Below are 57,671 nucleotides of genomic sequence, written 5' to 3'. Positions count from 1 at the left end.
AAGAAGAGCAGTTGGCGAATATTTTTTATTATTATGGCGAATTAAGAGAATCTAGAAAATTAGCTAGAGACATTGTTCACCACAGAAAAATTAAAACCATCAACACAACGGAAGATTTGAAAAAGCTTTTCAACTTTCTTCCGCCGCATAAGATCAATAAATTTTATGCACAGCTTTTCCAGGCGATAAGAATTGAAGTAAACCAGGAACTGGAGGTTTTAAAAGAAATGCTTGTTCAGGCATACAATGTTTTAAGACCAGATGGAAGATTGGTAGTAATTTCTTACCACTCTCTGGAAGATCGTTTGGTAAAAAGGTTTTTGAAAAACGGAATGTTTGAGGGTGAACCTCAGAGAGACATTTACGGAAATTATAAAAAAGCATTCGAATTGGTTAAGAGCAAAGCAATTATTCCCGATGATAAGGAAATTGAAGAAAACTCAAGAGCTAGAAGTGCTAAAATGAGAACAGGAATAAAAATATAAATAATGAGCAATGGGTAATAAGCAATTTTTAAATATTACACATTACTAATTACCTATTACTAATAAATAAAGTGGCAAAAAGAACGACAACAAATCGCCCTCAGAAGAGATTAACTTTTATAGATATTATAAAAGGTAATTTCCTGAATCGTGATGAGATCAAAGTACATTATAAGTATTTTCTCTTGTTGTTTTTCTTAATGATGGCAATGATTTACAGTAATCATCTCGTCAATAAGAAAATTAAAATTGTCAACGCCTTAAAAGAAGAAACAGAAGAATATAAATCTCGAAACGCTTATGCACAAAGTAAGCTTATTAAAGTAAAAATGGAATCTCAGTTAGGGAAAGAAGTTGCCCGGGATTCCTTGATGACACTGGAAAACCATCCTCACAAATTATTAATAAAATTGGATAGTACAGATGCAAAAGCAAAATGAATACGACAACAAACGTAAAAGAACCTTAAGGTGGGGCTACCTCTTCGCAGTGGTGGCTTTGTGCGTATTTGTAATGTTCATTGCAAGGATCATCATTCTTCAAAACACCAATGTTCAGGAAATTAAAGACGACTACATTAACAAAAATTACCGCGAAGCAACTCTAAAAGCTGCCCGTGGAAATTTATTTGCTTCCGACGGGTCCATTCTTGCGACAACCGTGATGCGATACGATATCTATCTGGATTTCAAAACGATGAAAGACACGATCTACACAAATAACATCGGAGCTTTAACGGATTCTTTAAGCAAAATGTTTGGAAAATCGAGAGGTGATTTCAGACAAAAATTCGACGAACAGAAGAAAAAGAAAAATCAATATTACGCTTTAGTTAAAGGTCTTGATTTTGACGAGTACGACAGAATCAGAAACTTCCCGATTTTCAAAAAAGGAAAAAACAAAGGAGGTTTCATTGTCGACAGAAATTATAAAAGAGAATTAGCAACCTCAGAAATCGGTGCCGGAACTATCGGAATTGATAACGGTGAACTTAAAGCAGGTCTTGAAGGCGCTTTCTCAAAATATCTGACAGGAAGCGACGGAAAAAGATTAGAACAAAGAATCAACTCTTCTCAATGGAAACCAATCGACTTCTGGAAAGTTCAGGAACCTGTTGACGGAGAAGATGTTTATACGACTTTAGACCTTAGGATTCAAGACATTGCACACTCTGCTTTGGAGAAACAACTTGTTAATTTCGAAGCAAAACACGGAACCGTAATTGTAATGGAAGTGCAGACTGGTAAAGTTCGCGCTTTGGTTAATTTAAGAAGAACTGAAGAAGGAGAATATGAAGATTCTTACAATTATGCGCTAAAAGATAACATCGAACCGGGTTCTACATTTAAAACAATCTCGTTGTTAGCAGCGATGGATGACGGTTTTATTGATGAAAATACAACCGTAAATGTAGGAAACGGAGTCTGGGTTTATGCGAAGCAAAGAATTTCAGACGGTCACGGTGGCGGAACTTATGATATTAGTGATGTTTTAGCTAAATCAAGCAACGTTGGAACAGCAAAATTGATCACGAAATATTACGCTGAGAAACCTCAGATTTTCTTGGATCATCTAAAACGTTGGAAATTATTCGACAAAATGGACATCGAACTTCCGGGAATCACAAAACCGAAAATTGTAACTCCTGAAAATAAAAGATGGAATGCAGCAACATTAGCTTCAATCGCTTACGGATATTCATCAAACATCAATTTATTACAATTAACAACTTTCTATAACGGAGTTGCTAACGGTGGTAAAATGCTAAAACCTCTATTCATCGACAAAATCATGAAAGACGGAAAGGTAATGTACAACGCAAAACCTGAAGTTATGGTGAATAAAATGGCCTCAGAAAAGGCTATTAAAATGATGACAAGCGCATTGACCAAAGCGGTTGAGAAAGGAACAGGACGAAGCATTTTTACTCCAAACTTAAAAATGGCAGGGAAAACAGGAACCGCAAGATTTGAATATTGGTTGCCCGGCCCAATGAAGTACCGAGCATCATTTGCGGGCTTCTATCCGGCTGATAATCCGAAATATACCTGTTATGTGATGATCAGTGAGCCGAATACGGCAAAAGGATTTTATGGAGGTACGGTTTCCGCACCGGTGTTTAAAGAAATTGCAGGAAAAACGTTCTTAAAAACACCTCAAAACGTTGAAAAAGAAATGCTTGTAGACAAAAAGGTAAACCTTAATAAAATGGTTGAGCCTAATGTAAAAATAGCAGTTAACAATAAACAAATGCCAAGTGTAGTCGGATTGATCGGTAAAAATATCATCCCACAATTGGAAAACCTAGGATATCGTGTCGATTATAAAGGAGTTGGACGAATTAAAGAACAGTTCCCATTAGAAGGCACAACAATCAGTAAAAACCAGAGAATTTATTTGTCTCTGCAAAATTAAAAAAGAGTCCCAAAGGGACAATTTAACAAAGGATAGGATGATAATCCTATCAACAATGAAAATGTTATTCATAAAGAATTAAAATAATAAAGCATCAAAAAATGCAATTAATTGAATTATTAAATAGAATCCCAGTCCTAGAAATTCACGGTGAAAACACTCGTGAGGTTTCAGAATTGGTTTTCGACAGCAGAAAGGTTACGGAAAACTCGTTGTACATTGCAATGAGAGGAACGGTTGTGGATGGACATTCATTTATTGCATCTTCAATTGAAAAAGGAGCAAAAACAATTGTTTGTGAAGAGTTTCCTGAAAGTTTGAATGAAAATATCACTTACGTTAAAGTAAAGGATTCTTCCAAAGCTTTAGGTCATTTAGCTTCTAATTTCTACGGAAATCCTTCTGAAAAATTAAAATTAATTGGTGTTACAGGAACAAACGGAAAAACATCTGTTTCTACTCTACTTTTTGATGTATTTAAAAATTTAGGCTACGATTCAGCTTTGCTTTCTACAGTTGAAATTAGAATTGGAGATAAAATAATTCCGGCGACACATACAACTCCTGATGTTATTACCATTAATAAAATCTTGGCTCAGGCAGTTGAAGAAGGTTGCGAGTTTGCCTTCATGGAGGTAAGTTCTCACGGAATTTCTCAAAACAGAATTGAAGGTCTGCATTTTAAAGTGGCAGGATTTACAAACCTTACCCACGATCATTTAGATTATCATAAAACTTTTGATGAGTATTTAAAAACTAAGAAAAGATTTTTTGATGAACTTCAGGATACAGCCATTGCGATCACCAATGTTGATGATAAAAACGGAATGGTTATGCTTCAAAACACAAAGGCTACGAAAAAGTCTTATGCTTTGAAAACAATGGCAGATTTCCACGGAAAATCATTGGAAATTGATTTCAACGGAATGCTGTTGAATTTCAACGGAAAAGAATTCTGGACAACATTAACAGGAAGATTTAATGTTTACAATTTATTGCTTGTGTTCGGGATTGCTTCTGAACTTGGTTTTGAGCAAGATGAAATTTTACAGGCGATCAGTAAATTAAAAAGAGTGTCTGGAAGATTTGAAACCTTCAAATCAGACGGCGGAATTTTCTTCATCGTAGATTATGCGCACACTCCGGATGCTTTAGAAAACATCTTGGATAGCATTAATGATATTAGAACTAAAAACGAAAGACTGATCACAGTTTTCGGTTGCGGAGGAGACAGAGATCATTCCAAAAGACCTGAAATGGGAAATATTGCCAGCAAAAAATCAACGTTGGCGATCATCACTTCAGACAACCCGAGAACAGAAGATCCGACAGCAATTATAAAAGAAATTGAAGCAGGCGTTGAACCTCAATACTTCAGCAAATACACTTCAATTCCAGATAGAAGAGAAGCCATAAAGATGGCAATAAAATTCTCAGAACCTAAAGATATTGTTTTGGTAGCCGGAAAAGGTCACGAAACGTATCAAGAGATAAATGGTGTAAGACATCATTTTGATGACAAAGAAGTAATTATTGAGCTCTGGAAGTTAATGAGTAAGTAATTTATAATCGATAATTAATAAATGATAATTGATTTTATCATTCATCGATCATCATTTATCATTTATAAAAAATAGAAACATGTTATACTATCTATACGAATATCTTACCAACCATGGAATTCACATCCCGGGACTTGGAATGTTAAAATACATTTCTTTCCGTGCCGGAATGGCCGTTCTGTTGTCCTTAACGATAGCTCTTGTTTACGGAAAAAGAATCATCAACTATCTGAGAGCAAAACAGATGGGCGAATTGGTTCGTGATTTGGGATTAGACGGACAGAAACAAAAAGAAGGAACTCCAACAATGGGAGGTCTTATCATCATTTTGGCAACGTTGATTCCGGTGTTATTATTCACGAGAATTACCAATGTCTATATTGTCCTTTTGATTGTTTCTGTGGTTTGGATGGGCGCAATTGGTTTCTTAGATGATTATTTAAAAAAGGTTAAGAAAAATAAAGATGGTTTAAGTGGAAAATTCAAGATTGTAGGACAGGTCGGATTAGGGCTAATTGTCGGAGTTACAATGTATTTCCACCCTGACATTACGGTTAAAAGAAAATATGCAGATGCAAAAGTAGTGAACAGAAATAATGTTGAGCAGAATTTTATGCCTACAGAAAAAATCACTGTTTCTACAGTTCCTTTTGCTAAAAATAACGAGTTCGACTACAGCGGAATGCTATTTTGGATGAATGACAAAGACGCTCACGAATGGGCATGGATCGTTTTCATCCCGATCGTAATTTTCATTGTAACAGCAGTTTCTAACGGAGCTAATATTACCGATGGAATTGATGGCCTCGCAGCAGGCACAAGTACAGTCATATTGCTCGCATTAGCGTTTTTCACCTACGTTTCCGGGAACATTATTTTTGCAGATTATCTCAACATCATGTTCCTCCCCAACATGGGTGAAACTACCATTTTTGTGGTCGCAATGGTAGGAGCCGTGATCGGATTTTTCTGGTACAATACCTATCCCGCTCAGGTTTTTATGGGTGATACAGGAAGTTTGATGCTGGGTGGAGCAATTGCTGTTTTAGCGATCATTTTAAGAAAAGAATTAATGATTCCTGTATTATGCGGGATCTTCTTAATAGAAAACATATCTGTTATGCTACAGGTAGTTGTTTTCAAATTTAGAAAAAGAAAATACGGGCTGGAATATGCTCAAAACAATAGATTATTTAAGATGTCACCATTACATCACCATTATCAGAAAGAAGGTTTCCACGAAAGTAAAATTGTGAACAGAATGATAATCATCGGTGTTATGTTGGCAATTGTATGTCTTATCACATTGAAAATGAGATAAAATCAGCTGTAAGCTGTAAGCAATAAGCATTAAGCTTAAAGCTTCCGGCCTACTGCATAAAGCAAAAAAGAATGAAAATAGTTGTTTTAGGAGGAGGAGAAAGCGGATGTGGAGCTGCTTATTTGGCTAAAAAGAAAGGTTTGGAAGTGTTTCTTTCAGACAAAGGAGTCATTAAGGACAACTACAAACAGTTTCTAACAGAAAATGAAATTGAGTTTGAAGAAGGAGACCACGACGAAGAAAGAATATTAAATGCAGACTGGATCGTAAAAAGCCCGGGAATTCCGAAAAAAGCAGAGATCATCAATAAAATTCATTTGAAAGGAATCAGACTTTCTTCTGAAATTGAATTTGCTGCGGAGTTTACCAATGCTAAAATCATCGCGATCACAGGAAGCAACGGAAAAACAACGACAACTTCTTTAATCTACTATATCCTGAAAAATGACGGATTAAATGTAGGTTTAGGAGGAAACATCGGTTACAGTTTTGCAAAGCAGGTTGCCGATGAAAATCATGAATATTATGTGTTGGAGGTTAGTTCTTTCCAGTTAGATGATATTCAAAACTTTAGACCTTATATTTCTTTATTGTTGAATTTATCTAAAGATCATTTGGATCAATACAACTACAACTATGAAGAATATGCATTGGCGAAATTCAGAATAGCTGAAAACCAAGAGAATGACAATTTTTTCATCTACAATAAAGACGATGAAATGAGCAAAAACATTCTTGAAAAATTAGAGATAAAAGCGAAAATGATCCCTTTTTCAACAAAAGAAAGCTTGTCTGAAGGAGGTTTTGTAGACAATGATCAGATAAAAGTAAAATTGAAAGATAATTTCTCAATGAAACTTGATGAATTGTCTTTGTTGGGAAATCACAACGTTGCCAACAGCTTAGCCGCTTCAATCGCTGGTAAAATATTGGAAATCAATAACGAAAGTATTAGAAATTCATTAATGACTTTCCAGGCAGTTGAACACAGATTAGAGTTAGTAACTGAGATTGATGGTGTAAAATTCATCAATGACAGCAAGGCAACTAACGTCAACGCAACATATTACGCGTTAGAAAGCATGAAAAATCCAACCGTTTGGATCGTTGGTGGACAGGACAAAGGAAACGATTACTCAGAAATTGAGGAATTAGTTAAAAGAAAAGTAAAAGCAATTGTCTGCTTAGGAATTGATAATCAAAAAATTATAGATTTCTTTAAAGACAAGAAAGAATATATTTATGACACTTCAAGTATGGAAGATGCTGTGAAAATTTCAAAATCTTTAGCTAAAAATGGCGATACGGTTTTACTGTCTCCATGTTGCGCAAGTTTTGATTTATTCAAAAGCTATGAAGACAGAGGTCGTCAGTTTAAAGAACAGGTTTTAAAAGCAAACAGCTAATAGCCAACAGCTAAAAGCAACCATTATGAACGAACAAGACACAGAAGATAGCAGATTTGAATTCCTAAAGGGCGATAAAGTACTTTGGATGGTCATTCTTGTGATCTCCATTTTCTCTATTTTCCCTGTATATTCTGCAAGTTCGAATCTGGAATATATCGTAAATAACGGAACCACAACAGGTCACGTGATGAAACATATGTTCTTTGTGCTTCTTGGTTTGGCGATTATGAGGGTTGTAGGAACAATTAAATATGAATACATCGGAAAGCTCAGCAGTATTTTGCTCGGTTTAATGATTATCTTATTGGTTGTCACTATGTTTACCGGACAAACGATTGACGGAGCGAGTGCTTCCAGATGGTTAAAAATTCCGGGAACACCGATCTCATTTCAGCCGTCTTCGTTCGCTTTTTTAATGTTAATTATTTATTTGTGTAGATATTTAACAAAGAAAATTACACGCGAAAGGCTTCCAATTGAGAACATTATGTACATTTTTGGGCCTATTTTGCTTGTTTTTGTGCTGGTTGCGAAAGATAACGGTTCTACGGCATTAATGATCTTAATGGTTTCGGTAGTTGTTTTGGTTATAGGACAATTACATTGGAAATACATCGCAGGATTCATTTCCTCATCATTTGTAGCCATTGTTTTCTTTTTACTGATTGCTTTAAATACAAATTTAATTGGCGGAAACCGTGTACACACATGGATGAGCCGTATTGAAACATTTACATCAAGCAAAGCGAAATCAGCTGATGTAGATGATGAAAGCTTAAAGGCAAAAAACTATCAGGTAATGATGGCAAAAGCAGCCATTGTTCACGGTGGAGTTACCGGAATGGGACCAGGAAAAAGCGCATTAAAGCAAATGCTTCCACAGTCTGCATCCGATTTTATCTTTGCCGTAATTGTTGAAGAATATGGAGTTATCGGAGCCGCTTTTCTGATTTGTCTATATTTAATTATGATGATCCGTATCGTAATGATAGCCAGTAAGATGCCGGCCTTTTTCGGCTCCTTACTCGTCCTCAGTCTCGGGGTGATGATTTTCATACAACTCTCTGTAAATATTGCAGTTGCAATTAATTTGATTCCGGTAACGGGACAGCCTTTGCCATTAATCAGTTACGGAGGAACATCAATGTTGGTCACCTATTTGCAGTTAGGAATTATTTTAAATATAAGCTCAAGAATCCAAATTTACGATGAAGAAGGAATGGGCAAAAAACAAAGTATAGCAGAAATAAACGATATCGCTTAAAGAGTCCCAACGGGACGATTTAGCAAAGGATAGGATAAAATCCTATCAACATTAAAATAAAATTAATTGATTCGATTAAAACGATAAATTAAAAATGAACAAAAAGTTAAAAATATTGTTATCAGGCGGCGGAACAGGAGGACATATCTTCCCGGCCATTGCTATTGCAGATGAGATCAAGAAAAGATTTCCTGATGCAGAATTTTTGTTCATCGGAGCCAACGGAAAAATGGAAATGGAAAAAGTTCCTCAAGCTGGTTATAAAATTGAAGGAATTGATATTGCCGGAATCGACAGAGGAAATATGTTATCCAATTTAGGTCTCCCTTTCAAAATTTTGAAAAGTTTATCTAAATCTAAAAGAATCATTAAAAACTTCGCTCCGGATTTTGCGGTTGGGACAGGTGGTTTTGCAAGCGGACCAGCTTTGTATGAAGCTAGTAAATTGGGAATTCCAATCTTCATCCAAGAGCAAAATGCACACGCAGGAGTAACGAATAAAATTTTAAGTAAAAAAGCAAGAGCCGTTTTTACAGCATATCCAAAAGTAGAAGGTTTTCCGAGTGAGAAAATAAAATTCTTAGGAAATCCGATTCGTGAGAATATTATTTTAGGAATGCAGGAAACAGCTCAGGCAAAAGAAAAAATGGGATTAGATAAAGACAAGCTTACCATTTTATCTGTAGGCGGTTCTTTAGGCTCAAGAACATTAAATAATGGTTGGAAAGAAAACCTTGAAAGCCTTAAAGAAAAAGGATATCAATTGATCTGGCAAACGGGAAAATTGGATTATGCGGAAATTGTTGGAAGCCAGAAGCTGGAAGCTGGAAGTGAAAATAGCGAAGCTAAAAAAACTTCCGACACCCAACTTCCATCTTCCATCCAAATAAAAGAATTCATCAAAGATATGGAAACAGCCTATTCCGCTGCAGATGTCATTGTTTCAAGAGCAGGTGCGATTGCCATTTCAGAGTTGGCAGTAGCACAGAAACCTGTTTTATTGGTTCCTTTCCCTTTTGCGGCGGAGGATCATCAAACAAAAAATGCGATGAATTTGGTTGAAAAAAATGCAGCCAAAATGGTAAAAGACTCTGAAATGCAGGAAAAATTCTGGAGTACATTATCAGAAATCTGCGAAAATGAAAATATAAGAAAAGAAATGTCTGAAAATCTGAAATATTTTGCCAAGCCAAATGCAGCAAAAGAGATTGTAGACGAGATCTTTAAAGTGATAAAATAGATAAGATTAAAAAATTTAGAAATTCAGAGATTAAAACATTTCGAATTCCTAAATACCTTAATTTTTTAATCTTTTAATTTTTAATATAAAATGAAAAATTTAGAAACATATCAAAATTTTTACTTCGTTGGAATCGGAGGTATCGGGATGAGTGCTTTGGCACGTTATTTCAATGCTTCAGGTAAAAAAGTTTTGGGCTATGATAAGACCAACACCAAACTCACTCAGAATCTGATGAATGAGGGAATTGATATTGTTTTTGAGGATCTCGTTGACGAAAGAATAAATTCTCTTGAAAAAGAAAATACATTAATAATTTACACTCCGGCAATCAAGAAGTTGGGGATTTTAGATTATTTTAATCAAAATAGTTTTGAAGTTTTAAAACGTGCAAAAGTCTTAGGTTTAATCACTGAAAACACAGATTGCATAGCCGTTGCAGGAACTCACGGAAAAACAACAACTTCTAGCTTAGTTGCGCATTTGTGTAAAGAAGCGGATTTACCTTTTTCTTGCTTTCTGGGCGGAATTGCAGAGAATTTTAAATCAAACTTTCTGTTCAACGGTAATCAATATTCTGTGGTTGAAGCAGATGAATATGACAGAAGTTTCCTTAACCTTTCTCCGGATTGGGCAGTGATAACTTCCACAGATGCAGATCATTTGGATATTTATGGTGATAAAAATACGATTGAAGAAGGTTTTAAACAATTTGCAGCTTTAGTTCCGAATGACAAACAGCTTTTTGTAAGAAAAGGAATTGAAATAGGAAGACCTCATCTTACCTATGCAGTGAATGAAGTTGCTGATTATTACTCAGATAACCTGCGTATGGATCATGATAAAATCTCTTTTGATTTTCATACGCCGACAGAAACGATAAAAGATTTTGTTTGGGAAATTCCGGGAATTCATAATGTAGAAAATGCGACGGTTGCATTAGCTATTTTAAATAATTTAGGCATTGATTTCGACACTTTAAAGAAAGCAATTGCTAATTTTAAAGGAATTAAAAGAAGATATACTAAACATATCTATAAAAATGGTAAAATTTACATCGATGATTATGCTCATCATCCAACAGAAATTAATGCTGTAGTGGGATCAATCAGAACTTTTTACCCTGAGAAAAAATTATTGGTTGTTTTCCAACCGCATTTATTCAGCAGAACGAGAGATTTTGCAGACGGTTTTGCAGAAAGCTTAAGTGATTCTGAAGAATTAATCTTATTGGATATTTACCCCGCAAGAGAGCTTCAGGAAAATTTTGAAGGAATAACTTCAGACTGGCTATTGGAAAAAGTAACTTTAGATAAAAAAGAAGTATCAAATTTATCTGATGCTTTCAATAAAATAAAAGAAAAAGACTTTGACATTCTTCTAACAGTAGGCGCAGGAAATATCGATACGCTGTACGATCCTATTTGTGAATGGATGAACAAAAATTGAGTTTAAAATAAAATGAAAAATAAATACAGAATATTAAAAATTGCTATCACAGTGATCCTTCTAGGTTTCCTGCTGAGTTTCTCATTGAAGAAATTTGGTGGTCAGAAGATTACGGATAATAAGATTTCTGTAAAAATGAATGAAAAAACTCCGGTTTATTTCATTGATGAAAAAGACATTAGAGCAATTGTAAACAAGGAAAACCCATCAGGAAAAGTTGGAGATCTTAATATTCCGGCTTTGGAGAAAAAGATCAATTCACTTCCTGCGGTCGATAGTGCCAATGTCTACTTAAACCTCAATGGAAAGCTTAATTTAGATATTAAACAAAGAGTTCCGGTTTTCAGATTAAATAAAGACGGAAAAGACTTTTATGTAGACGAAAGAGGAATTGAATTTCCTATTTCCAGAACCTATTCACATCCTTGCATGTTGGTGACAGGAAATGTGAAAAAAGATGAATACGAAAAATTAGCTGAATTGGTTGGAAAGATTGATAAAGATGATTTCAGTAAAAAATATTTCATCGGAATCTCAAAAGACAATAACGGTGATTACAATCTTCTGACAAGTGAAGGAAATTATAAAGTAGAAATAGGAGATTTAGATAATATAGACTTAAAAGTAAAAGGTTTTAAGGCTTTTGTAGAAAAATATCTCGTTTATCAGGATCCTTTAAAGTACAATATGATCTCTATTAAATATCAGAATCAGATTGTTACCACTTTGAATCCTTATTTTAAAGATAATGACAGTATTCTAAAAGTTGGGAAATTAGAACTGGCAAAAGTTCCGGCAACTACCGCAGGAAAAAAAACAGAAGCTAAACTTAAAATAGCAGAAGTAAAAAAAGAGACAAAAAAACCAAGCTCAACTTCAAAAAAACCGAAGGAAAGCACAAAGCCAAAGGCAGTAACCAAACCCAAGGCAAAAGAAACAAAAAAAACAGAAAAGAAAACTACGGCAACAAAGCCGAAAACAAAGGCAAAAGTTAAAATAGAATAAAAAAAATCAAATCGATATAAAACAATGGAAAATCAAGAGTATTCAGTAGGTCTGGACATCGGGACAACAAAGATAGTCGCGATTGTCGGAAGGAGGAATGCACACGGGAAAATCGAAGTTCTCGGTGTTGGTAAGGCCAAAAGTCTTGGAGTTCATAAAGGTATTGTGAATAATATTTCGCAAACCATCAACTCAATCAAGGCTGCTGTGGCAGAAGCACAATCCAGCGCAGGAGTTCCTATCCGTAAAGTTACGGTAGGTATTGCAGGAAAGCATATACGCTCTCTTCAGCACTCCGATTACATTATGCGTGAGCATCCCGACAAATTTATTACAGATGACGACATAGAAGCGTTAAAAGATCAGGTCAAGAAACTGGTCATGCTTCCCGGAGAAGAAATTATCCATGTTCTTCCCCAAGAATATAAAGTAGATTCAGAAGGTGAAATTCAGGAACCTGTCGGGATGCACGGAAAGCGTCTTGAAGCCAATTTCCACGTTGTTGTGGGACAAATGGGCAGCATCCGAAACATCGCAAGATGCGTAAGAGAAGCAGGTCTGGAAATGGAAGCTCTTACATTAGAGCCTTTGGCATCTTCAGAAGCAGTACTTACAAAAGAAGAGAAAGAAGCAGGTGTTGCCATCGTTGATATTGGTGGCGGTACTACAGATATAGCAATATTTAAAGATAATATTATTCGTCATACATGCGTAATTCCTTACGGTGGCGGGATTATTACGGAAGATATTAAAGAAGGCTGTTCAATCATCGAGAAACACGCAGAGCAACTGAAAGTAAAATTCGGTTCTGCAGTTCCCGAATTGGAGAAAGACAGCACGTTTGTTACTATTCCAGGACTTCACGGAAGACCCGATAAAGAAATTTCTCTGAAAACTTTAGCTCAGATTATCAATGCAAGAGTTGAAGAAATTCTTGAAATGGTAAATACTGAATTAAAGGCTTACGGAGCATTTGAACAGAAGAAAAAACTGATTGCAGGGATTGTTTTAACGGGTGGTGGATCAAATTTGAAACATCTTCGTCAATTAGCTAATTATACAACAGGTTTTGATAGTAGAATTGGTTTTGCAAATGAGTATATTGCTAATGATAAAAATCAATATTTAAAAGGTCCTGAATTTGCAACTTCTATTGGATTATTAATGGAAAGTTTAAAAATTAGGGATAAAAAACCTGTCATAATAGAAGAAGAACTCGTTCAGGAAAAGTCTCAGCAGGAAACTGCAGCAACAGTAGCTGAAAATAATGCAGTTACTCAGCAGACGGCTCCGGTTCAGGAACAAGAAGTTATGACTCAACAACAGGAAAATAAAAGAGCGGCAAGATTAACTTTCGGGCAGTCGCTTATGGAAAAAGTAAAAAAATTCTTTGAAGAAGTAGAATAGTAAATACAGATATTATGGAAAATATAGGTACACAAGGATTTTCATTTGATTTGCCAAAAGGAAATTCATCAATCATAAAGGTAATTGGTGTTGGTGGCGGTGGAAACAACGCACTGAAACACATGTACGAGAAAGGAATTCACGGGGTAGATTTCGTGATTTGTAATACAGATGCTCAGACTTTAGATAATAACCCGGTTTCAAACAAAGTTCAGTTGGGAACTACCATCACAGAAGGACTTGGCGCAGGTGCCGATCCTGAAGTTGGTGAAAAATCAGCAATTGAAAGCATTGAAGAGATCAAAGCTGCAATGGGACAAAACACCAAAATGGTTTTCATTACTGCCGGAATGGGCGGTGGAACCGGAACTGGTGCTGCCCCTGTTATTGCTAAGGTTGCTAAAGATATGGGAATCTTAACAGTAGGTATTGTTACCGTTCCTTTCAGTTTTGAAGGTAAAAGAAGACTGGAGCAAGCTGAATTAGGTCTTGATAAATTAAGAAACAATGTTGATTCATTAATTGTAATCAATAACGATAAACTAAGACAGCAGTTTGGTAACCTTGGATTCAAACAGGGATTCTCCAAAGCCGATGAAGTTTTAACCAACGCTGCAAAAGGTATGGCAGAGGTTATTACAGGTTACTTTGATGTAAACATTGACTTTAGAGATGCTAAATCTGTGCTTCAAAACTCCGGTACGGCTTTGATGTCTACAGGTACAGCTTCAGGTGAAAATAAAGCTGATGAAGCAGTAAGAAAAGCATTAGATTCACCATTATTGAATGACAATAAAATTACAGGTGCTAAAAATGTACTATTGTTGATCAGAAGTGGTAAAGAAGAGGTTACAATGGACGAAATCGGAATCATCATGGATCATATCCAGAAAGAAGCAGGACATACTGCTGATATCATTTTCGGGGTGGGTGCTGATGAAGAATTAGGAGATGCAGTAAGCGTTCTTGTTATCGCTACAGGTTTTTCTAATGACGATAAAAAATTCGCTGGACCAACTGAAAAAATCAGAATCAGTCTAAACGATAAATTAGATTCAAATAAAACTTCTCCTTTCAAAACAAGAGAAGAAAGAGAGGTTGCTCCTGAGCATGGATATGATTTTGGAGGAAAAAATCTTTTCAGATTGGATGACGAAGACCATGATACGCCACAGTTCAAGTCAGTTTCTACTGAAAAAAAAATGATTATCGAGGATGAAGAGGTTAAAACTGAAATAAAATTCTCTGATAGAGAGGAAGATACATTAGACAGCCCGATTCAGACTTGGAGAAGTGATGATGAAGAGCAGGATGGCTACAGTCTGTTCGCTTTTGATGAAGATAATGATCCTAACGACCTGGAGATTCAGTCTTTCTCATTCGAAACAGAAGAAAAAAAAGAAGAACCTAGAACAAACATTTCTACGAATTCTTATTCTGAAGAAAAACCTGTTGAGTTCAGTTTCTTCGTAAACGAGCCTATCAATGAGCCTAAAACTGATTTCGGACAGCCAAAAGCAGAGTTTAGCACTCCAACGAATACGATAACTCAAATCACAGAAGAAGCTCCAAAAGTGGAAAGTTTCTACCAGCCAAAGGAAGAAATTAAAACTGAAGAAAGACCTTCTTATGAAAATAAAACAGAGATCGAAACTCCAAAACCTGCTGAAAGTGAATTCACATTCGTGAACAAAACCGCAGATCAGGAAAGAGTTGTAGAAAGAAGAAATAAATTAAAAGAATTCAATTCTCGTTACCAAAGCTTTGATAGCGCAAGTGAATTCGAATCTGTTCCTGCTTTCAAGAGAAAAAACATTTCTATTGACGGAACCAATGCTTCAGATCAAAATATCAACACGTATTTATCTGAAAACAACGGTTCTATGCAAGTAAGAGAAAACAGATTTTTAAATAAAGATGTAGATTAATTACTGTAAGCGATAAGCAGTAAGCTATAGGCTTATCAATTCGAGCGTCAATGCTTACTGCTTATTGCCTAGAGCTTAAAGCCAAAACCATGAGTTTAGAAATTATAATTAGCGAAGCAATAAAAACAGCAATGAGAGCAAAAGACAGAGTAGCTCTGGATTCTCTTCGTGCTGTGAAATCTCAGATCTTACTTCTAAAAACAGAAGCTAGAGGTGCTGAAGTTTCGGAAGACCAGGAAATTGCTATTTTACAGAGAATGATCAAACAGCGTAAGGATTCTTACGAACAGTTTTCTGCGCAGGGCAGGAATGACTTAGCTGAAGTAGAAGATGCTCAAATGAAAGTTATTGAGAAATTCTTACCTCAACAGCTTTCTGCAGAAGAATTGGAAGCTGAAATGAAGAAAATTATCTCAGAAGCCGGAGCCGAATCTATCAAAGATTTAGGAAAAGTAATGGGAGTTGCTTCAAAAACATTTGCCGGAAGATCTGATGGAAAGAGTATTTCCGAGATGGCAAAAAAGTTACTTTCATAGTTGTCGGTTGATTACGGTTAGTTGTTAGTTTTTTTTACGATCAACAAACAACTAAAAACCATCAACCCATTTTATAAGGATATTCAACCTTTGCATATCGATTTGATTAAGAAGCCCGAAACATTTCCAGTTTCGGGCTTCATTTTTATCTTGAGATATTCAATATTTTTATGATTCTAAAAGAAAATTGAATATTTCATTAAATTGAGGGAAAAATGTAAATGTTTCTTTTCATGGTTATTGTTTTCAGAATCATTTCAAATTTAACACTTATTTCTGATTATTCATAATTTTATTTCATTAATTTACGAATATTATTAAATTATTAATAGATTGTTAATTCTATTTTACAAACATCTTGATAGTTTTTATATATTGAAGAAAAGTAAAGAATTGTTTAACTTTGCATAGATTAAAAAAACAAAAATATGTATCCAACAGATTTAGTAATGCCCATGAAGGCAGAACTTACAGATAAAGGTTTCCAAGACTTAGCAACACCTACACAGGTTGAAGAAGCATTAAAACAATCAGGAACTACTCTATTGGTGATCAATTCTGTTTGCGGATGTGCAGCAGGAGCAGCAAGACCGGGAGTTGTATATTCTTTAACAGGAGATAAAAAACCAGATCATTTAACGACTGTTTTCGCAGGTTTCGATACTGAAGCTGTATCAGAAGCTAGAAAGCATTTGGCACCATTCCCTCCAAGCTCACCATGTGTGGCTCTTTTCAAGGACGGAGAATTGGTTCACATGCTAGAAAGACACCACATTGAAGGAAACCCTGCAGGAGCTATTGCAGCGAACCTTCAGGCTGCTTATGACGAGTATTGCTAAGAAACAATAAATCTAAATACTAAACCGTTACAAAATTTGTAGCGGTTTTTTTATTTATCGCGTTAAAATATTCTTAGAAAAGTCAAATATCGTTATATTTGGAAATGGCAACGAAAGCACTCTTCAATACTGTGGTCAACTGGTTCATCCGCCAAAGGATAGACCAGATACAGAATTTTATGGATCATCCTATTGAAACACAGAAAGGGATTTTATTCTCTCAATTGTTTCATTCTGAGGACACTGAGTACGGTAAAAAATATGGCTTCAATTCCATTTCAAGTTATCAGGACTTTAAAAATAAAGTTCCGATCGTTACCTATGAAGATTTTGAACCTTATATTGAAAGAGCAAGACAAGGCCATAAAGACGTAAGTTGGCCGGGCTACATCAAACATTTTGCGAAATCTTCGGGAACAACAAACGCGAAAAGCAAATATATTCCAATTTCTGCGGAGAGTTTAGAATACTGCCACATGAAAGCAGGAAAAGATATGGTTTCTATTTACGCCAATAATCATCCTGAAAATCAACTTTTTACCAATAAAAATTTACGTTTAGGCGGAAGTTCAGAATTATACGCTGATTTTAACACAAAATTCGGCGATTTATCTGCTATTTTAATTGATAATTTACCTTTTTGGGTAGAAATTACCACGACTCCAAGTAAAAAGGTTTCATTGATGGGCGAATGGGAGAGTAAGCTGAAAGCCATTACTTCTGAGGTTAAAAATGAAGATGTAGGAAGTATTTTGGGTGTTCCAAGTTGGATGATGGTTCTTTTGCAGAGGGTTTTAAATGAAACTGAGGTTAAGAATATTTCAGAATTATGGCCGAATCTTGAAGTATTTTTTCACGGCGGAATTAGCTTTAAACCTTACAAAGAGCAGTTCCAGCAGATCATTGGAAAGAAAATCAATTACTACGAAATTTACAACGCTTCTGAGGGCTTCTTCGGAATTCAGGACAGACCTGACAGTGACGAAATGCTGTTAATGTTGGATTACGGTATTTTCTATGAATTTATCCCGATGGATGAGTTCCATTTTTCCAATCCAAAAGTCGTAAGCTTAGAAGATGTTGAAGTTGGTAAAAACTACGCAATGGTGATTACGACCAACGGCGGTTTATGGAGATATTTGATTGGGGATACGGTTGTTTTTACCTCAATTAATCCTTTCAGAATAAAAATTACGGGAAGAACGAAACATTATATTAATGCTTTTGGGGAAGAACTGATGATCACCAATGTAGAATCGGCTATATCTAAAGCCTGCCAAACTACAGGAGCCAGTATCACCGACTTCACAGGAGCCCCGGTTTTCATGAAAGAAAATGAAGGTGGCGCTCATGAGTGGATCTTTGAGTTCAGTGAAAAACCGAGCAATTTAGACCATTTTATCGACTGTTTTGATCAGCATTTAAAAACCGTCAATTCAGATTATGAAGCCAAAAGGTATAATAATTTGACATTAAAAAGACCTATTGTCCATATCGCCAAACCAAACCTATTTTATTGCTGGCTGGAATCCAAAGGAAAATTGGGCGGACAAAATAAAGTCCCAAGATTAAGCAACGACAGAGAATACATCGATCCTTTATTGGAACTGAATAAATAAAAAAACCGCAGAACATTCTGCGGTTTTAATTTTACTATTTGTTTAAGTCTTCTTTTAATTTCTTAGCGGCATCTTCCACTTTCGAAGCTCCTTTTGCAGCGGCTTCTTTTGCATCTTTACCTACTTTATTCGCTTCAATTTTGATGTCCTGTCCAGCTTTGTGAAGATCACTTTTAGCTTTATCCGCAGTAGCATCAATTTTCTCTTTTGCTTTTTGAGCAGCATCGTCTATTTTATTTCCCGCTTCATCTACTTTAGCTTCGGCGATTTTTGCAGTATCAATCACATCAACTCCATTTTGGCTTACTGTAGTGGTTGTAGTTGTTACAGAACCATCAGGATTTTCAGTTGTTTCAGATTTTGTAGTTGATTTTGTGCATGATACAACAAGTGTTGAAATCATTAATGCTGCTAAAATTTGTTTTTTCATTGCTTTATATTTTTTAATGAGTTTTAAAATTTAACTATTTTTATTCGGTTTTTGTTGGAGTTGAAGGAGTTTCTGCAGCATTTTTTTTCTTCTCTTCATCGGTTTTTTTCTCATCGTCCTGTTTCTTTTTATTTTCTTTGTCTAATTCGTCCTTAATTCTCTTTTCTTCAGCCTGAAGTTTTATCGCTTCTTTCACGGAATCCTGATACTTTTGAGAAGACATTCTTATCTGCCTAACAATATCTACAGAAGTTGCTCCTGCAGAAAAAGAATCAACAGCAACCGTATCATAATGCACTTTTACTTCCTGATTTGTATCAAAACTAGCGGGTTCCTGCTTAGAACAGGCACTCAAAAAAACAAGAAAAGTAAGGATTGCAAAAACTAAATTTTTCATGGAACTAATTTAGCAGAAATTCCGCAATTACAGGATAGTGATCCGATAATTTCACAGAATTATCCACTTTATAGCTTAAAGGAATAATTGATTTTGAACTGAAAATATAATCAATTCTCAAAGGCACTTTATAATCATAAAAACTTGAAGAACTTCCACTTCCAGCCGATAAAAATGCATCCTGAAGATCTTTTCCTAGATTATAATATTCATAAGAATTGGGAACAGAATTAAAATCTCCCGCTAAAATCACAGGATATGGCGATAAATCTACCGCTTTTCTGATTCTTCTGATTTGATCTTCGTGTGCCTTAAAAGTAGGAATCATGTGAGAAAGAAGTGTACTTATCTTTCCTCCTTCCTTACCAAATCCATCAAATGAAAGCATCGATTTATGAAGTCTGAAAGGTTCCAAATAAACATTTACAACTCTGATAATCTTTCCATTGATGTCAATATCTGCATAGAATGAATTCCCGCGGTCTTTTTCTTCAACCAAATTTTCCTGTCTTACGATTTTATGTTTGGTTTTTAAAATTACAGAAGGATATTTGATTAAATCATCTCTCAAAGCTGTTTTCGTATCTCTTTCCTGAACCAAAATAATATCCGCATCCTGATCTGAAATATATTTTTTCACTTTATCCCAACCAAAATCACCATATTTTACATTGAAAGTCAATACTTTAATATCTCTGATTGATTTTGAATTTTCATTTTTAGGGGTAAAATTCACCCATCTTCTGATTGGATTGTAAAAAATAAATGTACTTAAAACAAAAGCAATAGCAATTTTTTTTCTTTTGATAACCCAGACCAGCGTTAATAAAATATGTATAAATACAAGGTAAGGAAACCCCAGAGAAAGCAGATTAAGGTTGCCAAACAGGTTGGGTGGAATCCATGCATTTCCTAGTGTGGAAAGCAGTAAAACAATGACAACGATATGTAAAAACAACAGGATCTGGCTCGGCTTCATGGAATAACGGTCTTGGGTACACTTTTTTTAAGCAAAAACCCTACCACGTTAACTTTTTTAACTTATTTTATGATAAAACTAGTCTAATTTAAATGTTGCCACGACCGGATAATGGTCTGAAATTTTTACCGAACGGTCAACTTTATAAGTAATTGGCTGTATTGATTTTGAGGTGAAAATATAATCAATCCTCAATGGAAATTTATAATCGTGAAAGCTTGTCCCACTTCCCTTTCCAACCTCCATAAAAGCATCTTGTAAGCCTTCTGAAAGATGATAATATTCGTAAGAGTTGGGAACAGAATTAAGATCTCCCAACAGAATTACAGGATAAGGAGAATTTTCGATTCCTTTTTTAATATCTGCAACCTGATTCTGGTGCATTTTAAAGGTCGGAATTAATCTTTTTACAACATTTTTCAGTTTTTCTTCATCTTCATCACTGTCTCCATTAAGTTTTATCATTGCTTTCTCAAACTTAAATGGTTGAAGATAAACATTGATAAACCTATATACTTTCCCCTTTATTTCAATATCTGTTTGCGTTGCATAGGCATTGTTATCAAAATAATCACTTTTAATAAGTTCCTTTTGATCAATAACTTTATATTTTGTAAACACTGAAACAATATAATTTCCGCTTGTATTTTTTAAACCATTAAAATGATATTCTTTACCTCCCTTTTCTTGTAAAAAAACTAAATCTGCGTTGGAAGAATTTACATAATCATCAATATTTTTCATTCCATTCAGACCTCCTTTTGCATTGAAAGTAAGGATCTTGAGATTGGCAATTTCCTTTTTATCGGAAGAAAAATTCACCCATCTTTTTACCGGATTTGTGAAAATCAATCCCAATAACATAAAAACGAAAGCTCTTTTTTTCCAACTGAAAATCCAGAAAAAGATCAACAAAACATAAGCAATCATTAAAATAGGAAATCCTAATGACAACAAATTAAACCAAGGAAATATCTTTGGCGGAACATACGCATTCAGCAACATTCCCAATAAAAGAAGGAATATCCCGACATGCAGTATTAAAAATATGAGACGAAGAACTTTCACAAAAGAAATTTAGTTGAATCTGTATAAATGTTTTTTCCAGATCCATGCTAACAAAAATCCGACCAAAGCTCCTCCGACGTGTGCGAGATGGGCAACACTGCCTCCACTTCCTGAAACACCCAGCCAGATAGAAACAATAATTACAACCGGCATTAAATATTTAACTTTAATAGGAATTGGAATAAACATCATTGCAATTTTTGAATCCGGATATAGTGTTGCAAAAGCAGTAACAACGCCAAAAATTGCTCCAGAAGCACCTATCATTGGAGTTCTTAATAATGTATAGTATTGGCTTGATAATGCCTGTCCTTCGGTTGTTGTAGCACTTATATTTAGATTTCCCACATAGTCAATTGCTGCTTTAGGATAAATCTCCGAAGCACTTAGTCCTAAACTTTCCAAACCGGAAATAATTTGCTGAGCTTCAACAAAATTCCATAGATTAAACAGGAAAAATGCTCCTAATCCGCTTACAAAATAAAGAATTAAATATTTTTTCTCTCCTAGAGATTGTTCCAAAATAGGCCCGAAACTCCATAAAGTAAACATATTGAATAAAATATGCATAAACCCTCCCGTTTCTTTCATAGGCGCGTGCATAAACATATGTGTAATAATTTGCCACGATTTAAAGTTTGGAGAAAAAGGATAAAACCCTGAAAGCGTGTTATATAAATTTTGAAACACAAAATTAGTTATCACATAAAAAATAATATTTATAATGATAATATTTCGTGTAATTGGAGGTATATTATTAAACATGTTCTTTTAAAATTTATTCTTAAAATCATTGAACGGAACTTCATAAAAACATCTTTTCCCATTGGGTAAAAACTCAGGGAAGCCTAACGCCGTGAAGTCTTTTATTAATTGTTCCGCATCTTTTTTATATATAAAATCAAATCTGGATTTAGACTGCATTTTATTCCATTGATTATTATAGAAATGTAAAAATTCGTCTTCCGTTTTGTATTCTAAAATATCAAACAGATCTTCAAGGAATTTCATGACCTGTGTTTCTTTCAATCCTTCAGGAACGGCATCAATTCTCAACACATTTTCGTGAGCTACCTTGGTATCAAAGCCAAGTTCGGGAAGAAATTTTTTAATTGATTTATATTTATTCTTCTCCGTCTCGTTCATATGATATTCCAAAGAGAAAAGAAGAGCATGACCGTTTGTCGTTCCCTTTCTTACAGGCTTATTGCCTTCTGAAACCAATAATCTGTGCATTCTTCCCATGTCTAGCATCAGCGTTCTGTCGCCCTTGTTGAAGAGCCAATATCCGTTCGGAAGTCTCATTAGATCTTCATCAAAATCTTCATCTTCAAACAAATTAATTTTTGAAGGTTCTGCCGCAATATTTTGGTGATACATTTCCGCCAAATTCTGAATTTCAGCCTGTTTTACTACTCTTTCCTCCAAAAACGGATTGTAATCCTTATCTACAACAATTTCCGGCATTTTAACATTGATACTGTTTGCCTTGCTTGGAAACGCTTTCTGCATCATTTGATCCAGTTGTGGATCTTTTTCAAAATCCAGACTCGGAGCAACATTATAAATTCCTAACGATCTTTTTATGGTTGATCGAAGCAAAGCAAAAATAAGATGCTCGTCCTCGAATTTAACTTCTGTTTTCTGCGGATGAATATTAACGTCGATTTTTTCAGGATCAAGATCTAAGAAAAGAAAAAACGTAGGAATATATCCTGGTAAAAGCAATCCTTCGAATGCTTCCTGAACCGCTTTATTAAAATATGGACTTTTAAAATATCTTCCGTTCACAAAAAGGAACTGCTCACCTCTTGTTTTTTTTGCACCTTCCGGTTTTGCAACAAATCCGTGAAGTTTACACCAAATAATATCTTCTTTGATCGGAATAAGCTGCGGTTGAAGTTTTCGTCCGAAAATATCAACAATACGCTGCATCTGGCTTCCTTTTCTTAATCTAAAAACAGGATCGTCATCATGAAATAAAGAAAACTCCAGATTTTCATGAGCCAAAGCCACACGCTGGAATTCATCGATCACATGACGGAATTCAATATTATTATTTTTAAGGAATTTTCTTCTTGCAGGAACGTTGTAGAAAAGATTTTTAACTAAAAAATTAGAACCCTCAGCAGTTTGTGCAGGATCCTGAAATTGGAAAACTCCTCCTTCAATGTAAATATTAGTTCCGATTCCCGCTTCTCTCTGTTTAGTTTTTAACTCAACCTGAGAAACCGCTGCGATGGAAGCCAACGCTTCACCACGGAAACCTTTTGTTGCAATTTTAAATATATCTTCGGTTCCTTTGATCTTGGAGGTAGCATGTCTTTCGAAAGCCATTCTTGCATCGGTCTCAGACATTCCTTTTCCATCGTCTACAACCTGTATCAGATTTTTTCCGGCATCTCTGATGATAAGCTCAATTTTGCTAGCATCTGCATCTATAGCATTCTCCAAAAGTTCTTTCACTATGGACGCAGGTCTCTGCACCACTTCCCCTGCCGCAATTTGGTTGGCTACATGATCCGGTAAAAGTTGAATAATATCTGACATAAAACGTTAAATCGACTTACAAAAATAGTCAATGAAAACGGTAATAAAAACATTAAAACCGTGAATTACAATTTAATTATCAACAAATCAACAATCTTGCCGTAAATCCACCAGAGCAACATTCGCGATTAATAAAGGTTTTCTTAAAATACAATCCTCTAATTGCATTATACAAATAGAGGATTGATTCACAGCTAGTTTACACAAAATTAATACTGATATACTTGATATTTGTTGAATTTAATCCTCAAACACCAATTTTCTTTTTTCCTGTCTTTTTTCTTTTATTTCTGGAATTCCGTGGATCTTGTCATATAAATAAGCCACAAGGTTCGGTTTTTTAAATATTTTACTGTATCGATATTGTGTTTTAAAGTGTCTGATATGAATTTTATACATATCATATCCAATCACCACCAAAAGACACAAACTAATCACATAAAATACCCTGAATTCAAGATAATAATACGTTAATCCCGAGAAAACTGCTCCCAAAACATAAGCAAACATAATGCTCGTCAGTAATTTTGCTCTTGCGATCAATTCTCCGTTTTTTCTAAATTTTTTCTGGGTAAACATCGAGAAAAGTATTCCCAAATCGGTTGTTGTTCCGGTAAGGTGGGTTGTTTTTACGGAAAAGTTTGATATACTTGCCGTTAAACCATTCTGCAAACCGGTTGCAAAAAGCATTAATGACACCAAAAATTCCGTTTCTTCTAATGTTCTTCGATAGAAAAACTGTCCGTAAATTCCCACAAACAATAGACACAGTATTTCTAATACAATCGGCATTGAATGCGCAAAATATTTACTTTTTTTATTGAAATTAATGACAATAAAATTGGATACAAATCCACCGAAGAAGAACAGGAAGATCCAGCCTCCTACGACGGCAACCTGCGCCCAGTTTCCTTTGCTTATTTCTGCCGCTAAAATGGCGTAATGTCCTGTTACGTTTGAGGTGAAAGAGAGAAATATTAATAGAGATGCTATATTTATAGTCCCCGCCGTGAAGGCAGTCAGCGTCCCCAACCTGATGTTGTCTCCCAATGTCCTGCTGTTACTATAATTTCTTAACATGATTTAAATTTTAGAGTGTTGTATTGTTTTTTTAGACCTCCACAAAGATCTCAGCAAGTCTTCCTCTTTCCGGAAGTCTTTCAGCAGTCTCAATTCTTATTTCCTGAGTCTGCAGATCTTTGCATTTTTTGATGTAAGGAGCGATGTCGAATTTTCCTTTTCCTTTGCTTTTTATCGCCGGAGAATAATAAGCTTCCTCAATATTTTCTGCATTCACATAATTATTGAAAGTCCTTTGAAAGCTTCCCGTGAAAATATCGCAGACAATTTTATTAATGAGATGAGGATATTTGTTTTTAATGATCCCGAAAGCGTCAACAAATTCCTGAGGCCTTATTTTATTAAAGATTGTACTCTTGGTCGTGAACAGAAGATCTCTGATAGAATCTCCCATCTCATAACCTGACACCAACAAAATATTGTATTGAATTTCTTCTTCTCTGGCATCTTTCTCTTTCAGTACTTTTTTCAATATATTCAAAGACTCAAGAGAGTAATCTGTGGCAATTAAAATTGTTTTGGTCATATCTTTAAGATTTAATTTAGTGTTTATCTTTTTTGATAATACAAAACTATACTGACCAAATTAGAAGCTCTTTGGAATGGAATTAAAATGTGATTAAAGAGATTAGAATGAGATTAGAAAATTGTTAAGGGGAGTTAACATAAGCGAAATTGGTTAAACGCAAAGGCGCAAAATGAATTCGTAAAACCGTTTTTAAGGCGCAAGGATTTTTTCTCCGAAAAAATTGATCCCGTAAATTTTGCTGAAAATCTTTGATTTTCTAGCGCCTTAATAAACATTAGTTTTATAAACTTTGCACCTTTGCGTTTAACCAACGTTTGGAATATTAAATAATATCCTGCTGAGTACTGTAGAAATTTGGAAAACGAATTTGAACAGTCGTTCCCTGGTTTTCATGAGAACTGACAATTAACTCGCCAGTATGCATTCTCACAATGTTTCGGGCTAAAGGAAGTCCGATTCCGTAACCTTCGTAGTTTTTTGTATTTGAAGCTCTGAAAAACGGATCATAGATCTTATTCATTTCTTCTTGAGGGATTCCGATTCCATTGTCTTTTATGATGATATAAACATCTGTATCAGAAGCTCCTAGCGAAACTTTTACCTGTTGAAAATTAGAATATTTACACCCATTCTGAATAATATTGGTAACCGCAAGATGTAATAATTGCTCGTTCCCTTGAACCTTCAATTTTTTAGGATTATCCGGCAACATACTTATATCCAGATAGATATTATTTCGAGTATCAATTTTTCTCAATGTTTCAATAACATCCCAAAGCAATTGATCGATACGGACTTTATCCATTTTCTGGATCTTTCCGTCAAATCCGGTTTGAGCAATCATTAATAAAGCCTTGATTTTTTTATCTAATTTTTCGGCTTCATCTAAGATAATTTCTAATGTTTCCTTGTATTCAGCGCCCGTTCTGCTGATAGAAAGTGCAACATCAGCCTCCCCCATAATCGAAGTTAAAGGCGTTCGCAATTCGTGGGAAACATTTCCAATTAAATGATTTTGGGTCTCGAATGAGGTTTCGATACGATTCAACATATCGTTAAAGGTTTCTACCAACTCATTCAATTCTTTATTATCGGGCTGAGATTCTAATCTTAAATGCAGATTTTCAGAACTGATATCTTTTACTTTTCCTGTAATTTTTAAGATCGGTTTAAATAAAGTTTTAGATAAATAAAAAGAGAAAATCATACTGAAGAACAGTGAAAGAACAATACAGGTTATCAAAGTTCGTTTCAAAAAACCCAAATAATAAACCACATAATGGTTTTTCGCGGAAGCTATTGCAATATAATTTTTATTATCATGCTTGAAAATCTGGCCGATATAATAAAACTCCTTATCATTATAATTGGCTTCCCCGTTTTTCGCAATACTTTTGAAAAAATAGTCCGGAATATGAACTTCCTGGGAAATTTTCTTATAATTTGAGTCTGTTGGAATCGCAAAAACGTAGTCACGCTCCATTGGAAGCTCTTCATCGTTTAAGCTATTTAAAATATAATTTTCAGGTAAATCAAGATCGTCCTTACTTTTTTCAATCTGAACAATTGTCGTTGTTCGGATTTTAAGTAATTCATAAAACCTCTGATGCGAAAAGTTGACAATCGAAAAATATACCAATCCACTGAACAGCAATATAATGGCGGTAAAAACCAACATTAAAAGCACCATCGTTTTGGTCTGATTTGTAACAACTTTATTAAACATTCATTAAGGTTTTTTCAAGACATATCCCATTCCTATGACAGTATGTATCAATTTATTATCTTCTTGCTGATCTAATTTTTTTCTTAAATAATTCACATAAACATCTACAACATTGGTTCCCAATTCATAGTTTACACCCCAAACGGCATCCAGAATTTCTGCTCTGGAGATCACTTTTTCAGGGTTATTGAGAAAGTATAACAGTAATTTATATTCTGTAGAAGTTAGCGAAATATCTTCGCCTGATCTGGTCACTTTTTTAGTATAATCGTTAACTATTAAATCTGAAAATTGAAAAACATGCTCGTTATCAACTTCAGGTTCAACAATTTCCTGAGCTGGACTGTTATTGCTTCTTCTTAATAATGATTTTACCCGCGCAACCAATTCAATAAACTTAAATGGTTTTACCAGATAATCATCTCCTCCACTTTCCAATCCCAAAACGATATTTTCGGAGGTTCCTAATGCCGTTAAAAATAAAATAGGAACATTTTTATTCGTTTTTCTGATCTCTTTGCAGACATCTAAACCGTTCATTTCCGGTAACATAATATCTAATATTACCAAATCAAAATCATTTGACTGCACCAACTGCACTCCGGTACGACCGTCGAAAGCCACCGAAACTTCATACCCGTTTTCCTGTAATCCTTTCTTTATAAAAGATACAACGCTGGTTTCGTCTTCGATCAAAACAATTTTTTTCATTGAAATAAGGAATTTCACAAAAATATAAAAAAAGGATCAGAAAACTCCGATCCTTTTATTTCATATCAATTTAATAGTTTATTTAAAAAATCTGATAAACAGGAACTCCTGAAAAATAACTTGAAAAGATAATTATTAGAATAATTTCAACTAAAAGATAATCTTTTACAAAAGTTACATAAGCTAATTGGAATAAAAACAGAAATAAAAGTTTAAATATTATAAATAAACTTATTTCTAAAGATGTATAATCCAATACAGGAATTACTACCACTACATATACCAAAAACAGTAAAAATTTAGATAAAATAAACATCAAAGCTGAATATCCTGAAATTTTTTCTGCGTAAAATGTATTATTGGTGTACTTTCCGGCAAGATAGTTTTGATTAAGAGGAAGCAACGTTATAAATACAGCTGCAATGACTAATGTTTTTATTTCTCCGTGTGCGAAAAAAGCCAAAATCCATAAAACCAACGCTATTAATTTTAAATTTTTACTGATAGAATTGCTCAAAAGGAAAAATTCTGCCTTAAATAAAGAGATCAAGTTAAATGATGAAACAGAAGCTATCGGTTGATATCTTTTTTCTTTTACTGAAGATATATTTTCTTGTTTTTTTGTCGTTACTGGAACTTGCTCTGTTTTTCTAACGACAGAATATCTTTTAAACAAAAATGATCCTAACAATACAATTATAAGTGAAATTGGAAATAGGTATATTTTACTTAACCAGCTTTTAGGATTAATAAAATTTTCAAACTTCACATATTGTACATCTTTAAACTTTATCTTTCCTAGAATGAATGAATCTTTACTTTTAGCTTCTACATGAGAAAAATTATCCATTAATTCCTGAATTCCCGTGATATCTAATATATGTCTGATGTTGGTATTATAAATGAAAATTATAAAGACGAAATACAAGATATATTTTAAAAATTTCAGATCAACCAAATAATCTATTAACACACAGACAGATGCCAGAAAAAACAGATACGGAACCGTAAAATACAAGAATGGAACCAGATATAAAGCTAAATTATAACTCTGATAATTAATAACAAGAATGATGATTTCAAGTATAAAAGCCAATATTGTAAGGTAAAGAAACAATGAAACAACCTTATACATCAACAATTGAAAGTTCGATTTTATTGATAATCGAAAATTAACGTAAGTATTATTATTAAGTTCTCTTTTTTTAAGGTTTTGACTAATAAAAATTGCCAATAATGAGAATATCGCATTAATATATACTGGCGTCAGATTACTTATCCAGACTAAATTTAATCCACCTGTATAATTTCCAACGGTGAACGTGACATAATCTGATTTAGGATTTGGTATAATAAAAAATCCTAAAATCATGATAATGACTAAAATGTATTTAAAATAAGTATGTTTAAAAAATAATTTAAGGTTATAGAGAGATATCAATGGTAATGCTTTCATAAAAAATCTTATTTCGCGAAATATTCAAATGCTTTTTCCAGATTCAAAGAGTTTTCCGACACAGAATTTCCAAGCCCGGAAACAGCTTCAGGAATTAATTGATCAACAGTATCAGAAAAACTTATTTGTCCGTTTCGGAGAACGATGATATTGTCGACATATTTTTCAATCTCATAAATATTGTGAGAAGAAACAATCACAATTGAATTATCTGATATTTTTTTGATAAGCTCATAGAAATTTATCCTTTCAATCGGGTCCAGAGCACTTGTAGGTTCATCAAGAATCAAAACCTTTGGATCATTAACCAAAGCCAATGACAAAGCAACTCTTTGCTGAGTTCCACCTGAAAGATTTTTCACATTCGTATCTTTTGTATGTTGAATATTAAAAAATTCAAGAACATTCGGAATATTTTCCTTTAAAGTTTTTGAGCTTACCCCTTTCAACATTCCGAAATACATTAGGTTCTGCGTTACCGTCAGATCCGGAATTAATCCAAAATTCTGAGGCATATAACTCAAATCTTTTCTAAGAATTAACGGATTTTTTACAACATCCGTATTATTATAGCTTAAACTTCCGTTATGCGGTTTTGTAAGAGTGGATATCACATTCAATAAAGTTGTTTTTCCTGCACCATTTAGACCTAGAATACCATACACTCCCTGTTTTAGCGATAAATTGATGTTTTGCAGTATGGTTTTATTGTTAATTTTATAATTAACGTTATTCAGCGATATACTCATTTCTTTTAAAATATTTTAATTCTAATATTAGTTTTGGTTGAAAAGCTATTACATTAAGAATAATCATCACGACTCCAAAAGTGTAAAGATTGATTATTAAGATAATGATTACGTGTGTTATAATAATGTAAAGCAAGGCTACATTTTTTGTTATTTTGTTATAGATAAGAACGGGATAAAACAGTTCAAAAATGACGACACTGAGCGAAATTATTTGAAATAAAAAAGGAATTGTTGTTGCAATAAAGGCTGTAAGAATATTTACATTTGTGTACGTGGAAACCAAATACCAGATCGCATCTCCCGTATACCAATTGTTTCCCATAGCTTTTCCTACTCCTGAAAAGAAATAGATCACACAAAGCTGCAATTGTAAAAGTCTTATTGCAAAAGAATAGATAATCTGATTATATTTTGAATCAATACATAACAACACATTGATGAAAAGCGAAAAGCTAATCATATAATCTGCTCCGTAAGAGAACGAATAACTGCTCGCCACCAACGCATTATGAATAATAAGAACGATTATAGCAAATACGAGTCTATAATAATTCATCAAAATAAATAAAAACGAACAAATATAAATAGCGATTACTATAGCCAAAGAATATTCGTATTGTAAACCAATTTTCTCAAGCGCACCCGTAATAAACGTTAATCTGAACTGATCATTTCTGATTAAAAAGTCATTTATACCATGATTAATTACTCCATTTTTACTGTAGATATTATAAATGTCAGGTAAAATAGACAAGATATTCAATAATCCAAAGATGGAAATGGCGATAATGAATATGTTTTTCTTTTCTATATTCTTATGATATTCGAAAAAAAATGTATTTATTTTATTTAGAACTGCATCCATATCAATTTTTATTAATGTTGTAAACAGTACTTTCTTCTATTCTGATTGGTTTTCCTTTTTGTATTTCATCCAAAGAAGGAAATTCTTTTTTCACAATGGAAACATCCATATGATTGATATTGGGATTTAGAGTAAATAATCTCACAGACATAGATTGAATGACTCTATTTCTAAATCCTTCATTCTCCAGCTGTCCGCCCAATACTGTAAATACACTATTTATTTTAAATTTTGATTCAAATGTTTTTCCGGGTAAATCAACAGGAATATTGTTATTCCTGAAGACAATTTTAGTTTGTTTATTAGATGCATTTGGTGAATAATATTCATATCCTCTTTCTATACCCGTATAGTATGCGTAGTTTCTCATACTGGTTTGTATAAATTCAGGAGTATTAAAATATTCCAAATAATCTATTATTTTTTTTCCATACGTATTTAAAGATGAATACGTAGATGTTTTCCATGTTTTAATAATCTGAATATTTATTATAAACGATGAGAAAACATGAAAAAGCAGCACAGATATTAAAAAGATTTTTAATGTTTTCATAAGGCTATAAAAAAAGAGGCTAATAAATTATTAGCCTCATAGATTGAATAATTTGAAACAATTACTTTGATGCAGCAATTGTTGTTCCTGTATAAACATATTCCGAAGAAACAAATGTCCATTCTTTACCTTTTGTTACAGCCGCTGTAGATGCAGTGTTTACTGCTTGTACTGAAACTTTTTCAGATGAAACGTTTTGAGGATTAGCACTTGCTAATGTGAATGTACCTGCTGAGAATGCAACGATTAATGCTGCTGCTACTAAATGCTTTTTCATTTTAATAAATTTTTAATGGTTATTTTTCTAGTTTGTTTTTTCGGGTAGCCCCTTATGTTTTGTTTTTAGAGTCACAAAATATCAAAATCTCTCATAAAAGCGCTTTTATATTTTCTTATTGGACCAACTCTATGGATTCATTATTGGCACCAATCATTTTTTTAATTATTTCTTCCTGATCTCTTAATTTTTGACCTAAAGTTTCACCTCCTTCACCCACTTCACTTAGCTGTTCTGAAGTATATCTCATTCTAACCTGAGCTAATGGACTGTTCTTAAATTCTGTAAACATTTGAGTAAATTTCTGTTTGTTTACAGCAAGATCCTTTTTATTTTTTAATCTTTCGTTTAGGCTCAATTCATTGTATTTTTCAATGTTTTTGATCCCTGCTAATTCCCATGAAAAGTTTTTGTTTTCATCTTCAATTTTCACGATCAAACCTGGTAATCCGTAAAACTTATAAGGTCCGTCCTGAATTGGGATATCCGGAGCAAACCAAGCCACCCAATTTCTACCCCAGGCAGTTGCCGTTGCCTTCTGAATCTTATATTTTTCGAACGAACTTACTCCTTTTTCATTTGAAATTTTCCAGTTTATTTTGTCTGTTTCAGGGTAAGTAATGTAGTCACTCAATATTAAGTCTGTATATTTTGTCTCATAAGATGGATAACTCTTCTGAACCTTATACATGAACTTCGGATTCTTAAATAATTTTGATAAATCAATTTGTACACCCGTTGTTTTCATCTTTTCAATGTTACTTTCAATCATTGAATCTTGAGATACTGACAAATAATCTCTATAAATAGATTTCTGTTTTGTAACATCTAGGATTGTTAATTCTTTTTCTACTCTTGAAGAATCTTTATTGGGTTTAAAAGAAAACTCATAAAAGAATCTGCGAGCCTGCCCATTAGCAAATACATAAAGAATCATTAAAATTATTGAAAGGTTCTTCTTCATTTTCAGGTTGTAATTAGTTTTTCTTTGATTCAGCCAAATTATATGATAATATTCACATATGCAAGAGATAAAACGATTTTTTTAATAAATTTCTCAAATTTGTGATTTTTTATTATTATTTTATATCACAATGAAATGAATTAAACAAAATTTTAAAAGAATAAAAATCCCTATTTAAAAGCATATAACGATGATTAATCATTCAAAAACAATTTTTAAATATCAAATAATTGTGATAAATATTAACTTTTAAATATTTTTTCATTTACTTTATAAACTATTTAATCAACCAATAGTGATTTTAATTTAATAAAGCCATTCCTGTTTAATGTAAAAATAAAAGTCGGAAATGCCGAAACAGCGACTTAAAAAACTGAAGGTGGCAGAATCAAAAATTTTAATACCATGAAAAAAATCGCAATCTTATCTTCAGTAGCTTTAGCTATGATTATTGGCTACTCTTTTACAAGCGGAAATTCTAACAAATTGCAAAAACTAGACACCCACTCTGCAGACAAAACAACTTCGGTGGGCGATAAGCAAATAGATGGAGCCGTGATCGTAATATTTATCGTAGACGGAACCTCTGCTACTGCATTTCCAGGGACTATAAATAGTCATTACACTCCAACAACAATCGGAACCCAATCTCCTAAAGCAAAACTTGAAAACTTAGTAAAAAACTACTAAATCCCAAAAGCCCATATCTTGTGTATGGGCTACTTTTATCATGAAAAAGAAATTATACTTTACAATTAGTTTAGTATTGGTTTTCGTTGTGTTATTATCATCCGTAAAAACAACACAGGACAGCTACTATAAATACTATAAGAAAACCGACGAAAATATATTCAAATCATCTCTTGATAATGCTTACAACTATAAACCCTTAAGAATTTTCAATACCTATACAGGCTTTGAAACCGGATACGGCTTTTTTGGAACCAATGTTTCAAGTGAGTTTGTAATCTCTTATGAACTATTCGATAACAATCAAAAACAGGCAGGCAGTCAAATTTTCAAGCTAAATTCAAACGAAGGAAGCGTAAGGTTTATGTCTTTAAACAGGGTCTTTTTAGACAGACTTACAAAACCAGAAGATGAATTATTCGGAAAATACGTGAAAATAATAATGCAGGAAATATCCAAGTTCATTTATAATAAATACGATAAAAAATATTCTGTAAATCTTAAAGTATATCTATACAATTTTCCGAGTCTTAAAGAATATGGAAAAGGAAAAACCAATGTTGAACTATTCTTACTTGATGAAATGAACTATAAAAGATGAAAAAGCTATTTACTATTTTTAACGAAACACAAAACAACCTATTTTGGTTAAAATTTTTCAGAATTTCTATAGCAATACTTATACTATTGCATTTTGTTTCGATATTACCCGATTTTAATAATCTCTTTTCGGCAAACGACGGAGTGATACCATACAAAGTCGTAGATGTTTTTATTCCTGATTATGTAATAAATTTGCCTAAAATAATTACTTACTTAGAAGGTTTTAACATTGCTCCTTCCAACACAATTTTCTGCTTTAAAATAATTTATATCAGCTTAGTACTATTGCTATTATCAGGATATTCACAGAACCTTTCTGCATTCTTACTATTATTCATGCAGATAATTCTATCAAAAAGTAACTTTTACTTTTCATACGGAATAGATTTCTTTACAAGTATGTCATTATTTTACTTGGCAATAATTCCTCCAACTTTAAAATCCTCAGCCTTACCTCCTTTCAAAAGACTATTTCAGATTCACGTGTGCATTATTTATTTTTTCGCAGGCTTTGATAAATTGATTGGAATTAATTGGTGGAATGGTGAAAGCATCTGGAAAGCTATTAATCTTCCTTTTGCAACCAGTACTTATGACATATCTTTTTTAGGAAATTACCCTATTTTACTAACCTCTATAGGTCTTGGATCCGCTCTTTTAGAATTACTATATCCATTCTTTGTCTGGAATAAAAAAACGTCTAATTTTTGGATTTCTGCAATAATAGTAATGCATATTGGTATTGCTTTTATTCTAAATCTCTACTTTTTTAGTGCAATAATGATTATCTGGAATTTAACATTCAAATTTTCATTAAATAATGAAAAGTCTTATAGTTTAGTAAATGCATAGAATATAAGGTACTAAAATAAAAAACCCTCCGTAATAAAATTACAGAGGGTTTTTAGTACCCCGGGCGGGACTTGAACCCGCACGTTCTTACGAACACAGGATTTTAAGTCCTGCGTGTCTACCAGTTCCACCACCAGGGCATGGAGTGGAGCGAAAAACGGGATTCGAACCCGCGACCCCAACCTTGGCAAGGTTGTGCTCTACCAGCTGAGCTATTTTCGCAAAACTATGTGCGGATGAAGGGACTCGAACCCCCACGCCTCACGGCACCAGATCCTAAGTCTGGCGTGGCTACCAATTACACCACATCCGCATTGTTTTGTTAAGTTATATTTTTAAAGAGCTTGTTTCGTTTTTGTGAGTGCAAATATAGGACATTTTCCTTTACTTCCAAACTTTTCAGAAAAAAAAATTAATTTTTTTACATTTTTTTTCTCTCGTAGCACTTATTACGATTGATTTTATTACTTTTACATCGTTAATATTTACAATATGGAATTACAAGGAACGGTAAAGAAACTTTTTGATGCTCAGACGTTTGCGAGCGGTTTTCAGAAAAGAGAAATGGTTATTTTGACGCAAGAGCAGTATCCACAGCCGATAAACATAGAATTTTTATCAGATAAGATAAATTTACTAGACAATCTTAAGGAAGGAGAAAATGTAAAGGTGGGAATCAACATTAGAGGAAGAGAATGGACTTCTCCTCAAGGTGAAACTAAATATTTCAACTCTATTACAGGTTGGAAAATTGAGAAAGTTATGGACAATGGTTCTGAGCCAACTCAGGCTTCACCATCACAATCTGCATCTCCGGTTTCTAATGAGAATCCATTTGCTGGAGACGAAGACGATGATTTACCTTTTTAATTAAAAGATAACGATCAAATATAAATCCTGCTTTATCAAGTGGGATTTTTTTTCACAAAAAATGGTTCGATTAGACGAAAACGAGATTTCATTTCCCGATCCTGAGCTGTATCATGGCCATGACGGAATTATTGCTTTTGGTGGCGACTTATCTATAGAACGTATTTGGTTTGCCTACCAATTGGGCATTTTTCCTTGGTATAATCCGGATGAGGAAATCCTTTGGTGGTGCCCGGATCCGAGATTTGTTTTGTTTCCTGATGAGTTAAAAGTCTCAAAATCCATGAGAAAAATACTGGATCGTAATGTTTTTACCTTCACCGAAAACCAAAATTTCAGAGAAGTCATTAAAAGCTGTCAGGAAATTAGCCGAAAAGGACAATCCGGAACTTGGCTTTCAGACGAATTGATGGAGTCTTTTATACAACTACACGAATACGGATTGGCAAAAAGCATCGAAGTTTGGCAGGACGGAGAACTGGTTGGCGGATTTTACGGACTACAAATTGGTAACGTTTTTTGCGGAGAAAGTATGTTCGCCAAAGTAAGCAATGCATCAAAAGCAGGGTTTATCCATTTTGTTGAGACTCATAAAAACAGCCTTGATCTAATTGATTGTCAATCCCATACAGACCACTTAGAAAGCTTAGGCGCCAAAATGATTTCTAAAAAAGAATTTTTAAAAATTTTACACAAAAATAATGAACGCAGATAAAGAAAAATGGATTCTTTTAGCCATACTCAGTCTTATCTGGGGATCATCTTTTATTTTAATTAAAAAATCTTTAGAACATTTCAATCCTTTTGAAGTGGGAGCATTGAGGGTTTTGATTGCCGGAATTATTTTAATGCCGATCGCTATCTCAAAATATAAATTATTTCCTAAAAAACATTTAAAGTGGTTGATTTTAGCCGCATTCACGGGTAACTTTATCCCAATGTTTTTATTTCCCATCGCGGAAACGGAAGTCAGCAGCAGTATTGCGGGAATTATTAATTCAATGATGCCTATTTTTGTGATTATTGTTGGGGCACTGGTCTGGAAGTTCGAAACCACAAAACAACAGATCATTGGCGTGTTTATTAGCTTTGCAGGAGTTTGCTTACTCGCTTTTGGCGGTGGTGACGGTACAACTTTTAAGCTTATCCCGATTCTACTCCTTTTATTGGCAACTTTATGTTACGCCGTGAGTACAACAACGGTAAAGTCTAAACTTATGGAAGTTTCTTCCACCATATTATCCGCTTTTGTATTCTCTTTTGTATTATTTTTTCCGTCATTAATTGCTTTAAGCTTTACAGGATTCTTTTCTGAATTTAATTTTTCGAAAGATAATTTAACCGGATTGATGTTTGTAAGCTTATTATCCGTATTTGGGACAGGCTTGGCAATGACAATGAATTACAGATTACTGAAAGTATCCACTCCCCTTTTTGCATCAACAGTAACTTTGTTAATGCCTATTGTTGCTATCATTTGGGGTATTTTAGATGGTGAAAAATTAACTGTTTTACAATTTGTAGGCGCAAGTATCATTATTGCCGGATTGATCTTTTTAAGGGCTAAACCTGCTATAAAAAAATAAATCCCGCATTGCTGCAGGATTTTTATTTTAATCTTAATATTTTAAACCATTAAGATGTATTCTAAGAATAAAGTTTAGTTAAGAATAACCTTATTGATTTTTAATGCAAGTTTATAACTTCCATCTTCAATCATCCAGCTTCCTACTTTTCTAATTTTTCTTTCTCACTTTAGCTTTTGCCTTTTTCACCTCATCTTTAATGTAAGGATATTTTTTCTGCATATCCGGAGCAAGAGTAGGATCTAGGCTCAATGCCAACTGAAGAGATTCAATTCCTTTTTCCTGATTTTTAAGGATGAAATAACAGTTGCTTAACTGATAATACAATTCTGCTCTGTTATGCAAAATTACAGCAGCATTTAAGAGTGTAACCGTTTCATCGTACTCTCCCAGAAGCATCAATACTTCAGAATAAGCATACCAGTTATAAAATCTTGAAGGTTCTGCTTCAACCAATTTTTTCAGACAAACAAGACTTTCTTCAAATTTCCCTGAATCAATTAATAAAAAGGCTAATCTTTTTTGATAATCAAGACTATTTTCATTCAAATGAGTCGCTTCTGTTGCAAAATGCAACGCTTCCGACATTCCGCCCATCTCTTCGTATAAATACGACTGCTCCATCATAGAAAGATAAAACTGAGGATCTTCTCTCAGCGATCTCTGGAATGAATTCAACGCCATAACAGGCTGTTTCAGTGCTTTATAACACAAACCAATTTTATAAAAAGTGAATGCTTTCGTATATTCCAACTCGAGCATTTCCTCGTAAATTTCAATTGATTTTTTGTATTGTCCTAAAGCTTCATAACAAGCTGCTTTATTGGCATATACCCCAACAGCAGTTGAATTGATAGCCAATAAGTAATCAAATCCTTTTATGGCTTCATCATAATTCTTTCTGTTGAAATAGAACTGTCCGTATTCAAACCAAGCAGTTTCAGAATAAGCAAAATCATCTAAATATTCATTCAGAAAGGCAATTGCCTCCTCACTCTTGTTCAATTCACTAAAGCAAATCATCGCGTTTTCCAAAGGATATTCATCCGTTGGGTCTTCTTTCAATGCTTTTTTGTAATGTTTAAGAGCGTTAAAAGGATCTCCTAAATTCACATATTCATCTGCAATAAAATTGTGAAGAAAATTCTCTTCCTCTTTTAATTCTAATGCTTTTTTACAAATTTCAATGGATCTTTTAGGGTTTCCTAAATTCGAATAATACTTTGCATAGCAAACCAAAAAGTCTGTATTCTCCATAGATGAAGCCTTCAACTCATCGATAAGCTCTTTCGCAGCATTATACTCTTCCCATTCTAAAAGAACTTCAAGTTTTTTAATCTTGATGTCCAAAGAATTGGGATGAAGTTTAAGGCCATAATTCACTGCATTATCAGCATAATTAAAGTCGCCTAACTCCAGATAATAAACAATAATATCTTCTAACTCTTCTGTATCAAAGTAGAATTCATCATTATTTTCCATCATTTCTTCGAACTTTTTCACAAGTTCATTTCCAAAGTATTCTTCCAATAGCGTGTCTTATCGTCGGCCCAACGTCTGAATTTACTTGCAAACATCGACAAACTTCTTAAATTAATATTACTTCTGAAATTTACTATTTCAAAATGTATGCAAAGTTGCGAATTTTTTTCGACATACATTTTCGTAAATTTCTATACTAAAGATAGTGAAAAGAATACGAAGATGAAAGAATTGTGGATAAATAAACAGGAGTTATCACTAAATTAATATAACCAATCTTTTTCTGCTGTTGATTTCGTCCTCCCAAACAGTTTCAATATCTTTCAAATGAACTATCTCTGTATCTATTTTTAAATTTCCATCTGCTGCGACCTGGAACATTTCGGGAATAATTTCTGTTAATAAAAGTTTAAACTCCTCAGGCGACCAGCTTCCCAGTCCGGAACCGGAAATCTGAATATCCGTTCCTCTCAAAATCTGTGATGATAACTGAATCGTGTCACCGCTCATTCCTCCGACTGAAACCAATCTTGTTTTGTGTGAAAAATTACCGTCACCTTTCAATGCAGACAATAAAAGTTCTACGGAATGTCCCCAAATATAATCCAGAACAACATCAATTGGGTTTTCGGCATGAATTTCTTTTATTTTTTGCTTAAAATCTTCGTCATTTAATTGTAAAGAAACAGCCTCATCAGCTCCAAGATCGTAAAGAGAGTCCAAAACTTCTTGATTTCTTCCGGTAACAATTACTTTTTTAGCCCCCGATAATTTAGCAACCTGAATCGCTACCTTTCCGGTAATTCCTGTTGCTCCGTTGATCAAAACAGTTTCTCCCGGTTTTAGTTTTGTTTTGAATTTAAGTCCCATTGCAGAACCCATCACAGCGTTTGGCAGGGCTGCAGCTGTAGAAAAATCCAACCCATCAGGAATTGGAACGATAAATTTTTTATCCGCGACTGCTTTTTCTGCTACGGTTCCTTTTTTACTGAAAAAATATACCTTCTCTCCATTTTCGAGCAATCCTACCCCATCACTTCCAATAAGTTTTGGTTGGTGTTCTTCATTTTCGGTTGAATAATGGGTTCCGCTAGCTCTTGCTCTATCCAAATGTTTGATAGATGCTGCTTTTACGGAAATTAGTTGTTCGTTTTCAGAACTTACTTCAGGATCCGGGAAATCTGCGTATTGTGGAATTCCACCTTTTTCAAATACTATTGCTGCTTTCATTATGTTTAATTTTAATACAAATTTATTATGAAAGCGTTTCGGGAAGCAATAACATTTGTTATGAGTTGAGATGGAAGTTGGATGCTTGGAGGTGGAAGATTTAGAAAATAACTTTTTTGACGCAAAGATTATACTTCTTTGTGAGTTATTTTTAGAGGGCAAAGGCAAATAAATTTGCTTCGCGAAGCTTGAAAACATCGCTTCATCAAATCAACTCGTTGATTCTTCTTTGCTCACTTAGATATGTTTTATTTTTAAATTAAAACTTTGCGTTTAAAAATGAAAAAGTTCTTTATTAATTCAATTATATGCAGTCGCAAAGAAACTTCCATCTTCAGCCTTTCAAAGCCGGTCTTTCAAAATCTTACTTTTAATTCTGCTCAGATGAACGGTTGTGATGCCTAAATAAGAAGCAATATAATGTTGCGGAACTCTTTTGATAATGTCCGGTTTTTCTTTACAAAGATTAAGATATCGTTCTTGCGGACTTTCTTTAATAAATGAGAAAAAGTGTTTCATATAATCAAAAACTCTTTCGAAAACAGAATCCATAAATTCACTTCTCAACTTTGGATCGACGTAAACTTCTTCCAAAATTTTATCCGCAGTCGGTTTATCTATTTGCCACAAAATACAAGGCTCAATTGATTCAAATGAAACCATACTCGGCAATCCTTTTCGGAAGCTTTCCAACGAAGAAAACATCGTATTTTCCATGAAAAACTGGAAAGTAATATCTTTTCCGTCATTATTGTACCAAGCTCTTACAATCCCTTTTTCAATAAAATAGGCATTTAATGAAATTTCACCCTCTGTTAACAGAATTGTTTTAGCCGGAACTTCGATTCGAGTGAAATTCTTTCTGTATTTTCCCCAAGTATCTTTTGGGAAAGAAAATCTGTTTTGTAGATGTTCGAACATGTTGTAAAAAAGAACGAGACTAAAAGCCTCGTTCTTATAATTTTATTAAGTCAAACTTTTAATTTTAGCGATGATATCATCCCCTAATTTGTCAGCTTCTTCCTGAGATTTAGCTTCTGTATAAATTCTGATAATCGGTTCTGTATTCGATTTACGAAGGTGAACCCAGTTGTTTTCAAAGTCTATTTTTACACCGTCAATCGTAGAAACGTTTTCGTTTTGATATTCTTTTTCCATTTTAGATAAAATATCGTCTACATTGATTTCAGGAGTCAATTCGATTTTCTTTTTACCCATGAAATAACTTGGATATCCTGCTCTCAGTTCAGAAACAGTCTTATTTTCTTTTGCTAAATGAGTTAAAAATAAAGCAACACCGACCAAAGAATCTCTTCCGTAATGTAGATCTGGATAGATAATTCCTCCATTTCCTTCCCCTCCGATTACGGCATTTTTCTCCTTCATTAAAGTAACAACATTCACTTCTCCGACAGCACTTGCAAAATATTCTGAATTGTGGCTCTGTGCAACATCTCTCAACGCACGGCTTGAAGAAAGGTTTGAAATTGCCACACCATTTTTATTTTTCAATAAATAATCTGCAACAGCAACCAATGTGTATTCTTCGCCGAACATTTCGCCTTTTTCATCGATCAAAGCCAATCTGTCAACATCAGGGTCTACAACAACTCCAACGTCGGCACCTTCTTTTTTAATCAATTCACAGATATCACCTAAATGTTCTTTCAACGGTTCAGGATTGTGTGGAAAGTGTCCGTTTGGTTCACAATATAATTTAACGGTTTCACAACCTAACTTATCTAAAAGCATCGGAATAGCAATACCTCCCGTAGAATTTACTGCATCTAAAACCACCTTGAAATTTTTAGCCTTAATTGCTTCAACATCTACCATCGGCAAATCCAAAATCTGCTGAATATGAATATCAAAAGCATCATCTCTCGTTTCATATTTACCTAAATCATCAACTTCGGCATAATTAAAGTCTTCACTTTCGGCCAAAGCCAACACTTCAGCTCCGTTTTCTCCTGTGATGAATTCTCCTTTTTCGTTTAATAATTTAAGGGCATTCCACTGTTTTGGGTTGTGAGAAGCGGTAAGGATAATTCCTCCGTCTGCTTTCAACTCAGGAACCATGATCTCAACGGTTGGCGTTGTAGAAAGTCCAAGATCAATCACGTTGATTCCTAACCCTTGTAAAGTTGCCGTAACCAATGAATTAACCATTAACCCAGATATTCTTGCATCACGACCAATGATTAAAGTTAAATCTTTTTTATTCTTATTATTTTGAAGCCAGGTTCCGAACGCAGAAGCAAATTTTACCACGTCAAGCGGCGTTAAATTATCGTTTACTTTCCCGCCAATTGTTCCTCTAATCCCTGAAATAGATTTGATTAATGACATCCTATCTTTATGTTTTTAATTAATTTTTGTTTGAATTTCGCAGCAAAGATACTTATAAAATCGGAACCTTTTTTTGGATTTTATCGTAACTGTTTTTCACGACTTTTGGGGGCGCAAAACGATATCCAACGTAGATTAATCCATAAGTATTGTTGTTTTGAATTCGAGAATCAGAATCCTGCTTGTAATTATATGACATTAGATTAAGCTTTCCACCAAACAAGAATCTGTCTGAGTTGTAACCTATGTGAATTCCGCCACCGAATTTCTTGGTGAAATATTTATTCTTTTCTTTATCTGATTTTGAACCATTTTCAAGGTCTTCCTGATAGCTTGACCATTTTCCGCCAACTCCTGCAAATGCAAAAGGTGAAATATTGACATTTTTTGTAACGACCCAATTGTAATAATAAGCAAGATTCGCTCCGAGATTAAACTGTGTTTCTACACTTTTGAGATTATCAATATCTTTATCTTTAAAAAAAGTAAGGTCATATTCTAAAGCCGGAACAAAACTCCCATTACTTTCCTTCTGCCATTCTCTCTGATAATAGATACTTTTTAATGAAAAATCTTTATTAAAAGAATAAGCGGTAATTCCTCCAAAGCTTTGAATCCTCAAATTAGGAAGCTGTAAATAAGGATTTTTTCCTTTTTGCCAATCGGGATCGAAATCCTGCATATTTTTCAGATAAAAACCTTTTAAATTTTTATAATAAACAGTCTGAATAAAACTTTTAGGAAAAAACCTGAATCTAATGTCGGAATATGAACTTTCACCCTTCAAATGATTGTCATTATTTCCAGGAATAAAATTGGGAGCGAATGAAAATGTAGCACTTATAATCTTGTAATCAATAGAAAATGAAGTATTGATTTTATTATTAATAGAAAGTTTTGTTTTGGGAAATTCCTCGCCTTTGTAAACAGCAACGTAATCTTCAATATTGGTATCAAAATTCAGTCTGATCATTACCTGATCTTCGTAGGAAATGATTTTGGTGCTGTCCGGCTGTTTTTGAGCATTTGCAAGAAATCCTAAAAGACAACATAGCAGGAAGTGTGTTGTTTTTTTCAAATCAGAAATGTTTTTATTCTGGATGAAAATTACAACAATTTTCTTAATTTATTATTTTAAAACGAATTTAAGAGCAGCCACAATCTTTGTCGCAACCCGTTCTTTTTGAACTGAATTTTTTTGGTGCAAAATTCTTTCTCAAAATCTTAAATAAAGAATAGCACGCGAACGCAACTACAAGAAAGACAATTACATATTGAAAAATTAATGAAGAATCCATTATTTTAATATTTGATATGCTATCATCGACACAAAGTATGCCAAACCTGTCATCATTACCACCTGAAAGCCAGTCCATTTCCAGCTTTTGGTTTCTCTGTAAACTACTGCAAGTGTAGAAACACACTGCATTGCAAATGCGTAAAATAAAAGTACGGAAACACCCGTCGCGAAATTGAATACTTTTTCACCGTTGGGCTTCAAATCATGTCTCATTTTATCAATCACTTTTCCTTCCGGAGCATCGTCATCTAAGCTGTATAATGTTGACATTGTTCCAACGAAAACTTCTCTTGCCACAAAACTTGTGATAATTCCGACTCCCATTTTCCAGTCGTAACCTAATGGTGCAATGGCTGGCTCGATTGCTTTTCCCATTTTTGCCAAATAAGAATGATCAAGCTTAACATTGGTTGCCACCACTTCGTTAGGGGTTTGTTTTGGGCCGAAATAACTTAAAAACCAGATAATAATACTTACAATAAAGATGATTTTTCCGGCTCCGGTTATGAATTCCCAAACTTTACCTAAAACCATTTTAAAATCATATCCGAAAAGTGGTTTTTTATAAGTCGGTAAGTCCATTACCAAGTATGTTTTTCCTTGATTTTTGATGAAACCTTTAAGAATTGCAGCCGAAAGTAACGCCACCATAAATCCTAAAAGATACATTCCCAACAAAACCAATGCTTTATATTGAATTCCGAAGAAAGTTCCGTCTGAAATAATTAAACCAATAATGATACTGTAAACCGGAAGTCTCGCAGAACACGTCATGAAAGGCGTAACCAAGATGGTTAATAATCTTTCTTTTAAGTTTTCGATATTTCTTGTTGAAATCACCGCAGGAATTGCACAAGCCGTTCCGGAAACTAATGGAACTATACTTTTCCCGTTTAATCCAAAAGGTCGTAAAAACCTGTCCATCAAGAAAATAACTCTCGCCATATATCCTGAATCTTCCAATAAATAGAGGAAGTATAATAAAATCCCAATCTGTGGAGCGAAAACCATGATTCCGCCTAAGCCAGGAATAATTCCGTTTGAAATTAATGAATTTAAAGGTCCTTCCGGAAGATGTTCTCCTGTGAAAGCTGACAGCCAGGCGAAGAAATTATCGATCCAGTTCATCGGATATTCTGCCAAGAAGAAAACACTTTGGAAAATGATCAATAAAATCAATAAGAAAACAACATATCCCCAGAATTTATGAACGAGAACTTTATCTAATCTCTCCGTCAATAATTCCTTGAACTGAGGTCTTTTTGAAATTACATTAGCCAAGATCTTGTCGACATTCTGATATCTCCTAACCGTTTCCTGAACCTGTAATCTTTTAGGAACCAAATTTTTAGCCTCAGAATCGCTCAATCCTTTCTTCATGGATTCTATCTTATCCAACTCAACACCTGAAGATATTGATATCCAAGCTTTATACTCGTTATCAAGACCTTTATCTGATGACAGTTTTTGGATAAAATCTTTGTGTTGGCTTGGTATTTCGAAAGAAGTTTTATTTGTTTTTAAAAATTCGTTGTTTAAAACGGCTTCTTTTATTTCTTCAATTCCAATTTGCTCTTTTGCGTTGGTTTGGATGATTTTAATTCCTAATGCATCCGAAAATTTCTGAATATCAATTGTAATTCCTCTTCTTTCTGCCTGATCGATCTGGTTAACCACCAAAATCATCGGAACTCCCAGATCCTGAATCTGCTGAAAAAGCAAAAGTCCTCTTTTTAAACTTAAAGCTTCAAGAATATAAATAACTCCAGCGTAATTTTTCTGCTCATCAATAAGAAATTTAGAAAAAATAGCCTCGTCTTCTGAGCTTGGATAAATACTGTATGAACCCGGTAAATCAACAACCTCAACCTCTTCATTCTTATAGGCATAATTCCCTGAATGGCTTGCTACGGTAACACCAGCATAATTCCCGGTTTTCTGTTTTTTGTTGCAAAGCGTATTGAAAACCGTTGACTTTCCTACATTAGGATTTCCGACTAAAAGTACCTGTTTTTTTTGAGTATCCTGCATCAATTCAATTCTTCAACAATGATAAAACTGCCTTCTTCTTCACGAAGAGCAATTCGGCTTTTTTCTTCTCCAAATTCCACATACATAGGACCACTAAAAGGAGCCTGATACAATATTCTGAAGGCTGTTTCCGGCAATAGACCCATTTCTATGATCTTACTCGGCATCTTCATTTGATCATCATCATACCCCAGAATCTTTCCCATTTTATTTTTAGGAAATCCGCTCAATTTATGTAAACCCTTCTCTTTCAAAGCCTGACGTTTTGTAAATGCAAATATACGCTATTTAAATTTAATCTAAATAACGCATTTTGTAAAAAAAATAAACCCAAACGTATTGCTACACTTGGGTTTATCAGATATAATTTAGTTGATATGAATGCTTATTTTAAATCTTTTTCTTTTCCTACTTTTTCGACTGTTCCAACATTTAATTTACCATATTCTGGCTCAATAGGATTGTCGTTTGCATTATAGAAGTCTTTATACTGCTTTTCCTGTTTCTTCATCATGTCTCCGATTGTTCCGTCCATTCCCGGGATAGATTTAGACATCATTTCCTGCGTCATCATTGGTCTTACCGTTGCAAAAGGATCTTTCTTGAAATCATTAAATGTTTTTTCAAATTTTTCTCTTGACAGAACATTTACTTTACCTCCTTTAGCCTGCATTAGATTTTCAATATAAGAGTATTCTGTATAATCTTTTACTTTTTTGTTTCCCTGTAAAACCCAAGAATAGTTTTTTCCAGCATCTTCAATCTTCACAATCAGACCAGGAAGTCCGTAAAATTTATAGGGCCCGTCCTGAAAAGGTAAATCTGCACTAAACCAAGCTGTCCATTGCTTTCCACCGAATTCAGTAGTTGCTTTTTGAGTATTGTATGCTCCTATTTTTTGTTTTTCGTTTTCAATTTTCCAGTTAAGTTTCAAGCTTTCATCATAACCGATATTAGCAGGCGTAAATCCGTTTGCGATCTTGTCTACATATTGAATCTTCATACTTGGATAAATTTTATAAATCCTTGCAGAAATTTTCGGTGTTTTAAGAGTTTTAGATAAATCTTTCATGATTCCGGCTTTTTGCATTGCTTCAATTTCTATTTTCATGATAGAATCCTGAGCAATTACCGTATAATCCTGATAAATAGATCTGTTTTTATCTGTAATATCCAAAATGGTAATTACCTTATCTGTTTTTGTAGAATCTTTTTTAGGCTTAAATGTTAATTCATAAAAGAAACGGTTGGCTGATTCCTTAGAATCTTTTTCCTGAGCGCTAGCAAAAGTAACAAGAGCGATAAAAAATACTGAAAAGAACTTTTTCATTGTAAAATGTTTATTAATTAGTTAGCACTTGTACATTTTTGTTACATATTTTATTTGAATTTATTTCATCAACTCGTTTATACAACTGATTTAAAATAGATTATAAGCGATATTTTTAAAATTTATGATTTCATTACAACATTAAAATCACTAAAAATCCTACCTTTAAAATACCTAAAAAACAAAATAGTATGGACACATTAGCACAATTTAAAGATGAGCTGGGAGCCGAGTACCAGACAACCAAAAACTTCTTCGAAGTTTATCCTGAAGACAAAAATGATTACAAACCTCACGAAAAAAGTATGAGCATGACCCATCTTGCCACACATATTGTAGAAGTCTTCGGCTGGGCAGATACAATGCTGAAAACCTCTGATCTGGATTTTGCAAATACAGATTATCGACCTACAAAACTTTCTACAAAAGAGGATTTGCTTCAAAAGCTTGATGAAAATTACAAATCCAGCATTGCAGCAATTAATAATGCAAAAGAAGATGACCTGACTTCAACATGGGCTTTAAAAAACAATGGGGAAGAATTGGCAAAATGGACAAAATATGGTTCGATCCGTCATTCTTTAAACCAAATTACGCATCACAGGGCGCAACTGGGAGTTTATTACAGACTGAATGACATTCCGCTTCCGGGAAGCTATGGGCCTTCTGCGGATCATCAGGAGTTTTAAAGTTTCGGGATTTGAATTAAATAATTATAAAAAAACCAACCTCAGTGAGATTGGTTTTTCTTTTTTATTTAAAGTTGAATTTTACGGTGAACATGACTTGGCTTGGGCGAAGTTGATATCTTGTGTACGTAATATTCGTGGTATTGATATCATATGTTTCGAATACTTTTTTGTTGGCGATGTTCATCCATTTAAGCTCAAAATCAATTTTCTTTTTAGCCCAAGTAAATTGGTATGAAACATCATAGAATCCGTTATGGTATTTTTGATCGGCTGCATTGGTGTTTACCTGATCCCAATTGAATCCAACTGTATGGTTTTCGATAGGATAGAAGAAAAGTCCTAGATTATGAGTAAATCCAGTTCTGGTAGCATTAGAATTTAATTGTCCAACGCTGGTTTGTTTTGTTTTAGAAAGACTTGCATTATAATCAATACTCATCCAGCTGAAATAGGTGTTATTGAATTTAATACCAAATGACTGACCATTGTTTTTATTGGTAAAAGATTTATTATCTAAAAATGCATCTGATTTCGCTGTATTGTTGCTATAGCTAAGGGAAGCGTTTGTTTTAAATTTTGGAAAATATTTTCCTACTTCTACACTATATCCATTATTTAAAACATGATTATCCTGCTCTTTGTATTTCATTATGGTATATCCTCCTCCATTGATCTCCGGATTTGAAATTAAGTTTCTCTTTGCATCTGAATATCTGTAATTAACATTGAAGAATAGATTATTTAATGGATTTCTGTACTCTATTCTTGTTCCTGCAGATTTATTGTTATTCTGAGGAATTGGATTGCTAATATCCATCGAACTGATTCCGCTTGGTGAAGTCATTAAGAATCCAGAATATGCTGTATTTATTTCTCCAAAATTGTTGTTAATATTAGCATTTACCGAAGCTTTCCAGAAGGAAGCAAAAGTATATTGAGCAAAAATACTTGGTTCAAAAGTAACTTTATTTACAGATTTTGAAACATTTCTTAATGGATCTTCCGCCTTAATATTATTAGAATTTACCGGAAAGTTAGCATATAACATCCAAGAATCATTCTTATAATTTACTCCTACGCTTCCGTAAGGTGTAGCTGTGGTATATTTTAAATCATTAAAATATGCTTCAGGCTTAGGATCTGAAATATTAGGATCGGTAGATGGAATTGCTTTAATATTTGACAAATCTGAAACCATATCTGTACTTTTAAAATTAAATCCAACCTCTGGAGTAAACGTCCATCCTTTTACAGAAAACCCAATATTCGCAGAATGATTGGCTTCAAAAGTTTTAAGTCTTAAACTTTGTCTGGCAAAATCCGTATTGGCTACAGGATTAAATCCAGGAATATCCAAATAAGATGATGGAGAAACTTCCAACGTCTGTCTATCTGTCTGATAACTTACAAAAGATAAAAGATTTACCATTTTTTCTTTCCACGGAACGATGGTACTTAATGAGTTTTGGAATGATGTTGTTGGAGATTCAACTCCCTCATCTGCATTCCTCTGTATACCTGTTTTAGCATCAGTTCTGTTTACAATTCCTCTGTCTGCATTCCAATATTGAGAGAAACTTGTGGTGTTTTTAAAGAATCCTTTTTTGGCATTCTTTGTAAATATTAATTCTCCTTTTGCTTTATCTGTATAAAAATTATTAAAAATATTTGTAATATTAGAACTACCTCCAAAATAATCTCTCTGGCTATAAGCTTCTCTTTCTACCGCATTATTGGTATAATTTGCATTGGCTTTAAGTTCCCATTCTTTTTTCTTATCGATATTTGTAAGATAATTGGCTGATAAATAATGAACATTATTCATCAAATATCTTTTTACAGGAAGATCGGGAGTGTCTGCATTTTCTACATTCAACCAATCATTTTGGGATGCGTTGATTCTTTTTCCTTCAAATCTGCTTCCGAAAGCAAGAATATTTCCTTCATTTTCCACCTGCTCACCCATGTTATTGGTCTTGTAATTAACTACCCATTGGCTTTTTTGTCCAAAAAACATTGGGGTTAATTTCACATTCCAAAGCCAAGGATCTCCAAATCCGGTTCCTACTTCACCTCTACCGGTCATGGTAACCGAATTTTTTAGTTTAATATTGATGGCTGCTGCATCGGAAGGAACTTTATCCTGAAGAATTTTTACAGGTTGGTGATTTTCAAGAACTTCAACTTTTTGTACGGCATCTTTTGGAAGTGAGTTGTTGATGGTTCCGTAACCTCCTTCCATTAAATCTTTTCCGTTGACATAAAATTTATTGATCGCATTTCCCTGATAAAGAATTGTTCCGTCTGTATTGACTTCAATTCCGGGGATTTTTCTCATTACATCAGCCAAAGTTCTGTCACTTTTACTGTCGAATGCTTTAAGATCATAAGCAATGGTATCACCTCTTGATGTGATCATTTTGGTTTTAAGCTGTACTTCCTTTATTTCTGTGGCTTCAGACTGCATTTTAAAGGTTAAAGTCTGGTCACTGTTTGTGATCTGCTTTGTTAATGGTTTTTGATTAAAAGCCTTCACTTTAAGATCTACATTAGCCTCAGCAGAAGTGAACGTTACCTTATATTCTCCTTTGGAATTGGTGATTCCGTAGGCTAAAATGGCATCTTTTCCGGGTTCCTCCACCGTTACACTTGCACTTGGAATTGCAATGCCGTCTTCATCCGTTATTTTCCCTGAAACTGTTTTCTGGGCAAATGTAAGCACCGAGAAAAAAAGCATCAGAAATAAGGAAACATTCTTTTTCATAATTTATTATTTGATTAATTAGTTAATGGTTACTGTTTTTTGTTACACTTCTATAAAGATGAATTTTAATAGGAAAAGTTAAACCCCTGTTATCACTACAAACATAGTGATAATTTTTTTTGAAAAATTTTTAAAATAAAAAAACTTTCAATAATATTCTTTTATGGCATTTATATTTAAATTAATAATAATTTTTTGCGATAATAATTAAATCATAACTCCACATAACAGTGACTAATATTAACTTTCACTCCATTTTGCATATAAAATAAATGTTATACATTCGTACCGAATGAATTTTTATTCAATCAATTTGTGTTTTTGCCCTGTAATTCTTTTTACAGGGTATTTCTTTTTAATAAACCCATGAATACAGCTTTTTTGAACATTCTTTTTTTTATTTATTCTAAGTATTTAAAAAAATGATTTGAATCATAGATTAAAAAAAACTTAAACTCAGCTTGATACGGTTTAATTTAATAATTTTGTAATATAAAATTTATAGAAATGGGAATTATTTTAAAGCCTATAGATGTTGTAGATGACATTTCTAAAGAAGATTTCTACGAAAAATATCTAAAACCAAGGAGGCCCGTTGTCATAAAAAACATGGCGAAAAAATGGCCAGCCTATCAAAAATGGACGATGGATTATGTAAAGGAAGTGGTTGGAGATGTTGAAGTACCTCTTTATGACTCAAAAAAGGCCGATCCTGCAGCTCCCATTAATACGCCTACTACCAAAATGAAATTTGCAGATTATATAGACCTCATCCAAAGAGAGCCTACAGATCTTAGAATTTTCTTTTTTGACCCAATAAAACACGCAGGTAAACTGCTTGAAGAATACATTCCGCCAAAAGAGCTTATGGGAGGCTTTTTAGACAAATATCCGGGGATGTTCTTCGGAGGAAAGGGTTCTGTAACTTTTTTACATTTTGATATCGATTTAGCTCATATTTTCCATACCCATTTCAATGGAAGAAAACATGTGATGCTATTTGAAAATAAATGGAAAGAAAGGCTGTATCAACTTCCATACGCAACTTATGCGCTGGAAGATTATGACATTGAAAACCCTGATTTTGAGAAATATCCGGCATTGGATGGTGTAGAAGGCATTGATTGTTACCTAGAACATGGTGACACTTTATTTATGCCAACAGGCTGGTGGCACTGGATGAAGTATCTGGATGGCAGTTTCTCCCTTTCTCTGAGAGCTTGGGATAAATCTTGGGCAGTGAAAGCCAATTCTTTATGGAATCTTACGGTTCAGCGTAAATTTGACGACATCATGAAATCCAATTTCAAAAAGAAATACATGGACTGGAAAGAAAAAGTAGCCATCAAACGAGCTGAAATGGCTTTAAAAAGAGGTTTACCTAGATAAAAAAAAGACGTTTCAAATTGAAACGTCTTTTTTATTGTAACTATAAAATCCTGTAAATCGGATATTGTCTGAAAGTTTTTTCTTCGAAATAAGGTGAGTTTTTATATACCCAATCCAGCTGAGCTTCACCATCATCAGCAAACTTTTTATCGGAAGCTTTCTTGGCTTCAAATTTTTGCTTTAAATCTTTATCTTTTCTCAATAATTCTGCCGCGGTATCTTCAAAAATGTAGGCTGAATAATATTCTTTTTGCGCTAAAATTCCGTCAAAGAAATTCCAGTTGAAGAAAGAATCCAATGCTTCGGGCTCTAATGTTTCGATAATGTATTTTACCCCATCCTGATTGGTTGGAACGATGTAATCTCCTGCTGAAAAAATAAGTTTTCTATTCGATTTATCAACTGTAGTTTCAAAATGGGCATAATGACCTTCGTAAGGATTTTTTACGGTTTTAAAATCATTAATTTTATAAGATTCAACCGCAATTGTGCTGTCTTTTTGAAGCGGTTTCATTTGAATCTGATTTCTTTTAAACTCTTCAATCACTTTGTATTGCGATTGCGGAATCACATAATATTTTGGAATCGAAATATAACCTGTGGGAACAGCAGTTGTAAACAGTTTTATTTTCTTTGTGAAAGGCTTATTTCTGTCATAAAATAATCTTGGTTTACCGGAAATATCACTTGGCTTGTATTTTCCTTCATATCCTTTAAAATCCATTGTAGAATATTTCGTAGAATCTATTTTCCAACGGATTCCGTATTGTTTTCCGGCTTGATATTGCTTTAAATTTTCAAGTCGAAATTCTTTTATCTTTTTATACTCTTTATCTAAATTTTGAAGGTTAACGAGCATATACTTATAAGTCGCATCCACCCTTTTGTCATAAGGTTTCAGCATATGTGTTTCGGGAACGGTTCCTAAAGAATTAAACAAAGTCGTGTACCCGGTAGAATATCTCGGAGAATCCTCAAAAGAAGCAAAGCCAACCTCCGGAACATCGCCGTGAATGTTGACATAAGGTGTACTTTCATACCCTAATTTCTTTAGATCTTCAAGATTTTTAGCTTGATAATTTTCGTAGAAATAATTCCCCAACACATTTCCCAATCGTTCTTTAAAAGTTGAGATATATGTAAAAGTATATTGATAATCCGCTCCATTACTCACATGATTATCAATAAAAACATCAGGTTTCAACCACTGATAAATTTCCTGAAAACTTCGGGCATTTTTAGAATCTGCTTTGATGAAATCTCTGTTTAAATCATAATTTCTCGCGTTTCCTCTGAAACCATATTCTTCCGGTCCATTTTGATTGGCTCTTGAAAATGAACCTCTGTTTAGCATTCCGCTCACATTGTACGCTGAAATGGCTGCAATCACAAAATTTTGAGGAGTTTTGATCTTCTTGGTTGCTAAATCTCGCATCAACATCATTGTAGCATCAATTCCGTCCGGTTCGCCGGGATGAATTCCATTGTTGACGAAGAGAATTGCTTTTTCCTTTCTTAATTTATCTAAATCTTTTTCAGGAAAAGGATTGTAAACCACCACATAGATTGGTTTCCCATTATCGTCTTCTCCTTTTTTAAGATATTGAATTTCATTAAAGTTTTTAGCTAAATTCTGATAATAGGAATTCATTTCGTCATAAGTAACGGTTTGATTTCCATTTCCTTTTTCAAAAGGAGTTTGAAAATTGTTTTGTGCTAAAAATAAAGATGAACTCAGGAAAAATAACAAATATTGCAGTTTCATTGAAGTGATATTTCGAGTTCCAAAATTACTTATCTTTTTGTGAAACTAGAAATTTAGAAATTTTGACACACTATATTTGTCATCCCGTAGGGATCTCGGCAAAGTTATTAGAGGTTAATTTGGAAAGATTCGTGTCTAGATTCCTACGGAATGACAAACTTTATGTTGAATTTATTTCCCACAGATTGCACAGATTTACACAGATGTTTATGTTTTAATTTTTATAAAAAAATATGCGCAATCATCTGTGTAAATCTGCAAAATTTGTGGGAGCAATTATTTCAATTTAAATATCATTATTCCTTCCTTTTTCATTCGGGTATAAAGATGGAAGCGGATCGCTTTGCCAGAATTCTTTGGTATCAATATCCATGATGGATAAATTTCCGGTGAAAGCTGCTCCTGTATCAAGATTCCAGATATTGGCTTTGTTTACGGGATGTTTCATTCCTAAGTACAACGTTGGCGTATGACCAATGAAAATCTCTTTGTACAAAAGAAACCTTTTAGGATATAAATTGGAGTTCTTTGACAGCTTTTTATCCATTGCAACGGCGGTTTCCCACAAGGTTCTGTCCCAACGGTAGTTGCTGGAATAGACTTCCTTTTCGGGGCCGTGCATAGAAGAATAACCGGCATGAATAAACAAGCGGTTTTCTTCGTCAACGTAATAATTTTTCATCCTTTGAAAAATTCTAAATGCAGATTCAAATCTTCTAGAGAATAATCAGCATAACTTTCAACGGTGCTTTTCCCTCCGTTGGATAGCCAAACATTTGGCGCATCACCTAAAGAAATCCAGTCTTCAGTCCATGCGTCATGATTTCCTTTGATGAAAATACATTCCTGCTTTTCGGAAAGTTCTATTAAAAATTGGATGATTTGTGAAGATTCGCTCCAACCATCAACATAATCTCCGAGGAAAATTAATTTATCATTTTCGGTAACATTGGCTCTTTCAAAAACCTGTTGTAAAGCTTTGAATCCTCCGTGAATGTCGCCGATTACTAATGTTCGTTTCATTTAATTTGAAATGTATTTTGCATCTACATAATCCGTCAGCCAAACCTTATTTTCGGAAAGATAAAATTCGATGCCATCTTCGAACATTTTTTGTGTTCTGATCGTTAGGATAATCGGTTTTCCGTGACGCATTCCAACACTGGTTGCGGTTTCTTTGTCTTGACTTAAATGAACATGTTGTCGACTTCTTTTTTCAATTCCTTTTTCTAGAATGGATTCAATATTATTTTGGGCTGTTCCGTGATACAGAAATTCCGGCGGTTGCTGTGGAATTAAGGCCAAATTAATATCAATCGAATGCCCCTGACTAGCTCTGATTCTTGTTTTATCTTCATTAAAAGCAAATCTTTTTTTAGGGTTTGTCTGTACGATTTCATCTAATTCTTCAAAGGTAATGCCTTCATAAGAATCTCTTTTTGATTTTGTGATTAATTCATCAACATTTGCCCATCCGTTTTCATCCAAATTCAAATCGATGAGTTCGGGATGATGCCTGAGAACATAGCTCAGGAATTTACTTGTTTTTTTCTTTTGTTGTTCGTTCATGGTTTGTGTTTTAATTTCATTAATTTGTTTTCTAATTTACCGCATAAGTTTTCAATATCCTCTTTTCTCACCAACTCAGAAACCCATTCTTCAGGAATATTTTCAAAACCATAATAAATTCCTGCAATTCCGCCTGTGATAGCTCCTGTTGTGTCGGTGTCTTCTCCTAAATTGACTGCTTTCAATACTGCTTCAGAATAACTTTCTGAATTTAGGAAACACCATAAAGAGGCTTCTAAACTGTGAAGAACGTAGCCTGAAGAACTTATTTCTTCCTCTTGCAAAGTATGTAACGGAGCCAAGTCATATTCACCTACTTTTAATTCTAAAATTCGGTGGAATTTATCCATTTCATTTTGAGAACAAATCGGATTCTGATCCAAAAAGTTTCGCACTTTTTCCTGCATTGTTTTATATGCGTCCCATTTATCTTTTCCTGTCAGAATTTCTAAAGCCAATTCCAAATAAATAAAACAAGCCAAAGCAGACCGAATATGTCCATGTGTAATACTAGAAACATCTTTCGTTATTTCAAAGCGCTTTTCAATTGGAAAATCTTTAATATAAAATAATAGTGGCAAAACTCTCATCAAAGAACCATTGCCATTATCAAACTCCGAGGTTCCGCCGCATAATGTTGGAGAAGTTCCTTTGCTAATTCTGTGAATCGCTTGTGAAGTAGCAATTCCAATATCGAAAACTCTTCCGTGTGGAGTCCAGATTTCGGCATTGTACCATTGTAAAAATTTCAAAGCTATATCTTCTAAATCATAGCTCTGACAAAGGCTTTCAGCAAGACATAAAGCTAAAGAACTATCGTCACTCCATGTTCCTGCAGGTTGATGATGTGTTCCTAAAGCTCTCATTTTTGTAACTGGCGAACGTTTTAATTGTTCCCGGCTTCTGAATTCCACCGGAACACCCAAAGCATCACCAATACAAACACCGAAAATTCCGGCTTTTACAATATTTTCCATTAGGCTAGATTTACAAGCTTATCAAACAATAGTTTCATTCCTTTTGTTGCGGTTTCTTTCATGACAACAGCTCTTTGTCCATATCCAAAGCCTGTTTCGTTGGGATTGATTACAATTAAAAGACAATCATCTTTGATGTCGTGAAGTAACCCTGCAGCAGGATAAACCTGTAAAGAGGTTCCGATTACCAAGAAAATATCTGCTTCTTTTGCTTTTTTCGTCGCTTCTTTCATCAAGGGAACATCTTCCCCGAACCAAACGATAAAAGGTCTTAATTGTGCTCCGTCTTCTGCTTTATCTCCGATCTTGATATCATTTTTTTGTTCGTAGATCAAACCTTTATTGTTGCACGAACAAGATTTTAACAATTCTCCGTGGATGTGAAGAATATTTGTTGACCCCGCTCTTTCGTGCAGATCGTCAATATTTTGAGTGATAATTTGAACATCAAAATATTTTTCAAGATCTGCTATTAATTTGTGAGCGTCGTTAGGCTCAACTTCATGGATCTGGCGACGTCTTTGATTGTAAAATTCCAGAACCAATTCTCTATCTTTTCTCCATCCTTCTGGACTTGCTACATCTGTTATACTATGATTTTCCCAAAGACCATCTCCGTCTCTGAATGTTTTTATTCCGCTTTCGGCGCTGATTCCGGCACCGCTTAATATGGTTAGTTTTTTCATTTGTTATTATTTATAAGTACTTAATAAATTAATGAAATCTTTATCGGTTTTGTAGTTATTCCAATCAATATCATCATTGACATATTCAACTCTTATCAGCTTTTTTTCTAGTGTTTCTTTTAAGTATTTTAAAGCATTTTTCTTATCGTTTAAAACAGCATAAATACATGATAAATTATAAGGATTTGTACCTAAAGAATATGCCTTTTTTGCTTTTTCTAAAGCTTCTAATAAAGTAATTTTACGATCTTCTTCTGCTTTTAATAAATATGAATATCTTAATAATCCAAAGCTCCAATTATTTAAAGCATTGGCGCTATTTGGATTTATTTCTAACGCTTCTTTAAAGTTTAAAAAGCTATCCCAATAATTAAATTCATTTTTATTAATAATTCCGATATTTAATTCTGCTAAAGCCATTTGAGAGTAAATTTCATCATTCCTCTTATTGGTTCTGAGAGCTTGTTTATACATTTCAATACTTTCATAAAATAAAATTTCATCAGTTTGAATTTCTGCTAATAAAGAAATAGCATTTCCCCAGTTAAAAAAAGCTATACTATTTTGTGGTTCGATCCTAATTGCATTTTTAAAATAATCAAAACTTTTTTCAAATAAGTTCATGTCATTTTTATTTTTTGCAATTATTGCTTGAATTATTCCACAATTATTATAACCATCATAAGTTTC

53 protein-coding genes, 3 tRNA genes and 1 pseudogene (2 of these 57 running past the window's edge) are annotated in these 57,671 nt (G+C 33.9%); 23 read left to right on the top strand and 34 right to left on the bottom strand.

The features are described from left to right. From rsmH to SB689_RS09345, 15 genes are all read left to right on the top strand, one after another. Positions 1-485: the 3' portion of a 16S rRNA (cytosine(1402)-N(4))-methyltransferase RsmH gene (gene rsmH, locus SB689_RS09415; RefSeq protein WP_410691866.1), read on the top strand. 409 nt of this gene lie to the left of the window's left edge; 485 of the gene's 894 nt are visible here — the last part of the coding sequence; the start codon falls outside the window, past its left edge; it ends in the stop codon at positions 483-485. 71 nt (positions 486-556) lie between these two features. Continuing rightward, positions 557-925 carry an FtsL-like putative cell division protein gene (locus tag SB689_RS09410; protein WP_410691865.1) on the top strand — a complete coding sequence of 123 codons (369 nt, stop codon included), beginning with the start codon at positions 557-559 and terminating at the stop codon, positions 923-925. Then, entirely contained in the window at positions 909-2,900 is a 1,992-nt protein-coding gene (locus SB689_RS09405) for a penicillin-binding transpeptidase domain-containing protein (protein WP_410691864.1), read from the top strand. The genes SB689_RS09410 and SB689_RS09405 overlap by 17 nt, the downstream gene beginning before the upstream one ends. A 101-nt stretch (positions 2,901-3,001) precedes the next feature. Beyond that, complete coding sequence (locus SB689_RS09400; RefSeq protein WP_410691863.1) at positions 3,002-4,462, top strand: UDP-N-acetylmuramoyl-L-alanyl-D-glutamate--2,6-diaminopimelate ligase; 1,461 nt, start codon at positions 3,002-3,004, stop codon at positions 4,460-4,462. A gap of 79 nt (positions 4,463-4,541) precedes the next feature. Then, a complete protein-coding gene (gene mraY / locus SB689_RS09395; protein WP_410691862.1) occupies positions 4,542-5,783 on the top strand; it encodes a phospho-N-acetylmuramoyl-pentapeptide-transferase in 1,242 nt (413 codons plus the stop codon). A 71-nt stretch (positions 5,784-5,854) separates the two neighbouring features. Beyond that, positions 5,855-7,189 carry a UDP-N-acetylmuramoyl-L-alanine--D-glutamate ligase gene (murD, locus tag SB689_RS09390; protein ID WP_066754162.1) on the top strand — a complete coding sequence of 445 codons (1,335 nt, stop codon included), beginning with the start codon at positions 5,855-5,857 and terminating at the stop codon, positions 7,187-7,189. A gap of 25 nt (positions 7,190-7,214) precedes the next feature. Beyond that, complete coding sequence (locus SB689_RS09385; protein ID WP_410691861.1) at positions 7,215-8,456, top strand: FtsW/RodA/SpoVE family cell cycle protein; 1,242 nt, start codon at positions 7,215-7,217, stop codon at positions 8,454-8,456. A gap of 94 nt (positions 8,457-8,550) precedes the next feature. Then, positions 8,551-9,696, top strand: a complete 1,146-nt coding sequence (gene murG, locus SB689_RS09380) for an undecaprenyldiphospho-muramoylpentapeptide beta-N-acetylglucosaminyltransferase (protein ID WP_410691860.1) — start codon at positions 8,551-8,553, stop codon at positions 9,694-9,696. Between the two features lie 90 nt (positions 9,697-9,786). Then, complete coding sequence (gene murC / locus SB689_RS09375) at positions 9,787-11,145, top strand: UDP-N-acetylmuramate--L-alanine ligase (protein WP_410691859.1); 1,359 nt, start codon at positions 9,787-9,789, stop codon at positions 11,143-11,145. Between the two features lie 12 nt (positions 11,146-11,157). Next, entirely contained in the window at positions 11,158-12,150 is a 993-nt protein-coding gene (locus tag SB689_RS09370) for a cell division protein FtsQ/DivIB (RefSeq protein ID WP_410691858.1), read from the top strand. Between the two features lie 24 nt (positions 12,151-12,174). After that, entirely contained in the window at positions 12,175-13,557 is a 1,383-nt protein-coding gene (ftsA, locus tag SB689_RS09365; RefSeq protein WP_410691857.1) for a cell division protein FtsA, read from the top strand. Positions 13,558-13,571: 14 nt separating this feature from the next. After that, complete coding sequence (gene ftsZ, locus SB689_RS09360; RefSeq protein ID WP_410691856.1) at positions 13,572-15,485, top strand: cell division protein FtsZ; 1,914 nt, start codon at positions 13,572-13,574, stop codon at positions 15,483-15,485. An 89-nt stretch (positions 15,486-15,574) separates the two neighbouring features. Continuing rightward, positions 15,575-16,021, top strand: a complete 447-nt coding sequence (locus SB689_RS09355; RefSeq protein WP_066759607.1) for a GatB/YqeY domain-containing protein — start codon at positions 15,575-15,577, stop codon at positions 16,019-16,021. Between the two features lie 428 nt (positions 16,022-16,449). Continuing rightward, positions 16,450-16,860: a BrxA/BrxB family bacilliredoxin gene (locus SB689_RS09350; RefSeq protein ID WP_066754145.1), complete on the top strand. Its 411-nt coding sequence runs from the start codon at positions 16,450-16,452 to the stop codon at positions 16,858-16,860. A 104-nt stretch (positions 16,861-16,964) separates the two neighbouring features. After that, positions 16,965-18,479, top strand: coding sequence for a GH3 auxin-responsive promoter family protein (locus SB689_RS09345; protein ID WP_066754138.1), 1,515 nt, complete (start codon positions 16,965-16,967; stop codon positions 18,477-18,479). 34 nt (positions 18,480-18,513) lie between these two features. Here the strand turns inward: SB689_RS09345 and SB689_RS09340 are convergent, their stop codons facing one another. From SB689_RS09340 to SB689_RS09265, 16 genes are all read right to left on the bottom strand, one after another. Then, positions 18,514-18,909 carry a hypothetical protein gene (locus tag SB689_RS09340; protein ID WP_410691855.1) on the bottom strand — a complete coding sequence of 132 codons (396 nt, stop codon included), beginning with the start codon at positions 18,907-18,909 and terminating at the stop codon, positions 18,514-18,516. Positions 18,910-18,949: 40 nt separating this feature from the next. Then, on the bottom strand, positions 18,950-19,306 hold the full coding sequence (locus tag SB689_RS09335) for a hypothetical protein (protein ID WP_410691854.1): 357 nt from the start codon (positions 19,304-19,306) through the stop codon (positions 18,950-18,952). A 4-nt stretch (positions 19,307-19,310) separates the two neighbouring features. Beyond that, the gene (locus SB689_RS09330) at positions 19,311-20,285 is read right to left on the bottom strand and encodes an endonuclease/exonuclease/phosphatase family protein (protein ID WP_410691853.1); all 975 of its coding nucleotides are present in this window, start codon (positions 20,283-20,285) and stop codon (positions 19,311-19,313) included. Between the two features lie 78 nt (positions 20,286-20,363). Next, positions 20,364-21,353 carry an endonuclease/exonuclease/phosphatase family protein gene (locus SB689_RS09325; RefSeq protein WP_410691852.1) on the bottom strand — a complete coding sequence of 330 codons (990 nt, stop codon included), beginning with the start codon at positions 21,351-21,353 and terminating at the stop codon, positions 20,364-20,366. A gap of 9 nt (positions 21,354-21,362) precedes the next feature. Then, positions 21,363-21,962, bottom strand: a complete 600-nt coding sequence (locus tag SB689_RS09320; RefSeq protein ID WP_410691851.1) for a rhomboid family intramembrane serine protease — start codon at positions 21,960-21,962, stop codon at positions 21,363-21,365. 162 nt (positions 21,963-22,124) lie between these two features. Further along, positions 22,125-23,903 (bottom strand): DNA mismatch repair endonuclease MutL, encoded by a 1,779-nt coding sequence (gene mutL / locus SB689_RS09315; RefSeq protein WP_410691850.1) that lies wholly within the window; start codon positions 23,901-23,903, stop codon positions 22,125-22,127. 240 nt (positions 23,904-24,143) lie between these two features. After that, entirely contained in the window at positions 24,144-24,983 is an 840-nt protein-coding gene (locus SB689_RS09310; protein ID WP_410691849.1) for a YoaK family protein, read from the bottom strand. Positions 24,984-25,014: 31 nt separating this feature from the next. Continuing rightward, entirely contained in the window at positions 25,015-25,509 is a 495-nt protein-coding gene (locus tag SB689_RS09305; RefSeq protein ID WP_410691848.1) for a hypothetical protein, read from the bottom strand. Positions 25,510-25,834: 325 nt separating this feature from the next. After that, positions 25,835-27,238: an ATP-binding protein gene (locus tag SB689_RS09300; protein ID WP_410691846.1), complete on the bottom strand. Its 1,404-nt coding sequence runs from the start codon at positions 27,236-27,238 to the stop codon at positions 25,835-25,837. Between the two features lie 3 nt (positions 27,239-27,241). Next, entirely contained in the window at positions 27,242-27,949 is a 708-nt protein-coding gene (locus SB689_RS09295; protein WP_410691845.1) for a response regulator transcription factor, read from the bottom strand. Between the two features lie 82 nt (positions 27,950-28,031). Continuing rightward, positions 28,032-29,405 (bottom strand): hypothetical protein, encoded by a 1,374-nt coding sequence (locus SB689_RS09290; protein ID WP_410691844.1) that lies wholly within the window; start codon positions 29,403-29,405, stop codon positions 28,032-28,034. Positions 29,406-29,413: 8 nt separating this feature from the next. After that, positions 29,414-30,154, bottom strand: coding sequence for an ABC transporter ATP-binding protein (locus SB689_RS09285; protein ID WP_410691843.1), 741 nt, complete (start codon positions 30,152-30,154; stop codon positions 29,414-29,416). Continuing rightward, positions 30,135-31,022, bottom strand: coding sequence for a hypothetical protein (locus SB689_RS09280; protein ID WP_410691842.1), 888 nt, complete (start codon positions 31,020-31,022; stop codon positions 30,135-30,137). Before SB689_RS09280 ends, SB689_RS09285 begins: the two co-directional genes overlap by 20 nt. A gap of 1 nt (position 31,023) precedes the next feature. Beyond that, positions 31,024-31,575, bottom strand: a complete 552-nt coding sequence (locus tag SB689_RS09275; RefSeq protein WP_410691841.1) for a hypothetical protein — start codon at positions 31,573-31,575, stop codon at positions 31,024-31,026. A 61-nt stretch (positions 31,576-31,636) separates the two neighbouring features. Beyond that, the gene (locus tag SB689_RS09270; RefSeq protein WP_410691840.1) at positions 31,637-31,852 is read right to left on the bottom strand and encodes a hypothetical protein; all 216 of its coding nucleotides are present in this window, start codon (positions 31,850-31,852) and stop codon (positions 31,637-31,639) included. 115 nt (positions 31,853-31,967) lie between these two features. Then, on the bottom strand, positions 31,968-32,816 hold the full coding sequence (locus SB689_RS09265) for a GLPGLI family protein (RefSeq protein ID WP_410691839.1): 849 nt from the start codon (positions 32,814-32,816) through the stop codon (positions 31,968-31,970). A gap of 405 nt (positions 32,817-33,221) precedes the next feature. Here SB689_RS09265 and SB689_RS09260 point away from each other — a divergent pair, with 405 nt between their 5' ends. From SB689_RS09260 to SB689_RS09250, 3 genes are read left to right on the top strand one after another with little or no spacing between them, the layout of a single operon-like run. Continuing rightward, positions 33,222-33,506, top strand: a complete 285-nt coding sequence (locus tag SB689_RS09260; protein ID WP_410691838.1) for a hypothetical protein — start codon at positions 33,222-33,224, stop codon at positions 33,504-33,506. 40 nt (positions 33,507-33,546) lie between these two features. Further along, complete coding sequence (locus SB689_RS09255; protein ID WP_410691837.1) at positions 33,547-34,107, top strand: hypothetical protein; 561 nt, start codon at positions 33,547-33,549, stop codon at positions 34,105-34,107. Continuing rightward, complete coding sequence (locus SB689_RS09250) at positions 34,104-34,961, top strand: hypothetical protein (RefSeq protein WP_410691835.1); 858 nt, start codon at positions 34,104-34,106, stop codon at positions 34,959-34,961. Before SB689_RS09255 ends, SB689_RS09250 begins: the two co-directional genes overlap by 4 nt. 56 nt (positions 34,962-35,017) lie before the next feature. Here SB689_RS09250 and SB689_RS09245 read toward each other — a convergent pair. The 3 genes from SB689_RS09245 to SB689_RS09235 all read right to left on the bottom strand — a co-directional run bounded on the left by SB689_RS09245 (position 35,018) and on the right by SB689_RS09235 (position 35,274). Then, a tRNA-Leu gene (locus SB689_RS09245) sits at positions 35,018-35,101 on the bottom strand. A gap of 6 nt (positions 35,102-35,107) precedes the next feature. Then, positions 35,108-35,183: transfer RNA gene (locus tag SB689_RS09240), tRNA-Gly, on the bottom strand. Between the two features lie 9 nt (positions 35,184-35,192). Next, positions 35,193-35,274, bottom strand: a tRNA-Leu gene (locus tag SB689_RS09235). A gap of 179 nt (positions 35,275-35,453) precedes the next feature. On the opposite strand from SB689_RS09235, the gene SB689_RS09230 reads away from it, so the two are divergent. The 3 genes from SB689_RS09230 (at position 35,454) to SB689_RS09220 (ending at position 37,417) form a co-directional block, all read left to right on the top strand. After that, the gene (locus tag SB689_RS09230) at positions 35,454-35,831 is read left to right on the top strand and encodes a DUF3127 domain-containing protein (RefSeq protein ID WP_066754101.1); all 378 of its coding nucleotides are present in this window, start codon (positions 35,454-35,456) and stop codon (positions 35,829-35,831) included. A gap of 61 nt (positions 35,832-35,892) precedes the next feature. Continuing rightward, a complete protein-coding gene (aat, locus tag SB689_RS09225; RefSeq protein ID WP_410691834.1) occupies positions 35,893-36,546 on the top strand; it encodes a leucyl/phenylalanyl-tRNA--protein transferase in 654 nt (217 codons plus the stop codon). Beyond that, on the top strand, positions 36,533-37,417 hold the full coding sequence (locus SB689_RS09220) for a DMT family transporter (protein ID WP_410691832.1): 885 nt from the start codon (positions 36,533-36,535) through the stop codon (positions 37,415-37,417). The genes aat and SB689_RS09220 overlap by 14 nt, the downstream gene beginning before the upstream one ends. 150 nt (positions 37,418-37,567) lie before the next feature. Here SB689_RS09220 and SB689_RS09215 read toward each other — a convergent pair whose 3' ends face one another. The 8 genes from SB689_RS09215 to SB689_RS09180 all read right to left on the bottom strand — a co-directional run bounded on the left by SB689_RS09215 (position 37,568) and on the right by SB689_RS09180 (position 47,139). Next, positions 37,568-38,947, bottom strand: coding sequence for a tetratricopeptide repeat protein (locus SB689_RS09215; protein ID WP_410691831.1), 1,380 nt, complete (start codon positions 38,945-38,947; stop codon positions 37,568-37,570). Between the two features lie 210 nt (positions 38,948-39,157). Further along, positions 39,158-40,129: a quinone oxidoreductase family protein gene (locus SB689_RS09210; protein WP_410691830.1), complete on the bottom strand. Its 972-nt coding sequence runs from the start codon at positions 40,127-40,129 to the stop codon at positions 39,158-39,160. Between the two features lie 342 nt (positions 40,130-40,471). Beyond that, positions 40,472-41,050: a Crp/Fnr family transcriptional regulator gene (locus tag SB689_RS09205; protein WP_410691829.1), complete on the bottom strand. Its 579-nt coding sequence runs from the start codon at positions 41,048-41,050 to the stop codon at positions 40,472-40,474. A 45-nt stretch (positions 41,051-41,095) separates the two neighbouring features. Further along, positions 41,096-42,478 carry a phosphoglucosamine mutase gene (gene glmM / locus SB689_RS09200; RefSeq protein WP_410691828.1) on the bottom strand — a complete coding sequence of 461 codons (1,383 nt, stop codon included), beginning with the start codon at positions 42,476-42,478 and terminating at the stop codon, positions 41,096-41,098. Between the two features lie 52 nt (positions 42,479-42,530). Beyond that, positions 42,531-43,556, bottom strand: coding sequence for a DUF4421 family protein (locus SB689_RS09195; protein WP_410691827.1), 1,026 nt, complete (start codon positions 43,554-43,556; stop codon positions 42,531-42,533). Between the two features lie 219 nt (positions 43,557-43,775). After that, on the bottom strand, positions 43,776-45,809 hold the full coding sequence (feoB, locus tag SB689_RS09190; protein ID WP_410691826.1) for a ferrous iron transport protein B: 2,034 nt from the start codon (positions 45,807-45,809) through the stop codon (positions 43,776-43,778). Then, positions 45,809-46,063: a ferrous iron transport protein A gene (locus SB689_RS09185; RefSeq protein ID WP_082891134.1), complete on the bottom strand. Its 255-nt coding sequence runs from the start codon at positions 46,061-46,063 to the stop codon at positions 45,809-45,811. Before SB689_RS09185 ends, feoB begins: the two co-directional genes overlap by 1 nt. A gap of 131 nt (positions 46,064-46,194) precedes the next feature. Continuing rightward, positions 46,195-47,139: a GLPGLI family protein gene (locus tag SB689_RS09180; protein ID WP_410691825.1), complete on the bottom strand. Its 945-nt coding sequence runs from the start codon at positions 47,137-47,139 to the stop codon at positions 46,195-46,197. A gap of 191 nt (positions 47,140-47,330) precedes the next feature. Between SB689_RS09180 and SB689_RS09175 the strand changes: the two genes are divergently transcribed. Next, positions 47,331-47,828, top strand: coding sequence for a DinB family protein (locus SB689_RS09175; RefSeq protein ID WP_410691824.1), 498 nt, complete (start codon positions 47,331-47,333; stop codon positions 47,826-47,828). Between the two features lie 64 nt (positions 47,829-47,892). Here SB689_RS09175 and SB689_RS09170 read toward each other — a convergent pair whose 3' ends face one another. After that, entirely contained in the window at positions 47,893-50,595 is a 2,703-nt protein-coding gene (locus SB689_RS09170; protein WP_410691823.1) for a carboxypeptidase regulatory-like domain-containing protein, read from the bottom strand. A gap of 507 nt (positions 50,596-51,102) precedes the next feature. Here SB689_RS09170 and SB689_RS09165 point away from each other — a divergent pair. After that, positions 51,103-51,984 (top strand): cupin-like domain-containing protein, encoded by an 882-nt coding sequence (locus SB689_RS09165; protein WP_410691822.1) that lies wholly within the window; start codon positions 51,103-51,105, stop codon positions 51,982-51,984. Between the two features lie 40 nt (positions 51,985-52,024). Here SB689_RS09165 and SB689_RS09160 read toward each other — a convergent pair whose 3' ends face one another. The 6 genes and pseudogenes from SB689_RS09160 to SB689_RS09135 form a co-directional block, all read right to left on the bottom strand. Beyond that, entirely contained in the window at positions 52,025-53,749 is a 1,725-nt protein-coding gene (locus SB689_RS09160) for a hypothetical protein (RefSeq protein ID WP_410691821.1), read from the bottom strand. A gap of 286 nt (positions 53,750-54,035) precedes the next feature. Next, positions 54,036-54,772 (bottom strand): annotated as a pseudogene (locus SB689_RS09155) (metallophosphoesterase). Beyond that, positions 54,773-55,318 carry an RNA 2'-phosphotransferase gene (locus SB689_RS09150; RefSeq protein ID WP_410691820.1) on the bottom strand — a complete coding sequence of 182 codons (546 nt, stop codon included), beginning with the start codon at positions 55,316-55,318 and terminating at the stop codon, positions 54,773-54,775. Beyond that, positions 55,315-56,295 carry an ADP-ribosylglycohydrolase family protein gene (locus tag SB689_RS09145; protein WP_410691819.1) on the bottom strand — a complete coding sequence of 327 codons (981 nt, stop codon included), beginning with the start codon at positions 56,293-56,295 and terminating at the stop codon, positions 55,315-55,317. Before SB689_RS09145 ends, SB689_RS09150 begins: the two co-directional genes overlap by 4 nt. Beyond that, a complete protein-coding gene (locus tag SB689_RS09140) occupies positions 56,295-56,981 on the bottom strand; it encodes an SIR2 family NAD-dependent protein deacylase (RefSeq protein ID WP_410691818.1) in 687 nt (228 codons plus the stop codon). The genes SB689_RS09145 and SB689_RS09140 overlap by 1 nt, the downstream gene beginning before the upstream one ends. A gap of 6 nt (positions 56,982-56,987) precedes the next feature. Beyond that, positions 56,988-57,671: the 3' portion of a TPR end-of-group domain-containing protein gene (locus SB689_RS09135; protein WP_410691817.1), read on the bottom strand. 1,827 nt of this gene lie beyond the right edge of the window; 684 of the gene's 2,511 nt are visible here — the last part of the coding sequence; its start codon lies beyond the right edge, outside the window — the gene reads right to left on this strand; the stop codon is at positions 56,988-56,990.

It is taken from the genome of Chryseobacterium sp. SIMBA_038, from assembly GCF_046535115.1.
Lineage (GTDB): Bacteria > Bacteroidota > Bacteroidia > Flavobacteriales > Weeksellaceae > Chryseobacterium.
This window is presented reverse-complemented; position numbering and strand designations above follow the sequence as displayed.

Bases quoted from the DNA above. Each gene is read 5' to 3' on its own strand.
- SB689_RS09175 (WP_410691824.1), top strand. From the start codon at position 47,331: ATGGACACATTAGCACAATTTAAAGATGAGCTGGGAGCCGAGTACCAG.
- ftsA (WP_410691857.1), top strand. From the start codon at position 12,175: ATGGAAAATCAAGAGTATTCAGTAGGTCTGGACATCGGGACAACAAAG.
- SB689_RS09290 (WP_410691844.1), bottom strand. From the start codon at position 29,405: ATGAAAGCATTACCATTGATATCTCTCTATAACCTTAAATTATTTTTT.
- SB689_RS09280 (WP_410691842.1), bottom strand. From the start codon at position 31,022: ATGGATGCAGTTCTAAATAAAATAAATACATTTTTTTTCGAATATCAT.
- feoB (WP_410691826.1), bottom strand. From the start codon at position 45,809: ATGCAGGATACTCAAAAAAAACAGGTACTTTTAGTCGGAAATCCTAAT.
- SB689_RS09265 (WP_410691839.1), bottom strand. From the start codon at position 32,816: ATGAAGAAGAACCTTTCAATAATTTTAATGATTCTTTATGTATTTGCT.
- SB689_RS09140 (WP_410691818.1), bottom strand. From the start codon at position 56,981: ATGAAAAAACTAACCATATTAAGCGGTGCCGGAATCAGCGCCGAAAGC.
- SB689_RS09275 (WP_410691841.1), bottom strand. From the start codon at position 31,575: ATGAAAACATTAAAAATCTTTTTAATATCTGTGCTGCTTTTTCATGTT.
- glmM (WP_410691828.1), bottom strand. From the start codon at position 42,478: ATGTCATTAATCAAATCTATTTCAGGGATTAGAGGAACAATTGGCGGG.
- SB689_RS09260 (WP_410691838.1), top strand. From the start codon at position 33,222: ATGAAAAAAATCGCAATCTTATCTTCAGTAGCTTTAGCTATGATTATT.
- SB689_RS09295 (WP_410691845.1), bottom strand. From the start codon at position 27,949: ATGAAAAAAATTGTTTTGATCGAAGACGAAACCAGCGTTGTATCTTTT.
- SB689_RS09300 (WP_410691846.1), bottom strand. From the start codon at position 27,238: ATGTTTAATAAAGTTGTTACAAATCAGACCAAAACGATGGTGCTTTTA.
- SB689_RS09305 (WP_410691848.1), bottom strand. From the start codon at position 25,509: ATGACCAAAACAATTTTAATTGCCACAGATTACTCTCTTGAGTCTTTG.
- SB689_RS09310 (WP_410691849.1), bottom strand. From the start codon at position 24,983: ATGTTAAGAAATTATAGTAACAGCAGGACATTGGGAGACAACATCAGG.
- SB689_RS09180 (WP_410691825.1), bottom strand. From the start codon at position 47,139: ATGAAAAAGTTCTTTTCAGTATTTTTTATCGCTCTTGTTACTTTTGCT.
- SB689_RS09160 (WP_410691821.1), bottom strand. From the start codon at position 53,749: ATGAAACTGCAATATTTGTTATTTTTCCTGAGTTCATCTTTATTTTTA.
- SB689_RS09320 (WP_410691851.1), bottom strand. From the start codon at position 21,962: ATGTTTATGCACGCGCCTATGAAAGAAACGGGAGGGTTTATGCATATT.
- SB689_RS09205 (WP_410691829.1), bottom strand. From the start codon at position 41,050: ATGTTCGAACATCTACAAAACAGATTTTCTTTCCCAAAAGATACTTGG.
- SB689_RS09255 (WP_410691837.1), top strand. From the start codon at position 33,547: ATGAAAAAGAAATTATACTTTACAATTAGTTTAGTATTGGTTTTCGTT.
- SB689_RS09385 (WP_410691861.1), top strand. From the start codon at position 7,215: ATGAACGAACAAGACACAGAAGATAGCAGATTTGAATTCCTAAAGGGC.
- SB689_RS09150 (WP_410691820.1), bottom strand. From the start codon at position 55,318: ATGAACGAACAACAAAAGAAAAAAACAAGTAAATTCCTGAGCTATGTT.
- SB689_RS09170 (WP_410691823.1), bottom strand. From the start codon at position 50,595: ATGAAAAAGAATGTTTCCTTATTTCTGATGCTTTTTTTCTCGGTGCTT.
- SB689_RS09340 (WP_410691855.1), bottom strand. From the start codon at position 18,909: ATGAAAAAACAAATTTTAGCAGCATTAATGATTTCAACACTTGTTGTA.
- SB689_RS09330 (WP_410691853.1), bottom strand. From the start codon at position 20,285: ATGAAGCCGAGCCAGATCCTGTTGTTTTTACATATCGTTGTCATTGTT.
- SB689_RS09285 (WP_410691843.1), bottom strand. From the start codon at position 30,154: ATGAGTATATCGCTGAATAACGTTAATTATAAAATTAACAATAAAACC.
- SB689_RS09400 (WP_410691863.1), top strand. From the start codon at position 3,002: ATGCAATTAATTGAATTATTAAATAGAATCCCAGTCCTAGAAATTCAC.
- SB689_RS09270 (WP_410691840.1), bottom strand. From the start codon at position 31,852: ATGAAAAAGCATTTAGTAGCAGCAGCATTAATCGTTGCATTCTCAGCA.
- murD (WP_066754162.1), top strand. From the start codon at position 5,855: ATGAAAATAGTTGTTTTAGGAGGAGGAGAAAGCGGATGTGGAGCTGCT.
- murC (WP_410691859.1), top strand. From the start codon at position 9,787: ATGAAAAATTTAGAAACATATCAAAATTTTTACTTCGTTGGAATCGGA.
- aat (WP_410691834.1), top strand. From the start codon at position 35,893: ATGGTTCGATTAGACGAAAACGAGATTTCATTTCCCGATCCTGAGCTG.
- SB689_RS09220 (WP_410691832.1), top strand. From the start codon at position 36,533: ATGAACGCAGATAAAGAAAAATGGATTCTTTTAGCCATACTCAGTCTT.
- SB689_RS09165 (WP_410691822.1), top strand. From the start codon at position 51,103: ATGGGAATTATTTTAAAGCCTATAGATGTTGTAGATGACATTTCTAAA.
- SB689_RS09145 (WP_410691819.1), bottom strand. From the start codon at position 56,295: ATGGAAAATATTGTAAAAGCCGGAATTTTCGGTGTTTGTATTGGTGAT.
- ftsZ (WP_410691856.1), top strand. From the start codon at position 13,572: ATGGAAAATATAGGTACACAAGGATTTTCATTTGATTTGCCAAAAGGA.
- SB689_RS09335 (WP_410691854.1), bottom strand. From the start codon at position 19,306: ATGAAAAATTTAGTTTTTGCAATCCTTACTTTTCTTGTTTTTTTGAGT.
- murG (WP_410691860.1), top strand. From the start codon at position 8,551: ATGAACAAAAAGTTAAAAATATTGTTATCAGGCGGCGGAACAGGAGGA.
- SB689_RS09370 (WP_410691858.1), top strand. From the start codon at position 11,158: ATGAAAAATAAATACAGAATATTAAAAATTGCTATCACAGTGATCCTT.
- SB689_RS09405 (WP_410691864.1), top strand. From the start codon at position 909: ATGCAAAAGCAAAATGAATACGACAACAAACGTAAAAGAACCTTAAGG.
- SB689_RS09355 (WP_066759607.1), top strand. From the start codon at position 15,575: ATGAGTTTAGAAATTATAATTAGCGAAGCAATAAAAACAGCAATGAGA.
- SB689_RS09345 (WP_066754138.1), top strand. From the start codon at position 16,965: ATGGCAACGAAAGCACTCTTCAATACTGTGGTCAACTGGTTCATCCGC.
- SB689_RS09230 (WP_066754101.1), top strand. From the start codon at position 35,454: ATGGAATTACAAGGAACGGTAAAGAAACTTTTTGATGCTCAGACGTTT.
- SB689_RS09350 (WP_066754145.1), top strand. From the start codon at position 16,450: ATGTATCCAACAGATTTAGTAATGCCCATGAAGGCAGAACTTACAGAT.
- mraY (WP_410691862.1), top strand. From the start codon at position 4,542: ATGTTATACTATCTATACGAATATCTTACCAACCATGGAATTCACATC.
- SB689_RS09210 (WP_410691830.1), bottom strand. From the start codon at position 40,129: ATGAAAGCAGCAATAGTATTTGAAAAAGGTGGAATTCCACAATACGCA.
- SB689_RS09250 (WP_410691835.1), top strand. From the start codon at position 34,104: ATGAAAAAGCTATTTACTATTTTTAACGAAACACAAAACAACCTATTT.
- mutL (WP_410691850.1), bottom strand. From the start codon at position 23,903: ATGTCAGATATTATTCAACTTTTACCGGATCATGTAGCCAACCAAATT.